At 67.9% G+C, this 56,910-nt stretch carries 54 protein-coding genes and 3 pseudogenes (1 of these 57 only partly in view); 31 read left to right on the top strand and 26 right to left on the bottom strand.

The window, feature by feature from the left end; genetic code table 11:
- The 5 genes from E1298_RS00260 to E1298_RS47585 all read right to left on the bottom strand — a co-directional run.
- Positions 1–2,356 carry the beginning of a type I polyketide synthase gene (locus E1298_RS00260; RefSeq protein WP_131888657.1) on the bottom strand. Its footprint begins 5,066 nt before the window's first position, so the window shows 2,356 of its 7,422 coding nt (coding positions 1–2,356); its start codon is at positions 2,354–2,356; its stop codon lies beyond the left edge, outside the window.
- Positions 2,357–2,382: 26 nt separating this feature from the next.
- On the bottom strand, positions 2,383–3,783 hold the full coding sequence (locus E1298_RS00255; RefSeq protein ID WP_131888656.1) for a wax ester/triacylglycerol synthase domain-containing protein: 1,401 nt from the start codon (positions 3,781–3,783) through the stop codon (positions 2,383–2,385).
- A gap of 9 nt (positions 3,784–3,792) precedes the next feature.
- Complete coding sequence (locus E1298_RS00250; protein WP_131888655.1) at positions 3,793–4,356, bottom strand: carboxymuconolactone decarboxylase family protein; 564 nt, start codon at positions 4,354–4,356, stop codon at positions 3,793–3,795.
- A 161-nt stretch (positions 4,357–4,517) separates the two neighbouring features.
- Positions 4,518–5,894: an HAD-IB family hydrolase gene (locus tag E1298_RS47590; RefSeq protein ID WP_165975211.1), complete on the bottom strand. Its 1,377-nt coding sequence runs from the start codon at positions 5,892–5,894 to the stop codon at positions 4,518–4,520.
- Complete coding sequence (locus E1298_RS47585) at positions 5,891–8,083, bottom strand: alpha/beta hydrolase family protein (RefSeq protein ID WP_165975210.1); 2,193 nt, start codon at positions 8,081–8,083, stop codon at positions 5,891–5,893. The genes E1298_RS47590 and E1298_RS47585 overlap by 4 nt, the downstream gene beginning before the upstream one ends.
- A 209-nt stretch (positions 8,084–8,292) precedes the next feature.
- Here E1298_RS47585 and E1298_RS00240 point away from each other — a divergent pair, with 209 nt between their 5' ends.
- Positions 8,293–8,592: a hypothetical protein gene (locus E1298_RS00240; protein WP_131888653.1), complete on the top strand. Its 300-nt coding sequence runs from the start codon at positions 8,293–8,295 to the stop codon at positions 8,590–8,592.
- Positions 8,593–8,687: 95 nt separating this feature from the next.
- On the opposite strand, the gene E1298_RS51065 is transcribed toward E1298_RS00240, so the two are convergent.
- From E1298_RS51065 to E1298_RS00205, 7 genes are all read right to left on the bottom strand, one after another.
- The gene (locus tag E1298_RS51065) at positions 8,688–9,164 is read right to left on the bottom strand and encodes a LuxR C-terminal-related transcriptional regulator (RefSeq protein ID WP_279497389.1); all 477 of its coding nucleotides are present in this window, start codon (positions 9,162–9,164) and stop codon (positions 8,688–8,690) included.
- 256 nt (positions 9,165–9,420) lie between these two features.
- Positions 9,421–10,347, bottom strand: a complete 927-nt coding sequence (locus E1298_RS00230; protein WP_131888652.1) for an SDR family NAD(P)-dependent oxidoreductase — start codon at positions 10,345–10,347, stop codon at positions 9,421–9,423.
- On the bottom strand, positions 10,326–11,786 hold the full coding sequence (locus E1298_RS00225) for an FAD-dependent oxidoreductase (protein WP_131888651.1): 1,461 nt from the start codon (positions 11,784–11,786) through the stop codon (positions 10,326–10,328). Before E1298_RS00225 ends, E1298_RS00230 begins: the two co-directional genes overlap by 22 nt.
- Positions 11,787–11,817: 31 nt before the next feature.
- A complete protein-coding gene (locus tag E1298_RS00220) occupies positions 11,818–13,506 on the bottom strand; it encodes an N-acyl-D-amino-acid deacylase family protein (protein ID WP_131888650.1) in 1,689 nt (562 codons plus the stop codon).
- 33 nt (positions 13,507–13,539) lie between these two features.
- Complete coding sequence (locus E1298_RS00215) at positions 13,540–14,400, bottom strand: SAM-dependent methyltransferase (protein WP_131888649.1); 861 nt, start codon at positions 14,398–14,400, stop codon at positions 13,540–13,542.
- Between the two features lie 8 nt (positions 14,401–14,408).
- The gene (locus tag E1298_RS00210) at positions 14,409–15,089 is read right to left on the bottom strand and encodes a transmembrane-type terpene cyclase (RefSeq protein WP_131888648.1); all 681 of its coding nucleotides are present in this window, start codon (positions 15,087–15,089) and stop codon (positions 14,409–14,411) included.
- Positions 15,086–16,420, bottom strand: a complete 1,335-nt coding sequence (locus E1298_RS00205; protein ID WP_131888647.1) for a radical SAM protein — start codon at positions 16,418–16,420, stop codon at positions 15,086–15,088. Before E1298_RS00205 ends, E1298_RS00210 begins: the two co-directional genes overlap by 4 nt.
- 169 nt (positions 16,421–16,589) lie before the next feature.
- Between E1298_RS00205 and E1298_RS00200 the strand changes: the two genes are divergently transcribed.
- Positions 16,590–17,078 carry a GNAT family N-acetyltransferase gene (locus E1298_RS00200; RefSeq protein ID WP_131888646.1) on the top strand — a complete coding sequence of 163 codons (489 nt, stop codon included), beginning with the start codon at positions 16,590–16,592 and terminating at the stop codon, positions 17,076–17,078.
- 49 nt (positions 17,079–17,127) lie between these two features.
- On the opposite strand, the gene E1298_RS47580 is transcribed toward E1298_RS00200, so the two are convergent.
- A complete protein-coding gene (locus E1298_RS47580) occupies positions 17,128–17,706 on the bottom strand; it encodes an LOG family protein (RefSeq protein ID WP_165975209.1) in 579 nt (192 codons plus the stop codon).
- Positions 17,707–18,268: 562 nt separating this feature from the next.
- On the opposite strand from E1298_RS47580, the gene E1298_RS00190 reads away from it, so the two are divergent.
- From E1298_RS00190 to E1298_RS47575, 13 genes are all read left to right on the top strand, one after another.
- Complete coding sequence (locus tag E1298_RS00190; protein ID WP_165975208.1) at positions 18,269–18,700, top strand: VOC family protein; 432 nt, start codon at positions 18,269–18,271, stop codon at positions 18,698–18,700.
- The gene (locus E1298_RS00185) at positions 18,697–20,799 is read left to right on the top strand and encodes a PfkB family carbohydrate kinase (protein WP_131888643.1); all 2,103 of its coding nucleotides are present in this window, start codon (positions 18,697–18,699) and stop codon (positions 20,797–20,799) included. Before E1298_RS00190 ends, E1298_RS00185 begins: the two co-directional genes overlap by 4 nt.
- 76 nt (positions 20,800–20,875) lie before the next feature.
- Complete coding sequence (locus E1298_RS00180) at positions 20,876–21,841, top strand: NAD-dependent epimerase/dehydratase family protein (RefSeq protein WP_131888642.1); 966 nt, start codon at positions 20,876–20,878, stop codon at positions 21,839–21,841.
- Between the two features lie 75 nt (positions 21,842–21,916).
- Complete coding sequence (locus E1298_RS00175) at positions 21,917–22,465, top strand: GNAT family N-acetyltransferase (protein WP_131888641.1); 549 nt, start codon at positions 21,917–21,919, stop codon at positions 22,463–22,465.
- 127 nt (positions 22,466–22,592) lie between these two features.
- On the top strand, positions 22,593–23,585 hold the full coding sequence (locus E1298_RS00170) for a glycosyltransferase family 9 protein (RefSeq protein ID WP_165975207.1): 993 nt from the start codon (positions 22,593–22,595) through the stop codon (positions 23,583–23,585).
- The gene (locus E1298_RS00165) at positions 23,582–24,664 is read left to right on the top strand and encodes a GNAT family N-acetyltransferase (protein WP_131888639.1); all 1,083 of its coding nucleotides are present in this window, start codon (positions 23,582–23,584) and stop codon (positions 24,662–24,664) included. Before E1298_RS00170 ends, E1298_RS00165 begins: the two co-directional genes overlap by 4 nt.
- 32 nt (positions 24,665–24,696) lie before the next feature.
- Positions 24,697–25,944 (top strand): DegT/DnrJ/EryC1/StrS family aminotransferase, encoded by a 1,248-nt coding sequence (locus E1298_RS00160; protein WP_131888638.1) that lies wholly within the window; start codon positions 24,697–24,699, stop codon positions 25,942–25,944.
- 85 nt (positions 25,945–26,029) lie between these two features.
- Positions 26,030–27,022 (top strand): GNAT family N-acetyltransferase, encoded by a 993-nt coding sequence (locus tag E1298_RS00155; protein WP_131888637.1) that lies wholly within the window; start codon positions 26,030–26,032, stop codon positions 27,020–27,022.
- An 85-nt stretch (positions 27,023–27,107) separates the two neighbouring features.
- Positions 27,108–28,538: an FAD-dependent oxidoreductase gene (locus E1298_RS00150; protein ID WP_131888636.1), complete on the top strand. Its 1,431-nt coding sequence runs from the start codon at positions 27,108–27,110 to the stop codon at positions 28,536–28,538.
- Between the two features lie 42 nt (positions 28,539–28,580).
- On the top strand, positions 28,581–29,465 hold the full coding sequence (locus E1298_RS00145) for a sugar phosphate isomerase/epimerase family protein (protein ID WP_165975206.1): 885 nt from the start codon (positions 28,581–28,583) through the stop codon (positions 29,463–29,465).
- Positions 29,466–29,576: 111 nt separating this feature from the next.
- Positions 29,577–30,815, top strand: a complete 1,239-nt coding sequence (locus E1298_RS00140) for an MFS transporter (protein ID WP_131888634.1) — start codon at positions 29,577–29,579, stop codon at positions 30,813–30,815.
- Between the two features lie 72 nt (positions 30,816–30,887).
- Complete coding sequence (locus tag E1298_RS00135) at positions 30,888–31,547, top strand: D-glycero-alpha-D-manno-heptose-1,7-bisphosphate 7-phosphatase (protein WP_207944363.1); 660 nt, start codon at positions 30,888–30,890, stop codon at positions 31,545–31,547.
- Between the two features lie 1,144 nt (positions 31,548–32,691).
- The gene (locus tag E1298_RS47575) at positions 32,692–32,865 is read left to right on the top strand and encodes a hypothetical protein (RefSeq protein ID WP_165975205.1); all 174 of its coding nucleotides are present in this window, start codon (positions 32,692–32,694) and stop codon (positions 32,863–32,865) included.
- Between the two features lie 117 nt (positions 32,866–32,982).
- On the opposite strand, the gene E1298_RS00130 is transcribed toward E1298_RS47575, so the two are convergent.
- The 4 genes from E1298_RS00130 to E1298_RS00115 form a co-directional block, all read right to left on the bottom strand.
- Positions 32,983–34,686, bottom strand: a complete 1,704-nt coding sequence (locus tag E1298_RS00130; RefSeq protein WP_131888632.1) for an SWIM zinc finger family protein — start codon at positions 34,684–34,686, stop codon at positions 32,983–32,985.
- Positions 34,687–35,231: 545 nt separating this feature from the next.
- A complete protein-coding gene (locus E1298_RS00125) occupies positions 35,232–35,825 on the bottom strand; it encodes a hypothetical protein (RefSeq protein ID WP_131888631.1) in 594 nt (197 codons plus the stop codon).
- Positions 35,826–36,028: 203 nt separating this feature from the next.
- Complete coding sequence (locus tag E1298_RS00120; RefSeq protein WP_131888630.1) at positions 36,029–36,688, bottom strand: DUF4360 domain-containing protein; 660 nt, start codon at positions 36,686–36,688, stop codon at positions 36,029–36,031.
- Positions 36,689–36,718: 30 nt separating this feature from the next.
- A complete protein-coding gene (locus tag E1298_RS00115; RefSeq protein ID WP_131888629.1) occupies positions 36,719–37,378 on the bottom strand; it encodes a DUF4360 domain-containing protein in 660 nt (219 codons plus the stop codon).
- Positions 37,379–37,812: 434 nt separating this feature from the next.
- On the opposite strand from E1298_RS00115, the pseudogene E1298_RS00110 reads away from it, so the two are divergent.
- Positions 37,813–38,584 (top strand): annotated as a pseudogene (locus E1298_RS00110) (transposase family protein).
- 199 nt (positions 38,585–38,783) lie between these two features.
- On the opposite strand, the gene E1298_RS00105 reads toward E1298_RS00110, so the two are convergent.
- The 3 genes from E1298_RS00105 to E1298_RS00095 form a co-directional block, all read right to left on the bottom strand.
- On the bottom strand, positions 38,784–39,005 hold the full coding sequence (locus tag E1298_RS00105; protein WP_093903458.1) for a helix-turn-helix domain-containing protein: 222 nt from the start codon (positions 39,003–39,005) through the stop codon (positions 38,784–38,786).
- Positions 39,005–39,496: a DUF2975 domain-containing protein gene (locus tag E1298_RS00100; RefSeq protein WP_131888628.1), complete on the bottom strand. Its 492-nt coding sequence runs from the start codon at positions 39,494–39,496 to the stop codon at positions 39,005–39,007. Before E1298_RS00100 ends, E1298_RS00105 begins: the two co-directional genes overlap by 1 nt.
- Before the next feature lie 637 nt (positions 39,497–40,133).
- Positions 40,134–40,583 (bottom strand): hypothetical protein, encoded by a 450-nt coding sequence (locus tag E1298_RS00095; RefSeq protein WP_131888627.1) that lies wholly within the window; start codon positions 40,581–40,583, stop codon positions 40,134–40,136.
- A 398-nt stretch (positions 40,584–40,981) separates the two neighbouring features.
- Between E1298_RS00095 and E1298_RS51650 the strand changes: the two are divergent.
- From E1298_RS51650 to E1298_RS00080, 5 genes and pseudogenes are all read left to right on the top strand, one after another.
- Positions 40,982–41,188, top strand: a pseudogene (locus tag E1298_RS51650) (transposase); the annotation flags it as partial.
- The gene (locus tag E1298_RS00090; protein WP_424923042.1) at positions 41,113–41,793 is read left to right on the top strand and encodes a transposase; all 681 of its coding nucleotides are present in this window, start codon (positions 41,113–41,115) and stop codon (positions 41,791–41,793) included. The pseudogene E1298_RS51650 and the gene E1298_RS00090, both read left to right, overlap by 76 nt.
- A gap of 437 nt (positions 41,794–42,230) precedes the next feature.
- Positions 42,231–42,785, top strand: a complete 555-nt coding sequence (locus E1298_RS00085; protein ID WP_243725326.1) for an IS5 family transposase — start codon at positions 42,231–42,233, stop codon at positions 42,783–42,785.
- A 49-nt stretch (positions 42,786–42,834) separates the two neighbouring features.
- Positions 42,835–43,083 (top strand): transposase, encoded by a 249-nt coding sequence (locus E1298_RS51645; protein WP_243725323.1) that lies wholly within the window; start codon positions 42,835–42,837, stop codon positions 43,081–43,083.
- Between the two features lie 155 nt (positions 43,084–43,238).
- The gene (locus tag E1298_RS00080) at positions 43,239–44,507 is read left to right on the top strand and encodes an outer membrane protein assembly factor BamB family protein (protein ID WP_131888626.1); all 1,269 of its coding nucleotides are present in this window, start codon (positions 43,239–43,241) and stop codon (positions 44,505–44,507) included.
- On the opposite strand, the gene E1298_RS00075 is transcribed toward E1298_RS00080, so the two are convergent.
- Entirely contained in the window at positions 44,467–45,015 is a 549-nt protein-coding gene (locus E1298_RS00075; RefSeq protein ID WP_165975204.1) for a tyrosine-type recombinase/integrase, read from the bottom strand. The two genes, E1298_RS00080 and E1298_RS00075, sit on opposite strands and share 41 nt — an antisense overlap.
- Positions 45,016–46,214: 1,199 nt before the next feature.
- Here E1298_RS00075 and E1298_RS00070 point away from each other — a divergent pair.
- The 5 genes and pseudogenes from E1298_RS00070 to E1298_RS49210 all read left to right on the top strand — a co-directional run bounded on the left by E1298_RS00070 (position 46,215) and on the right by E1298_RS49210 (position 48,866).
- Complete coding sequence (locus tag E1298_RS00070; protein WP_131888624.1) at positions 46,215–46,478, top strand: Clp protease N-terminal domain-containing protein; 264 nt, start codon at positions 46,215–46,217, stop codon at positions 46,476–46,478.
- 221 nt (positions 46,479–46,699) lie between these two features.
- Positions 46,700–47,050, top strand: coding sequence for a hypothetical protein (locus E1298_RS00065; RefSeq protein ID WP_131888623.1), 351 nt, complete (start codon positions 46,700–46,702; stop codon positions 47,048–47,050).
- A 94-nt stretch (positions 47,051–47,144) separates the two neighbouring features.
- Positions 47,145–48,178: pseudogene (locus E1298_RS00060) on the top strand (IS630 family transposase).
- A gap of 41 nt (positions 48,179–48,219) precedes the next feature.
- Positions 48,220–48,606: a LacI family DNA-binding transcriptional regulator gene (locus E1298_RS49215; protein ID WP_341770582.1), complete on the top strand. Its 387-nt coding sequence runs from the start codon at positions 48,220–48,222 to the stop codon at positions 48,604–48,606.
- Positions 48,573–48,866, top strand: coding sequence for a hypothetical protein (locus E1298_RS49210; RefSeq protein WP_207944359.1), 294 nt, complete (start codon positions 48,573–48,575; stop codon positions 48,864–48,866). Before E1298_RS49215 ends, E1298_RS49210 begins: the two co-directional genes overlap by 34 nt.
- 263 nt (positions 48,867–49,129) lie before the next feature.
- Here E1298_RS49210 and E1298_RS00050 read toward each other — a convergent pair whose 3' ends face one another.
- From E1298_RS00050 to E1298_RS00030, 5 genes are all read right to left on the bottom strand, one after another.
- The gene (locus tag E1298_RS00050) at positions 49,130–49,954 is read right to left on the bottom strand and encodes a hypothetical protein (RefSeq protein ID WP_131888621.1); all 825 of its coding nucleotides are present in this window, start codon (positions 49,952–49,954) and stop codon (positions 49,130–49,132) included.
- Between the two features lie 944 nt (positions 49,955–50,898).
- Positions 50,899–51,147: a hypothetical protein gene (locus E1298_RS00045; RefSeq protein WP_131888620.1), complete on the bottom strand. Its 249-nt coding sequence runs from the start codon at positions 51,145–51,147 to the stop codon at positions 50,899–50,901.
- A 319-nt stretch (positions 51,148–51,466) separates the two neighbouring features.
- Complete coding sequence (locus E1298_RS51640) at positions 51,467–51,898, bottom strand: HIT family protein (RefSeq protein ID WP_424923047.1); 432 nt, start codon at positions 51,896–51,898, stop codon at positions 51,467–51,469.
- A gap of 340 nt (positions 51,899–52,238) precedes the next feature.
- On the bottom strand, positions 52,239–53,465 hold the full coding sequence (locus E1298_RS00035) for a helix-turn-helix domain-containing protein (RefSeq protein WP_131888618.1): 1,227 nt from the start codon (positions 53,463–53,465) through the stop codon (positions 52,239–52,241).
- Positions 53,458–53,802, bottom strand: coding sequence for a putative quinol monooxygenase (locus E1298_RS00030; protein ID WP_131888617.1), 345 nt, complete (start codon positions 53,800–53,802; stop codon positions 53,458–53,460). The genes E1298_RS00035 and E1298_RS00030 overlap by 8 nt, the downstream gene beginning before the upstream one ends.
- Positions 53,803–54,186: 384 nt before the next feature.
- Between E1298_RS00030 and E1298_RS00025 the strand changes: the two genes are divergently transcribed.
- From E1298_RS00025 to E1298_RS00005, 5 genes are all read left to right on the top strand, one after another.
- Positions 54,187–54,570: a hypothetical protein gene (locus tag E1298_RS00025; protein ID WP_131888616.1), complete on the top strand. Its 384-nt coding sequence runs from the start codon at positions 54,187–54,189 to the stop codon at positions 54,568–54,570.
- A 114-nt stretch (positions 54,571–54,684) separates the two neighbouring features.
- Positions 54,685–55,272 carry a hypothetical protein gene (locus tag E1298_RS00020; protein ID WP_131888615.1) on the top strand — a complete coding sequence of 196 codons (588 nt, stop codon included), beginning with the start codon at positions 54,685–54,687 and terminating at the stop codon, positions 55,270–55,272.
- A gap of 38 nt (positions 55,273–55,310) precedes the next feature.
- Positions 55,311–55,520, top strand: a complete 210-nt coding sequence (locus tag E1298_RS00015; protein ID WP_131888614.1) for a hypothetical protein — start codon at positions 55,311–55,313, stop codon at positions 55,518–55,520.
- A gap of 101 nt (positions 55,521–55,621) precedes the next feature.
- Complete coding sequence (locus E1298_RS00010; RefSeq protein ID WP_131888613.1) at positions 55,622–55,975, top strand: hypothetical protein; 354 nt, start codon at positions 55,622–55,624, stop codon at positions 55,973–55,975.
- 349 nt (positions 55,976–56,324) lie between these two features.
- Positions 56,325–56,648, top strand: a complete 324-nt coding sequence (locus tag E1298_RS00005) for a hypothetical protein (protein ID WP_131888612.1) — start codon at positions 56,325–56,327, stop codon at positions 56,646–56,648.
- The last annotated feature ends 262 nt before the right edge of the window (positions 56,649–56,910 follow it).

Genomic DNA, 56,910 nt, shown 5'->3' with positions numbered 1-56,910 from the left:
GGACCGGATCGCGCAGGTTCCGCCACCAGTGGTCCCCGTCAAGGGTCCGGCCGGGTTGCGTCGCTCCGGTGACCGTCGACACCAGGGGCGTCCGGGTGTCGGCCGGGGCCAGGTCCGCGAGCGCATCGAGCAGGGGCCTGTGCAGCGGGTCCATGACCGGGCTGTGGAAGGCGTAGTTCAGGCCGAGGTCCCGGAAGGCTATCCCCTGGTCGTCCAGCCGCAGGCCCACGGATTCCAGCGGCGCGGCCTCCCCTGCCAGGGTGACGTCCCGCGCTCCGTTGACGGCGGCGACGACCACCCGCCCGGCGCAGCCCGCCTCGGCCAGCAGGCTCTCGGCGTCGTCCCTGCCCAATCCGGCGGCCGCCATCCGTCCGGCGCCGGCGGTACGCTCCTGCGCCGCGCTGCGTTCGACGATCACCTTGCAGGCCGAGACGCGGTCCAGGGCCCCGGCGCAGTAGGCGGCGGCGACCTCTCCGACGCTGTGGCCCGCCACCGCCGACGGATGGACTCCGCGAGCGGCGAGAGCCGCCACCAGGCTGCCTTGCAGCGCGAACAGCAGCGGCTGAGCGTACTTGGTGCTCGTGGCCTTCCTGTGGTCGGCGGTGGACAGTTCCTCGATCACCGACCAGCCGAGCATCGGCGTCAGGATCTCGTCGAGCGCCGTGACCTCCGCGCGGAAGGCGGCGTCCTCCGCGAGCAGGGCCGCGCCCATGCCCGGCCACTGCGACCCGTTGCCGCTGAAGACGAATCCGAGCCGGCCCCGCGAGACCGCCGCCCCCCGGGCGGCGCCCGAGGCCGGGTCGCCGGCGGCCAGGGCGCGGAGTTTGGCCGCCGCCTCGGACGGATGCTCCGCCAGGACGGCGCACCTCAGCGGATGCCGTGACCCGCGGCGGCGGGCGGTGTGGGCGACGTCATAGAAGCCGCCCGGATCGGAGGTGTCCAGGAACTCCGACCATCGCGCCGCCGCCGCGGACAGCGCCTCCTCCGTCCGCGCGGAGACCACCAGCGGGAGCCTGGCGGGATCCGCCTCGGGCCGCGGTTGGGACGTGCCGGAAATGTCGGGAGGGGACGCCACGACAGCGTGCCCGTTGGCGCCCCCGAAACCGAACGAGTTGACGCCCACGATCAGGCGTTCACCGGTGGCCAGAGCCTTGGCCACCGGGACCGGTTCCAGCCCCAGCCCCGGGAAATCGATCTCGTCGTTGACGGGCTCGGCGTGCAGCGTCGAGGGGATCCGGCGCTCGCGGAGCACCAGAAGGGCTTTGAAGAGCCCCGCGAGCCCCGACGCGGCCTCGCTGTGCCCGAGGTTGGACTTCACCGAGCCGATCGGCAGCGGCTCGGCGCGGTCGCGGCCCAGGACCTCGCCGAGCGCCGTGCACTCGATCGGATCGCCCGCCTGGGTCCCCGTCCCGTGCGCCTCCACGTAGGAGACCTCCCGCGGAGCCACGCCCGCCGTCCGGTAGACCCGTTCGAGCAGCTCGGTCTGCGCCCGGGCGTTGGGCAGCGAGAGACCGACCGTCCGGCCGTCGGAGTTCGCCTCGGTGGCGAGCAGCACGCCGTGGACGCGATCACCATGTTCCAGCGCGGCCGCGAGCGGCTTGAGGATCACCATGCCCGCCGCTTCGGCGCGGACATAACCATCCGCCTTGCCCGAGAAGGGCCGGCATCGGCCGGTGGGGGACAGCATCGAGGCCGCGGAGAAGCCCACGAATCCGAACGGGTCCAGCATGATGTTGACCGCACCGACCAGCGCCATCTGGCTGCGGCCTGCCCGGAGGATCTCGCAGGCCTGGTGCAGCGCGATGAGAGACGACGAGCACGCGGTGTCGACCGCGAACGACGGCCCGCGGACGTCGAGGAAGTGGGAGACCCGGTTGGCGGTGTTGTTGCTCGACGAGCCGACCATCGTGTAGGCGTTCGCCGTCTCGCGCCGGAGGCTTTGAAGGGTGTAGTAGTCCTGGAAGCAGGCGCCCGTGACGACGGCGGTGTCGGCGCCCGCGAGCGTCCGCGGATCGATCGCGGCATCGTCGAGAGCCTCGACCGCGCACTCCAGCAGCAGCCGCTGCCGCGGATCCAGCCGTGCGGCCTCCTTGGGGGAGATCCCGAAGTACGCGGCATCGAAGGAGTCGATACCGGTGAGGAACCCGCCCGCCTTCGTGTGGGTCTTGCCCGGGCGGCGGCGAGGGTCGTACACGCGGTCCGCGTCGAACCGATCGGCGGGCACCTCGCCCACCAGGTCCCGGCCCCCCTCCAACGCCGTCCACAGCTCACCCAGCGAGGTGATCCCGCCCGGCAGCCGGAGCCCGGCGCCGATGATCGCGATACCGTCCGGGGCCTGGACACGGCCTGCTGCCACGAGTTCCTCCCAGGATCTCTTCTGCGTTACGGATCAGAGCGCTCGGCCCGGTCAGGGGCCAGGTGCATGACTTCGGCGAAACCTTCTTCCACGCACTCCGCCAACCCCGGCGGGTCGGTGACGGCGGCCGGATCGACGGTCAGGGTGACGCTGGATCCGGCCGGTCGCGGCAGGACGAACGCCATGGCGGCGCTTCCGGGCAGCGGCCCGACACCGAAGGCGTCCTCGACGGAGGCACCGGACACGAACAGCGGGCGGAAGAACCCTCCGACCGTGCTCACTTGGAGGTCGTAGCTTCGCCCGAGCCGCCTGCCCATGTCCTTCATCAACGGCGCCGGGAGCTGAGAGGCCAGCGTGACCAACGCGTCCAGGCCCGCCGGAGAGAAGGCGTCCGCGGCACGGGCGATCAGGTCGTGGACCGCGGTGAGCCGGGAGCGCGGATCACCGTCGTCCATCGGCGCCGCCAGCCGGATCGCCCCGAAACGGTTGCCGGCCCGCGCCGGACCGGTGTGCAAGGCCAGCGGCATCACGGTGGCGAGCGTCGGCGGCACCGCCACTCCCGCCTGCTCGTGGTAACGCCTGAATCCGCCGACCACACCCGCGAAGATGGCGTCCTGGAGCGTGACGTCGGCTGCGCGCGCGCTCGCCATCAGCGGCTCCGTCGGCACCTTCACCAGATCCACGCGCCGGTCGGAACTCCGGTCGGCGAGCAGCGGGGAGAGGGGACCGGCCTGCCCGATGCACACGTCGGCGACGGTGCGCAGTGCCCGCCTCTTCTCGGCGAGAGCGTGTGCGGGCCGGTGCAGGGCCTGGGTGGCCTCGTGGACGAGGTCGGGCAGAGGGAGGCGTGCCCGGGACGTGCCCCTGGGCTCGGGCGGAGGCGGCTGGAGCTTGTCCCAGCGCGGTTCGGGGGAGCGGCTGAGCAGCCCGTCCAGCCAGGAGAGGAGCACCGTTCCGTCCGCAAGACAGTGGTGATAGCGGATCAACCAGGCGGCCATCGCCCGGCCCTCCCACTGGACGCTCTCGATGAGCAGGCTCTCCCAGGGCGGACGGCTCCAGTCGAAGGGAGCGGTGATCAGCGCCTCTGCGAGATCGAGCAGTTCCCTGCGGCCCGCGGGTCCGGGCAGGGCCGCTCGGCGAAGATGACGGCCGGCGTCGAACTCGGGGTCGGGAATCCAGACCGGCGCCAGGGGCCGGAGAAGCGGCGGCGTCGGACGCTCGCGCAGCCGCGGCACCATCCGGGTGGCCCATTCGTGGCCGGCGGCGAACCGTTCCCATTCCGGCGCGCGGTCAAGGAGAAGCACCAGCATGTTCGGCGACCGCAGTTGGGGATCGGACTCACTGCGCCACAGCAGGTTATCCAAGGGATTCAGCCGGCGCGGCAGATCCCAAGCCCCCTCACCGAAGAGCTCCTCGGACATCAGCATGCGCACCTCCTATTCGGCATCACGCCGCCCCGTGAATGCGTCCGCCAGCGCGTCGCCACGCGGGTCAAGGTCCACATCGAAGGTGACCAGGAATCGCGCCAGCATCAGGTAATAGCCGGCCAGCACGGCCAATTCGACGATCTCGCGCTGTGTGAAGTGTTCGGCCAGCCGGGCGATGTCGGCCCTGCCGCTCGGAACCCCTGCGACGATCCGGTCCGCCAGCGCCAGGGCGGCCTGCTGCGCCGGCCCCAGGCAGGGCCTTCTCCGATCAAGGTCGTAGACGGCCTGGATCTGCTCTTCGGTGACTCCGCCGGCCCGGGCCGGCGGAAGGTGCTGCACCCATTCATATTTGGCGCCGGTCTGACGGGCGACCCACAAGATGACCATCTCGCGATGCGCCGGAGCAATGTTCAGGGTTCCGAGCAACGCCGCCCCCAGATCGGCGACATGACATACCGTCGTCGGGGCGTATGCCATGATCTGGAAGACGTTGAGTCTGGTCGGCAGCTCGTCCAGGCACTGCCGAACCTGTTGTGGTAGCGACTCGTCTTCGGGAAACGGCAGATGGGGCATTGACTCAACTTTCACGACGTGCGCTGGAGGACACCGGTTGCGCTTGAAGGTATCTGATATTGATACTAAAATCCGTCGCGACCCAGAGCAATGGAACCGTTAGGGCCACACCGAAAGAACCGGTATCCGAACTGATAGAAATTGCTGATATCACGGATCGGCTACGCGCCGCCGGCCCGGCCGCGAGCGGACGCCGCGCCGAGGACCGCCGTCACGGGCTTGACGGGTGAGGAGGGCGACCCGGTGATGAGGGTGTCCACGTAGAGTCGCCGGACCTCTTCGATCCTGGTGGAGGCCTCGACGGCGTCGTCGCCCGTGATGTCCATGGGCTCGTGCACGACCACATGGACTGTGCCCGCGCGCGCGGCCGCCGTGTTGCACGGCAGGAGGCAGTCGATATCGCGGATGACGACGGGCACCACCGGGACGCCGGCGCTTCTCGCGATGAGGAAGGCCGTGTTGGCGAACGGACCCGGCATCGGGGTCAGCGACCGGGTCCTCTCGGAGGCGATCACCACGGAGTGGCCGCGTGAGAGCCGGTCCACCGCGATTCCCGGCTCGGCGCCTCGTCCCATGAAGAGGACATCGCCGTGCCGGTGGTCCGGGCCGAGGAGTTCGGCGATGACGGCGGGATCGAGCGGGCTTCGATGGTTGAGCAGGAACACCACGGGCCGCCGCTCGGAGAGGAACCGGGCGCCGTCGACACGCAGTCGTATCCCCGCCAAAGGCGATTCACCATCCGCCATCGGACGGCGTTTTAGGCGCCTCATTGTCCGCCCGCGGTGCCCCGGGCGGACAAGAGGTCCCCGGCTCACCGGCAGGCAGGCCCAGCCGCGCTCGGCCGCGAGGCTCGACAGGCCGTCCGCCGGGCAGATCGCGCACGGGTGGCCGACCGTTTCGAGAAAGGGCACATCGTCGGCGGTGTCGGCGTAGGCATGGCTCGCCCGCAGGTCGATACCGCGTGATGCGGCGAATTCGCCGACCGCCGAAGCCTTGGCCTTGCCGCGCAGCAGCGGCCCGCCGAGCCGGCCGGTGAACGTGCCCTCCTCGACCTCCATTTCGCTGCAGAGCAGATGGTCGATGCCGAGTTCGTCGGCCGCGGGAGCGATCTGGTAGCGCGTCGCCGACGAGACGAGAACGACGGTGTGTCCCTTCCGCCGGTGAGCCTGGACGAATGACCAGGTCCCATGGCGGAGCCGGGCGGCGAGGTCGAGCGCGAACACCTCATGCGCGTGCCGTTGCAGGATCTCCTCGCGGTGGCCGCACCAAAAGCCGAGTACCAGGTCGTACGCGGCTCGCACATCATCGTCGGACGGTTCCGCGCGCAGCGCGCCCCGGGCCAGCCGCCAGAACAGGATCGGGCGGGTTCTGAGCAGTCCGCCGAGCAGCGCCTTGGACGGAAGGCCGGGGCGGCGCAGGAAGGCGGTGAACGAAAGGCCGTCGACCAGCGTGCCGTCGAAGTCGAAGAAGGCGGCGATGTGCGGCCCGTCCGGCCCGCGAAGAATCTCCGTGATATGGCTGTCGGTGGGATCGGTCAACGCTTCGCTCCGTCCTCCGGAACCCACTGGACCTCCGCGCCGGCACCGAGACGGGCTTGGAAGCCCCGAATCGACAGGCACGCCAGGGGGCGTTGGCCGTTCAGCCCGAGCTCGTGCAGCAGGGCGACCAGCCGTTCGCGGCGCTGGCCGAGTTTCAGCTTGGCCGTCGTCATCGGGTAGACCCGGACCGGCCCGCGGAGGTCGGCGACCGAACGCAGCACCGATGTGCCGCGCCTTGAGTAGACGACCAGGTCGTGACCAGGGCTCGGCACGCCGGGCCCGAGCAGCCCTTCGAGCCGGAGAAGCCGTCCCGCTTCGCTGGAGGCCCGGACGGCGAAGCGCAGCCGGCTCACCTGGACCTCCACGTGGGCGATCTGCGAGGGATGTCCCCAGACGTCGCGGTTCACGGCGTCGATCTCGTCGGTGGTCACCACCGTGCCGAACGGGTGGACGCCGACGCCGCGAAGGTCGCCGCGGCGCAGGAACTCGGTGACCGGCGGCCACCGCGACGTCCAGGGACCCCGGACCAGCACGCACGCGGCCACCTGCTGGAAGGCGCCGAGGCTGCCGCGCCGGCAGTCCGTTGCGACCAGCGCTACGACGACCTTTCCCGGCCCGATCCGCAGCGGTTCCCCGACCGGGAGCCCACTGAGCAGCGACCGCGCCGCGCCGGCGTCGGCCGCGAAGAGGGCGGCGAGGCCGTCGCCCCCGGTGCAGGTGACGGGAAGTTCGGCCGCTCCCGCGGCCGTGTCGATCCGCTGGGTCGGCACCGCCAGGAACGGGTAGCCGCTGGGCTTGGGCGCATCGTCGTAGGTCTGGTAGAGCTGGGACCGGACGACCTCGCCGTCGTAGGGCTGGAGCTGCTCGTCGATGTACGTTCTGGGCTCGACCAGGAGATGCTCCAGATCGTTCAGGTAGTGCGCGGGACTGTGGCAGTCGGGGAACAGGTGGGTCGGCTCGGTGTACTCCACGACGTACCAGTCGGACGGAGGGTCCGCGCAACTGCCGGCACCGACTCCGTCCAGCATCGTGAAGAGGTCGTGCTGGTTGACGACCGAGATCACCTTCGTCCCGGTGTCGGCGCAGCGCTTGTAGCTGATCGGGGAGCCGACGCTGATCGCGTGGGTCACCTTGTAGCGCCGGCAGAACGATGCCTCCTGGGCGAGGATCATGCCCGCGATGCCACCCGCGCTGTGCCCGACCAGGGCGATCTCAGCGCCTTCGGGCACTCCGTACTGGTCGATCGCGCTCTTCAGCGCGCCAGGATAGCTGGAGCGGTCTTCGGCGAGGGAGTGGAGCGCGCCGACGAAGTCTTGCGGGGAGGTGTTCCAACTGGGTCCCGGACGAGCGCCGGGGGCCTGCACCACGTACCGTTCGACTCCGTCCGGTCCCGCGATCGTCTGAATCAGTATCCGGCCGTCGTTGCCCAGCAGGTTGATGTTGCGCAGGAAATCCAGCATGGTTCCGCGCTTCTGGAGGGCCCGCGCCTCGTAATCCGACGCGTCCACCGGGCCGGCGGCCCCGTCCCCGCGTTCCCATCGGGTGATCATTTTGGCGGGTACCCCGAGCAGCAGATCCGCCTTGGGCACCGACCGCTCCGTGGCCACCCGCCACGCCGCGGCGTCGTTGAAAGGGTTCTCGTCCTGTAGGCCCTTCAACGCGAAGAGCTCGTTGGCGGCCGGGGCGAGCCGGCTCAGCGCCCCGATGAACCCGCTGTCTCTGAACAGCGCCCACAGCGCACGCGTCGCCTCGATGTCCTCATCGGCGTACACGGCCTCGACGAAACGCGTCAGCTTGGGATCCCCGGTCAGCTCCGGATGGGCCAGGCGAAGGGCGTCCAGCCGCAGTTTCAGCGAGGTCACCATGATCTCGGTGAACAGGTTTCCCCGCCCGATCACGCGGCCGAGTCCACCGAAGAGGGTGCCCTGCCTGCCGCCGGTGACCGCGAAACCGAGGCCGCGCCCGTTGGTCAGAGCACTGAGCAGCTTCCGGTCCATCGCGAGCCCGCTGCGCGGCGCCAGAAGCACGGACGGTGAGAGGGCCGAATCACCGAGCGCTTCCGTGGTCCGCTCCGCCACCTCCTTGACGGTCTCGGCCACGCTGGCCAGCTCCTGTGCCGCCCGCTTGAGTTCCTGGATGTCGTCCTCGTGCTCTTGCTGATACTCGGAGACGAAACGAGGGGGAGTCATGATGGTTTTCCTTTTGATGAAGATGGGTGAGTGCCGCATGCGTCGGAGCCCGCATCGTTGTTCATCCCATCGTCTCGACGGTCGCCAGCGATGAATCCCCGGCGAAAAGGGCCGCGAACCTGGTGCTTATGCACCGGTCCAAAAGTATCCCAGAACCAATCAAAGATATCTGTCATACTGCGAAGAGAGCAAAGAGAGAAGGGGAAGTGATGGCAGACCCAGAGCATCGGTCAAAGGTCCTGAATGAAGATTCCGATACGCTTCAAGCCTGTGCCGCCCGCCTGGAGAGGCTGGCTCAAGTCCTTCGTGACGAAGGAAGGCTGCCCTCGTGGCTTGATCGGGCACTGAAGGACGAGGCGTTTCGATGCCGCGCCGCCGGAGCCGATCTGACGATGGTCGCTGCGCTGCTCGACAAGCACATTGCCCGGGTCGGCGATCGAACCCGGCCGGTGCTCCAGCGGATCCGGCCACTGATGCCGAACCGTCCCGGAAAGCGCCCCTGGATCTGATCACTCCGAGCGCGTGACCTGCGGCACGGGACGGTGGACCGCACCCGACCAGGCGGTCCGGTGGTGAGGCGGCCGTTCAGCGGTGAGGCGGCCGTTCAGCCGCCTGCTCTTCGATCACTGCTCGCGCTGTCGGCCATGCGGGCCGTGCCCAGGAACTTGGCGACCGCCTGCGTCCGGTCGGCGACCCCCAGCTTGAGGAACACGGCATGCAGGTGATTCTTCACGGTCGGTTCGGAAATGGCCAGAGACCGCGCGATAAGTCGATTCGACAAGCCCTGAACCAGTAGATCCAGCACTTCTCTCTCGCGCGCCGTCAAACGTGCCGCCACCTCAAGGTCGGGTGACACCCAAGTATTTGCTGGTGCATTTCGGAGCGAGGTGATGGCCTGTTCGTCTTCGCGCTGGATCCCCGCAGCGCAGAGCGATTCCCGCGAACTGAGGACATCTTCCAGATTCTCGATGACGCGAGCGAGGTCGGCCAGATGATCGGCGGCCTCCTGCATCAGTGCGCGTGCCGCCGTCCGCGTGATCGAAGCGTCCTCTCGTCGGGTCTCCTCATCACGCCTTTCCACACGCACTCCTCAGGTTGCCAAACATGATCTACCAGGTCAGCCAACCACATAGCGTGCCATTATGGTCGTCACGACATGACATAGCGTTCCCCTAGGTCCCGGTGGAAACCGTATGATCTGCAAAGACATGGTCGATCGTCGGTCGATCGTGGCTAACTGAAGCCGGTGGCCCAAGCCCGCATCTTGATTTTGTGCGGCCGGAATTCACGTTTATGCAGACGGGGCTTGTCGTTGTCCGCGGCGCCTTGCGCACCGCTCATTCCTTCTTCACCGCCGGATGGTCGTCTTGGGGACCGAGGAACATCGCGGTCACCGCGGCGTCCCATAGCCGGGCCGGGAGCAGCGCCCGTGCGGCGAAGGCGAGGTGCGCGTGCGCGGGTATCCGGTAGCGGCTGCGGGGTCGGGGCGCGGTGGCGGCGTGTTCGATGGTCTTGGCCGCCACGTCGGGGTCGGCGGAGAGCCGGGCGAACAACAGGGAGCGGAAACGGCCGCCGGGACGGTGAGGCGCGGCCGTGCGGTCATCGGCCAGGTCGAGCACACCGTGCAGGGTGGAGCGGAACCCGTCGAGCTGTGCCCGATAGGGCCCGGAGGGTCGGGGCCGATGCTCGGTCAGGTTCCGGTCGATCGAGTGGCTGAACTGCGTGTCGAACACTCCGGGCTCGATGAGGATCACGTGGACGCCGTGCCGGCGGGTCTCCATGCGCAGGGCTTCGGTGAAGGCGGAGAGGGCGTGCTTGGAGGCGGCGTAGCCGCCCCACAGGGGCAGGACGCATCGGTCGGCGATGGATCCGATGTTGATGATTCGTCCGCCGCCGGTGTCGCGCATCGCGGGCAGGACGAGTTGGGCGAGTCGCAGGGGGCCGAAGACGTTGGTGTCGAACTGGCGGCGGATCCGTTCGGAGTCCAGTTGCTCGGTGGCGTCCATCTCGGCGTAGCCGGCGTTGTTGACGAGGGTGGCCACGCGGCCGTGGCGCTGTTGCACGGCGTCCACGGCTCGGATCATCGACTCGGGGTCGGTGAGGTCCAATCGCAAGGTGCGGCAGCCGAGTTCTTCGAGTTCAGCCAGGGTCTCGGGGCGCCGGGCGGTGGCGTAGACCAGGTGCCCGGCGCGGGCCAGCCGTGCGGCCGCCGCGCGTCCGATGCCCGAGGAGCAGCCGGTGATCAGGATGGGGTGATCGGCCATGGGATCTCCGTCCGGCGCCGGTCGGGGACGCGTGCCCCGAGCAGCGCCAAGGTTCGGGCCGCGGCCTGTTCGCCGCTTTTGAGGCTGCCGATGGTGGTGGAGTAGCCGTACAGGTCGCCGCCGGCGGGTAGCACGGGATGGGCGAATCGGGGTTCCTTCGGGGCGGCGCTGATTCGTGCGAGGTCGTGCGGGCCGCGAGTGACCACACAGGGGGATATGCGGTCGACGTCGACCGTTGTGGCGCCTTGCAGTTCGGGCAGGATCCGCATCCGGCGGGCCCTATCGAGGATGTTCCCAACGATCGTCATGTCGTCGATGTCCCACTGTCGATCGGAGGCGGCGCCGCGCAGATAGCAGGTGACCAGTCCTTTTCCGTCGCTGACGCGCGCGGGGGAGAGATTGTGCTGGAGGACGGCGCTGGTCCACTCGGGGCTGTCTCGACGCGGCAGCGCGAGCAGGACCGCCCGCTCCGAGGTGCGCCCGGACAGGTGGAAGGTGACTTGGATCAGGCGGGAGTAGCGGGTCGAGGCGAGAAGCGCGCCGACTTGCGGGTCGAGTTGCTCGTACAGGGCGGGGATGCGGTCGGCGGGCACGGCCAGGACGACCGCCTGCGCGTGGTCGGTGTGGGTGCCTCCGTCGCGGTCGGTCCAGTGGACCGCGGCCTGGGCGGGCGTGGAGGTGACCTGGGCGACCTGTGCGTGGTGGACGACGGGCAGCAGGCGTGCCAGCCCTCGGGGGAGGAAGGCGCTCCCGATCGAGGAGGTGAACAGGCCTCCGGATCGCATGAGGAACGCCAGGAAGAGCAACGCTCCGGCCGCGGCGCCGTCCTCGGGCTCGGCGAGCGAAAGCGTGCAGTTGAGGGGGTCGAGCAGCAGGTCGAGGGTCCGCGGGTCCAGGCCCTTGCGGTGAACGTATCGCGTGAGTGTCTCGACCGCCGGCCCGGCCGTCAGGTGAAGGCGGGTGGAGTGCATGCGGTGCCGGGCACGGGCCAGGTCGGTGAGCACGGTGACCCGGTCGCGGACGGGCACGGTGCGCAGGAGGCCGCCGGTGAGCAGGCGCGGTGCCGTCCCGGTGCGGCTGCGGGCGATGGTGTCGCCGTCGACGACGCCGACCAGATCGCAGGCGGCCAGCACCTGGTGGGTCAGACCGGCGTCGGCGATGATGCGGAGCATGCGGTGGTGGCGGGCGGCCAGCAGCGGTGCGCCGAGGTCCACCATGACGCCGTGGCGCTGCTCGCCGGCCATGCGGCCGCCGACGCGGCCGGGTCCGTCCCGTTCCAGGACCAGAACCTCGACTCCCTGCTGTTGAAGCCGGAACGCGCAGGCCAGACCGGCGATGCCGGCGCCGACGACGATGACGCGCGCGCCGACCTGACGTGCGTCGACGCGGGATGCGTCGATGCGGTGCGGCTCCGGGGGGCGCGGATCTGAGTTCGTCATGCTGCGTCCTGCGTCGGCGGCGCCGGAGGGGTCAGCCGCCGTGGCGGAGCAGCCGGCCGGGGGTGGTGCCGGTGGGGCGCCCGTCGTCGAAGGTGACCTGGCCGTTGACCACGATGTAGCGGTAGCCCTCTGCTTTGCGGGTCCGGCGCCAGTCGCCGCCGGGGACGTCGTGGGCCACTTCCTCGGGCAGGGAGCGCAGCGTGGCGTAGTCGTAGACGACGATGTCGGCGGGGGCTCCCAGGGTGAGGGTGCCGCGTCCGGCGAAGCCCGCCACGTGGGCGGGAAGGGCCGACAGCTTCCAGTGCATCTCCTCCAGCGAGACCCAGCCGTACTCGCGGACGAAGGTCTCGATGTGCTCGGTGGGGAACCGCCCGGAGGTGATCATCTTGGTGTGGGCGCCGCCGTCGGACACGCCGGGGATCATCCACGGGTGCTGGACGATCTCGCGCAGCAGGTCGGAGTTCTGTTCGAGCAGGTCGGCGCGCCACATGGTGCGCAGGTCCTCCGACAGGGAGATGTCGAGCAGCGCGTCGACGGGGTCCTTGCCGAGCGCCTGGGCGATCTGGGGGACCCGCTGCCCCGTGTACTCCCGGTAGGCCGGGTTGCCCGTCTCCACCAGCGTGGTCAGGTGCAGCGGGTAGAGGACGACGTCCTCCTTGCGGAGCCGTTCGCGCATGCCGGGGTCGGAGAGTTTGGCGATGCGCTCCTGGCGGCCGCCCATGAGCGCTTCGGCCCAAGCCGGGTTGGCGTCCCACAGGTTCCAGATGTCCAGGGTGAACGGCATGCTGACGTCGGTGGTGGTGGCCTGGCAGTACAGCGGCAGCCCGCGTTCGCGGCAGCTGTCGAACCAGGCCATGCCCATGCGGTGCCGGTCGGGGTCGTTGCCGTCGATGACCAAGGTGTTCCAGATGATGGGCCGGCCGGAGGTGCGGGCGAGCTCCTCCAGGTGCGTGACGTCGTCCACCGGGTCGTTGCTGACCATCATGATCTGCATGAAGCCGGTGTTGCGCTCGGCCAGCGCCCCGCCCAGCGCGAAGGCGGTGTCGTGGCTCATGACGTCGCTGGGGAAGGAGGTGGCGTCGTGGTCGCGGTGGACGCTGGAGTAGGAGTCGGCGGGACAGCGCAGCGCCGACCAACCGCAGGCCCCCGCGTCGACGGCCTCGCCCAGCAGGCGGCCCACCGCGGCGTTCTCCTCGGCGGTGGCATGACGGCTCTTGGCGGCCTCGTGCCCCATGACGTAGGTGAGCAGAGGGTTGACGCCGACGTAGGGCAGCACGTTCACGCCCTTGGGCAGGGCGTCGACGGCGTCCAGGAACTGGGGGAAGCTCTCCCACGTCCAGGGCAGGGTCGCCTGCATGGACTCGTAGGAGATCTGCTCGACGCGGGTGAACATCATCATCGCGGCCTCCCGCTCGGCGGGCCGGACGGGCGCGAAGCTGTAGCCGCAGTTGCCGATGACGACGGAGGTCACTCCGTGATAGCCGGAGACGGTGCAGTAGGGGTCCCAGAACAGCTGGGAGTCGTAGTGGGTGTGCAGGTCGACGAATCCGGGGGCGACGATGAGCCCGTCGGCGTCCAGCACATGGTCGGCGTCCGAGGCCGACAGCCGGCCGAACCCGGCGACCCTGCCGTCCTTGATGCCGACGTCGGAGCGGACCCGGGGGTTGCGGCGGCCGTCGATGACGGTGCCGCCCTTGATCACGGTGTCGAAGCGGGCCACGGTGTCTTTCCCTTCCGGAGTGGCGGATCGAGTTCAGGGCTTTCGGGCCTGCCAGTAACCGATCTTGAACGTGCCGGAGCGGCCGCCGCGGGCGGTCGACGTCGCGTGCCGCCACAGCAGTTCGTGGTCGGGGTCGCGGGGCGGGGGCACGGCGGCGGCCGCGTCCTCGAAGCGGCGCCAGTTGGGCTCCATGTCGCCCCGCTCGGACAGGTCCACGCAGAAAACCAGGTGGAAGCCGGCCTCGACGAGGTGGTCGGCGAGCTGACCGAGGCTCAGCACCGAGGGCAGCGCGGCGTAGGCGCAGATCGGTTCGATCCACCGCGCGTACTCGCCGGGCGGCAGGCCGTCGGCGCACAGCCAGTCGCAGCCGGTGAACACCGCTCCCGGCTTCAGGACGCGATGGACGCCGGCGTAGGTGGCCGGTTTGTCGGGGGAGTGGCAGATGGCGTCGAAGGAGAAGGCGCCGTCGAAGCAGGCGTCGGGGAAGGGCAGGTCGACCATGTCGGCGACCGTGAAGCGGGTCAGCTTCTCCAGGCCCTGTTCGGCGGCCTTGGCGGTGGCGACGCCGATGTGCATCGCGACGATGTTGACGCCGGTGACGTGGGCCCCGGTGGCCCGCGCGATGGACAGCGCGGGACCGCCGATGCCGCAGCCCACGTCCAGGATCCGCATCCCGGGGCCGAACCCGGCGGTCCGGGCCAGCTCGTGTTCCTGCCGTCGTACCGCCTGGGCCAGGGTCTCGCCCGGGGCGAACGGCGGGAGATGGAACGACTCGGACCAGTTGGCCCGATACGGGGAGGTGACCAGGTCGTAGAAGGCGGGCACCATCGCCGTGTAATGGGCCCGGCGGCTGCCAGGGTCGGCGGTGATGCGTTGGAACTCGGTGATGTTCATCTGCGGCCTCACACCGGCTGTTCGGCCTCTGCCGAAAGGTGACGGGGGTGCGTGCCGGTCGCGCGGGGGGCCGCGCGCAAACTATGGAGCACCGCCACGTAGGCGGCGTAGAAGACGAAGATGAGCACCCCGGTGTAGCCGACCAGCGCGATGCGCGGATGGGCGTCGTCGAAGAAGTAGTAGGCCACGGAGCCGAAGGCGGTGCCGATCCACATGCAGTAGCCGACGAGCAGCGACTGCCCTCGCAGGTTTCCGCGGGCCAAGGCCATCGCGACGAACGCCACCGACATCAGCAGCGTGTCGCCGAACCCGATGTAGATGCTCGCCGCGTCGCCCAGCGCCCGTTCCAGCAGGTTCACCAGCCCCAGCGCGGCGGCCAGGCCGACGCCGAGCAGGACGTGGAAGGCCGCGCGCGGCAGCCTGGGGAACTCCGCCGGACCGAAGCGGACGATCGTGTACAGGATCGCCAGGTCGAGCAGGAACCAGATGATGTCCGCGGTCTGCTGCAACGGCTCATAGGGGGTGAGCCAGGCGAACTGGAACTCCCAGGCCAGGTTCCCGCACAGGGCCGCCACGGGCATCCCGAACGTGCGGTCGCGCAGCCCCAGCCGGATGAGCTCCACATAGACGACCACCCAACTGACCACCAGCACGCCCAGGCAGAGCGCGTACAGCGCGTCGCGGCTCATGACGGCCTCCCCGCCGGGGCCGAGTGGGTGCCGGTGGTGTCGCGTCCGGCCATGACGAGCTCGTAATGCTGCGCACGGAGCTTGCCGGGACGGTAGGCCAGCAGCTCGCAGTCCCACTCCGGGCTGCCGTCCAGGAACGCGAAGATCTTGTCGACGACCTTGTTGTAGCCGTTCATCATGCAGGAGTTGCAGCTCAGATGTGCGCTGCGTCCCAATGCCGAGCCCACGCCGTTCTGAACGACCTCGTGCACTCCGGTCATGGTGGCGTCGGTCTCCAACCGGCCGATGTAGGACGCCTTCTTGAAATCGGCGTCCATGCCCGCCAGGCAGCAGGCGGAGAAGTCGTTGCGGACGCCGAAGAAGACGTGCTGGCGGCTGTGGTGACACCTGTCCAGCACCTCGGGTGAGGCCAGGTAGGTCTTGTCGAAGGCCAGCACGGTGGGCCGGTGGGTGAGCGTGGGCACCATGACGCCGAAGTCGTCGTCGTGCAGGTCCTCCACGGCGGCCAGGTCGGCCACGATCTGCCGGAACTCCTCCTCGGTGAAGCCGCCCGCGACGTTGCCGTAGGTCTCCTGGCTGAAGGACACGAAGTCGCATCCCAGCGCACGGATCAAGTCGGCGAACGGCACGATCTGCCGGTGGTTGTCCTTCTGGATGACGAAGTGCGCGCCGATCAACGTGGTGCTGCCGGACGCGTCGCGGTCGGCCACCAGTTCCCGGATGCTGTGCAGCCGCTCGGCCAGCCCCTCGGCCGCGTGGACGAGGTTGAAGGTCCGCTCGTCGACCGCGTCCACGCTGACCCGCACGGCGATGGCGCAGCGCAGCACCGCCCGGCGCACGCGCGGCACGCGCAGCTTCTTGCCGGCGGTGGTGACGCGGGTGGTCAGACCGAGGTCGGCGACCCCGTCCAGCAGGTCCTCGATGCCCGGAAGGTTCAGCGGCTCACCCGACCCCGACATCATCACCAGCCGGAACGTGTCGGGATACGCCTGACGCAGTTCCGCCATGCGCCGCAGCGTCAGATCGACGTCCAGATGGAACTGCGGGCCCTCGCCCATGCGCTTGTCCATGGTGAAGCACATGGGACAGGCGTCGGTGCAGGAGTTGGTCAGGTCCAGCCCCAGCGTGAACAGCGTGTTCCCGCGCGTTTCCATCAACCGGTCGACGAACCAGCGCGGGTTGTAGTCCAGGAAGGACAGGATCGAGCTTCCGACCGGCAGATCCAGGACGGCCGAGTCCGTCGCGCGGATCAGCCGTATCCCGTCGTAGCGCTGCAACCAGCGCCGGTCCAGGAACGGCGCCGAGCGGTCGGGTTGTGGTGGATGTCGCATGATGCTTCCTTCACGGGGCGGTCACCGTGCCCCGGTGATACTCAAGGGCCGGGGCGGCAAACACCGCACAACCGCAAGAGGTGTCGCGCTTTGAACGAATGTCGCGCTCTTCCGTCGCCGCACGCGAAAAGGCTTTGCGTTCTCCCAGCCGTCGTAGAAGGTTCAACGTGTGCTGATCCGGAATGCCACCGCCGACGACTGGCCGGCCATCTGGCCGTTCTTCCACCAGATCGTCACGGTGGGAGACACCTTCCCCTACCCCCTCGACCTCGACGAAGAGCAGGGCCGCGCCATATGGCTCGTCTCAGATCCAGGACGCACGGTCGTCGCCGCCGACGACACCGGCACGGTGCTCGGCACCGCGAACATGTACGCCAACCGCTCCGGCAACGGCGCGCACATCGCCAGCGCCAGCTACATGGTCGACCCGAACCACCAGGGACAGGGAGTCGGCCAAGCGCTGTGCACGGACTCCCTGAGATGGGCACGCGCGGCGGGCTTCCGGGCGATGGTGTTCAACGCCGTCGTCGAGACGAACATCCACGCCGTGAGACTGTACGAGTCGCTCGGTTTCACAGTGCTGGGCACCGTACCGGAGGGCTTCCGGCACCCCGAGAAGGGCTACGTCGGCCTGCACATGATGCACCGCCCGCTGTGATCGCCACGTGAGCCGGGCCGCGGATGGCGGGCGTGCTCGCTCCATGCTCCTAGACGGTCCCGGGTTCCGGGACGCCGATTCTGAGCAGGTCGAACGCCTCGTCCGGGCTCTGCGCGACCTGGATGAGCCGGCGCTCCTCCCGGGTCAGGAAGCCCTGCCTGACTAAATGGTCCAGCATCTCCAGCATGGGGTCGAAGAAGCCCAGGTGATTGACCACGACGATGGGCTTGTCCATGAGGCAGAGGTTGTTCCACGTCGCGACCTCCATCAGCTCGTCCAGGGTGCCGATGCCGCCCGGCAGCACGGCGAACGCGGAGCACAGCCGGTACATCAGGGCCTTGCGCTCGTGCAGCGAGCGCACAACGAAGATGGTTCCGCGAGGGCTGTCAGCGTTCTGCTGCTCTCGGAGGCTGTGCGGGACGATCCCGGTGATCCCGCTGCCCGCCGCCGCCACGGCTTCGGCGAGCGCTCCCATGACGCCGCCGCCGGTCCCGTAGACCAGCTCCAGCCCACGCTGGGCGAGGGCGGTGCCGAACTCGCGGGCGAACCGCAGGTGCCCGGGGTCCGAGCCCGGCCGCGCACCGCAGAAGACAGCGATTCGGCGGTTACTGACTTCTGTCGTCCGCATGGTCGTCTCCCTAGGTGGATTCGGCGTGCGAAATGGCGGCATGGTTGCCGATCCGGCGCCCACCCGCGTCGCTATGCGCAACGGTACGCGAGCACCGAGGAGAAGGCCCGGCCAACCACTTAACCGCCAGTGAGGGGGACTTGCCAGGGGCCGGCGGGGAATGTGCCCTTCTGAACGCGAGTGGTTACCCGATGAGTCACTGATCTCTTTCCAGTCTCCGTTGGCGTGACGGCGCAGGTGAGGACCTCTGATCGGCACCAGCGTGCCGTCCAGGATCACATGGGCCTTGCGGTCGAGTCCTGGTCGGCTCCGCATCTACCGGGAGCTCCACCGTTTGGTGATCACTTCTCGCCTGCGCCGTTAGGGCAACTGGGGTTGGAAAGAGATCAGTGGCTCATCGGGCAATGGCTCACGTTCGAAAGGGCACGTTCCCGGCCGATCCCTGGCAACTCTCCCTCATTGGCGGTTAAGTGGTTGGTGGTCGCCCTGCGCAAATCGAACTTCAGCAGCAGGATTGCGCAGCACCAGTAGAGAACTTCCGTTACTGAAGGAGGATCGCGGATTGAGTAGCGAATCGCAGGACCGTGTGCGCGCAGCCGCCTCGGTCACCGCCTTTGACCACATCAGGCTGGACGTAGCGGACATCGACGTCGCCGAACGGTTCTATACCGACGCGCTCGGGCTGTCCAGCGTGGTGCGCTACGAATTGGCCGACCGCGTCATTCTTCAGATGGCGCCGGACGGCAGACCGGCGGGTGTAGAACTGTGGCAGGAACGAGATCTCGTGCCGAATCCGCATCTCACCCACCACGTCGCGTTTCGCGTCGCCGACGTTCCGGCATTGGTAGAGCACATTCGTGAGCTCGGCTACCGAGTCGTCACCGAGCCATACCGAATCGAGCAAGAGACGGTGGCGTTCGTGGCCGACCCGGATCGCCACACCATCGAACTGAACGACTTTCTGGGCCGCCCGACAGTAGGAGCACCGGCATGACGGCCGACGCCTCGTCCACTACGGACTATCTGAACCGGCTCACCACGGCTCTGGACGAGCTCGACCTGTCCCGGGTCGCGGACTGGGGATCACGGCTGGCTCGGTTAGGCGGCAACGGCCGGCGTCTGCTGGTGGCAGGCAACGGCGGGTCCGCAGCGCAAGCCCAGCACCTGACGGCCGAGCTGGTGGGCCGATTCCAGACGGAACGCCCGCCGATGTCCGCGTTGGCGCTGCACGCCGAGACGTCTTCGGTCACGGCGATCAGCAACGACTACGGCTACGAGCACGTCTTCGCCCGGCAGGTCCGGGCGCACGCGCGTCCAGGCGACACTGTGCTGCTCATGTCCGGCTCCGGGCGGAGCGCCAACCTGCTGCGCGCCGCGGAGGCCGCGCGCGAGGTCGGCGCGGTGACCTGGGCGCTGACGGGTCCGGCACCCAACCCGTTGGCGGCGCTGGTGGACGAAGCGGTGACCGTAACGGCGCAGGCGGTGTCCACGGTGCAGGAATGCCACCTCGTGGTGATCCACCTGTTGTGTGCCGCCATGGACGCCGCCGTCGCCGCCAGGGAAGCCGTCGCCGCGGACGCCGCCGGTTCCGGCCCGCCCGTGCCGCCACCTTCGTCCACCTCGTCACCGGAGCCGGTGGGGGAACGGCGGCCGGCCGCGGCGCGCGGAGTCCGCGCGAACCTGGTGGTGGTCGGCGACGCGTTCCTCGACCATGACCACCTTGGCCGTGTGGAGCGGGTCGCGTCCGACGAGCCGGCCCTGGTCGTGGCCGGCGGTACCACGCACAAGCGCCCCGGCGGTGCCGCACTGGCCGCTGTACTGAGCGCCAGACAGGGCCACGCGGTTACCCTCGTCACCGCGCTCGGCCGGGACGCGGGCGGCGACCGGCTGCGCACGCTGCTGGACGAAGCGCGAGTCGAGGTGGTCGATCTCGGGCTGGACGGCCCGACCGCGGTGAAGACGCGGATCCGCGCGGCCGGGCGCACCCTGATGATGCTGGACGAGCACGACGTCTGCCCGCCGGTCGGCAGGGAGGGCGAAACGGCCTTGGCCGCGGCGCGGCGCGTGCTGATGGCGGCCGGCGGCGTCCTGGTGTCCGACTACGGTCGAGGCGTCGCCGCGCATACCGACCTGCGTGCCGCGCTGGCCGAGGCCGCCCGGCGGTCTCCGCTGGTCTGGGACCCGCATCCGCGCGGCGCGGTTCCGGTCCCCAACACGGCCGTCGTGACGCCGAACAGCCGAGAAGCCCGGGGGATCGCCTCCCTCGCGGGCAGCGACACGTTGTCCGATGACGTGGAAGCGGCGCGTGCGGTGGGACGCGCGTGGGGGCCGGTCCAGGTGGCGCTCACCCGGCACGAGCACGGCGCCGTCCTGCTCGCCGACGCGGATCTGGCGCCGCTGGTCGTGCCCACGAGGGTCGCCGCGGGACGGAAGGCCGACCCGTGCGGCGCCGGCGACTTCTTCGCCGGTCACCTCGCCGCCATGCTGGCCGGTGGCCGGCTCCCCAGCGAGGCGGTGGCATCGGCGGTGTGGGCAGCGTCGGCGTACGTCGCGGGGGGTGGCCCGAGATTCCTGGACGACCCGCCCGACGGCGGCTCACCGATGGCGGGGCTTGCGAATGCCGAGCCCGCGGCGGCCGCGCGCGGAGCGATCGAGCTCGCCCGTGCGGTCCGTGCCAGGGGCGGTACCGTGGTCGCCGCCGGGGGGTGTTTCGACCTCTTGCACATCGGGCACGTCCGGCTGCTCGAACAGGCGCGTCAGCTGGGTGACTGCCTGATCGTCTGCTTGAACAGCGACGACTCGTTGTCCCGGCTGAAAGGCCCGTCGCGTCCGATCGTACCGGCGGCACAACGCGCTCTCATGCTCGAAGCGCTCGCCTCCGTGGACGCCGTCCTGGTGTTCGAGGAGGACACCCCCGAAGCGGCGATACGCGCGCTGCGACCCGGGATCTGGGTCAAGGGCGGCGACTACTCGGGGATGAAGATTCCCGAGGACGAGCTGGTCGGCTCCCTGGGCGGACGAACCGTGGTCGTACCTTTCGTCGCAGGCTGGTCGACGTCGTCGCTGATCGAGTCGGCACGGACACTGCGATGACGAGACTCCATCCCCTTCACTGCCGCACGGCTCCTCCACGACCGGCCACGCCGCCCGGACCACACGGGGGGCCTGCATGAGCCGGCAGAGCGTGCTCGTAACGGGAGCGGCCGGATTCATCGGGAGACACGTGGCGCGGGCCTGTCTGGACGCCGGGTTTCAGGTGACCACGGTGGACCTCACCACGCCGCCACCCGACCTCGGCCGGGACACCACCGTCCACACCGGTTCGTTCGACGACCCGGCGATCCTCCAGGCGGTGGACGCCGGCCGGTTCACGGCGGTGGTGCACCTCGGCGCGATCAGCAGCACTGTCGAGGAGAACTGGCAGGTGCTGGAGCGGGTGAACGTCACCGGGCCCGCGGCGCTGGCGGAGCGCTGTGAGCGCAGCGGCACGCGTTTCGTCTACGCGTCCTCGTTTAGCGTCTACGGGGAGATCGGCGACCGGCGGCCGCTGCCGGAAAGCGCGCTGGACTCTTCCGCGTGCTCCGGCCCGCTGACCGCCTACGCCAGATCGAAGGCCCTGTTCGACACGCACATGGCCACGCGGTTCGACGCCGACGGCGGACCGGGATGGGCGGGCCTGCGGTTCACCAATGTCTTCGGCACCGGGGAGCGGCACAAGAAGTCGATGGCCTCCATCATCGGCCAGCTGCTCCTCGCGACCGCGCGGCATGAACCGCTCACGCTCTTCGCCGACACTTTGGAGGCGTGCCGGGACTACATTCCCGTCGCCGCGGTCGCGCGGACGTGCGTCCTCATGGCCGATCCGGCGGCGCCGTCCGGCATCTACAACCTCGGATCGGGCCACGCGGTCAGCTTCGCCGAGTTGCTCCACTGGTGCTCGGAATTCGCGGAGGCACCGCTGAACGTGCGATTGGTCGCGAACCGCCACGTCGGCCGGTATCAGTACTGGACCTGCGCTGACATGTCCGCTCTGGACGAATCGCTCCCGACGCGGCCCCGCCCAGGCCTGGACGATCTGCGGAGCGCCGCCCATAAGTTGCACCGACATTTCAAGAATGCAAATGACCGCGGCTGAAAACGCGTCGGTCAGAACAACAAGCCGATCCATGGAATTCTCAAGGATGGAGATCGCGTGAGTATTGAAACGGTCGTGGTGACCAAGGATGAACTGGACATGTTCATGCCTCTGATAGTCGAGCAGCAGTATGACGCTGGAAAAGAGGTCGATCTCGCCACCACCCGCACTTTCTTCGAGGGCGTCGTCGGCGATGAGGCGAGCTTCCAGATCATGGCGGTCGAAAAGGGCGTCGCGGTGGGCTGCGTGATGGTCGATCCCATTCCGAACCTCCAGTTCGCCGACAAGGTGGCGTACGCGCACGACGTCTATGTGACCGAGTCCCTCCGCGGCGTCCGGGGCATCGGGGCGTATCTGGTGGCCGCGGGGTTCGTGGAGGCGATGCGGCGCGGCTACGAGTTCGCCGAAGGCGAGACCCACCCCGACAACCGTCCCGCGCGGAGGCTTTACGACCGCATGGCCAAGAAGCTGGGGGTCAGTTACAAGGAGGTGGCCTCGGTGCGTTACCTGGTGGACCTTCGCTCCGGTATCGAGCGTGCGCGCCACGAGCCCGAGTACCTCGACCGGCTCGCCACCCCCCGGCTCTTCAGCCGGCAGAGTGCCCGATCGGGAGCCGACGGTTAGTGCGCCGTCCACGTATCGACGAGATTCCAACCGGCACTTGGCGCGTCTTCTCGGCCATTGACCAGTCCATGGACGCTGACCTGGAGGGGCAAATATGCGTACCGCAATGGTCGTTATAAACGAAGGCGTGGGTAACGGGATCATCACGGCGCCGCTACTGGCGGCCTTCGAACGATGTCATCCGGGATGGCGCTACTTCATGGCACCGAACATCGCACTCGACGCTGAATGGGTGCGTTCGGCGGTCGGTATGCACGGTGCTTCCGGGACGTTCCCGGCACTGTGGCGACGGTTCTCGCCGGCTGATCGTGATGCGCTGTGGAACTTCATCGATCGCACTGGGGTGGAACTGGTCGTCAACCTCAGAATGGAGTCCGCCGAAAAGGACGGAAACTATTTCGAGTTCCGGGCGGAGGCGATGGAAAGGGGGGTCGAGTGCTGGGATCTGCACGAACTGGGCGAGCGGCCGCAGCGGGTGCCCTTCGCCGAACAGGCCGCCGGTCTCCTGCGCGCGCACGGCGTCCCTGTCGACCTGAGCCGCCCGGCCTGGCTCGCCGGCCTGCGACGACCGCGTCCGGGAGTGGTCGGCTGCTACGTCGGTGCCAGTGCCGCGGTCAAACGCTGGCCGGCGCGTGACTGGTCGACTCTGATCACGCATCTGGGCGACCGGGGGCTGGCCGTCGAGGTCGCGGTCGGCCCGGGAGCGGACGAGCAGGCATCGGCGAGTCGGCTGTTGTCGTCGCCGGTCGTCGCCGACTCGGTGTTCCCGGACTCTCTGGAGGCTCTTCGCGACTGGATCGCCGGGCTGGACGTGCTGGTCAGCAACGACACGGTGGCCGCGCACCTGGCGGCCGCACTGGGGTGCCCGGTGGTCACGCTGTACCTGGCGACCGACGGTGACATCTGGTCACCGGTGGCGGCGCCCGATGTCTCGCGCGCCGTGCAGAGCGCCATCGCGCTGTCCTGCTCCTACATGAAGCCCGACGGCACCTGCCAGCGCTACTACTCCGGCTGCCCGGCTCCGTGCGCAGCCGGTGTGCGTCCGGCGGATGTGCTGATCGAACTGGATCAGCTGAAACGGAGCGGGCGGAAGGCTCGTCGTCAGGAGGTGGACCAATGACCCGCCGACGAGCGATCGCGGTGCTCGGTGGCCGGCCCGGCAACGCGGGAGCCGACGCCCTGCGGCTGGCGGAGATGATCGGCGGAGAACTCGCCAGGCGCGGCTACGGCGTGGTGAGCGGCGGCGACGGTGGCGTGGCGGCCGCAGCCAACAAGGGCTGCCGGTCGGTCGGCGGCGACACGCTCGCGTTGCTGAAGTGGAACCGCCTGTCCGACGCCGAGGACGGGACCACCTGGGCCCTGCCCACATCGATGGACCTGGCCCGGAGCAACATCCTCAACTGGTGCGGCGACGGGATGATCGCGTTCGAGGGTCGTTACGGCACGCTCAGCGAGATCGGTCTCGCCCTGGACACGGGACGCCCGCTGCTGGTCTTGGGCGACCACCCGTTTCTCACCGCCGAGGCGTTCGCGGCACCCACGTGCCGCGTCGTGCCGGACCCGCGCCCGGAGGACGCCGCCAAGCTGATCGACCTGCTGGAGACGCTGATCGCGGCCGGCGAGCAGGCACCGGTACGGCCCGGTGCCGCCGTCGTCGAGGACGACCAGGTCGATGAGAGCGGTATCGGGTTGCGACGCGCGGTGCCGGGCGACCTTGAGCTGTTCCGCCGAGCGTTCGGGGACGCCGACGTGCTGGCGTGGCGAGCGCTGGAACCGGTCGACGGGGTGCTCAGCCGATTCCAGCACGAACGCTGCCTGGTGATGCTTGAGCGGAATCGTCCGGTCGGCTTCCTGGAGTACCGCACGGAGGCCGATCCGAGGTTCGACCACGTCCAGGTCGAGGCGCTGGCGGTGGCCGACGCGGCCGACCGGGGCCGGTCGATCGGGACGCGGGCATTGAGGTTGTTCGCCCGGTCGGTCTTCGCCGCCGGCCGGCACCGCATCGCCGCCGCGCCCGATCCCGGCAACGGGGCTGCCGTGCGGTGCCTGGAGAAGGCGGGTTTCCAGCAGGTCGGCCTGATGAGGGCGTACGAACGCCACCGCGGTACGTGGCGGGACGCGCTGCTGATGGACCTGGTCCAGGGCGACCTGACCGGCGGGCCGTCCGGTCCGCCCGAGATCGCTGCCGGGAACCGATAGCAGGACAAGAGCGAGACGAAAGGAGGATCGCCATGACCGGACCAGGTGTTTCCCGCATCGGCCCGGAAGAGGAGGCCGAGGTTCTGAACGTCCTACGTGAGCGAGAGCTGAGCCGGTACCGTTTCGACGACCATGACGGGTCCGCGCCGCTGTCGAAGGTCGCGCGGTTCGAGCAGGAGTTCCGCACCCTGACCGGTGCGCGCCACTGCCTGGGCATGAACAGCTGCACCAGTGCCCTGTTCGCCGGTCTGCTCGCCGCGGGCGTCGGTCCGGGCGACGAGGTGATCGTGCCGGGCTACACCTTCATCGCCTCGATCGCCGCGGTCGCGCATACGGGAGCCGAGCCGGTGCTCGCCGAGGTCGACGAGAGCCTGCTGCTCGATCCGGCGGACGTGGCCGCGAGGATCACCGCGCGCACGAAGGCGGTGATCGCCGTGCACATGCTCGGAGCGCCGTGCGACCTCGACGCCCTCGACGCCCTCACACGCGAGCACGGGCTGCTGCTCGTGGAGGACTGCGCGCAGGCCGGGGGCGGCACATATCACGGCCGGCACCTGGGAGGATTCGGCCGATTCGGCGCGTTCAGCCTCAACGTCTTCAAGACCTTCACAGCCGGCGACGGCGGCGTGCTGCTCACCGACGACGACGATCTGTACGAGACGGCGTTCGCCCTCCACGATCACGGCGCCGCGCCGTTGCGAGTGGGCGTCACCGAGGGGCCGCCGCTGTTCGGGCTGAATCTGCGGATGCACGAGCTGACCGGCGCGGTGGCGCTCGCCCAGGTGCGCAAGCTGCCGGACATCCTGCGGACGCTGCGCGCCAACCGGGACAAGTTCGCGGACGCGATCGGCGACCTGCCCGGGGTGACGCGTCGTCCACTGCACGACCCGGACGGCGACTGCGCCACGGTGCTCGTGTACACGTTCGCGTCCGCGGCCATGGCCGGTGAGGTGGCGGCCCGGCTGGGCACGATCACCCTGAGCCGGTCGGGCAAGCACAACTACGCCAACATGTCCCAGCTGCGGCCGGACCGGCTGACCTCGACGGCGTCCGAGACGCGCAGGCCGGATCGCGCCGCCCCGCGCCGGTCCTATCCGCCGGGCAGCCTGCCGCGCACGGACGACCTGCTCAGCCGCAGCATCGCGTTGAGCGTCGGGGTGGTCGACTCCTACCTCGGCAGCAAAGTGGGCATCGACGTAACCGCCGAGGACGACGCGATCGAGGCGGCGGCACGGCTGTTCAAGACCACGGTCGAGGACGCGGCCAAGGCAGCGTCATGAACGGGGGAAGCGATACCGGCGCCGACTCCGAAGGGGCTCCGCCGGCCTGCGTTGAGCAGGCGTCGCGGTGGAAGGAGCGCCCCGGATGAGCGCGGTTGCGTTCGAGTACGGAGCGCGGGCGGCGACGGATTTCCTGGACGCGCACCGGCTCTCGGCGCGGACACCGTTCCAGACGCGCGGTTGGTGGCGAGCGTGGATCCGTGAGGCGGCGGACGCCGAGGGCGTGACCCCGGTGCTGGTCCACACGACGCGTACCGACCGGCCCACCCTCGTGGTCGGCCTGCAGTTGCACCAGGGTGGCAGCACGGCGGTCCTCCGGCCATTGTCCTGGCCATGGGCCGACTACCACGAGGTCGCGCAGGTGGGCGACGGGCCCGCCGGCCCCGAGCCCGACATCGGGGGATTGGCCGAGGCGATCGACCGGTGTCAGCGGGCGTTCGGCGCCCGACTGGAGCTGAGTGACCTGACCGCCGATGGACCGCTGCTGCGCGCCGTGTGCGAGCTGGGCGCCGTGCCCCGGCCGTCGGAGACGGTCGTCCGGCTCGACCTCACCGACCCCGACGTCGTCCGACGCGTCAGCGAGCGGCGCGACATGCGGCGAAAGCGCCGCCGGATCGAGCGACTCGGCACACTCCGGCTCACCTGCGCGGACACCTCGGCGCGGATCGCCGCCCGCCTGCCGGCGTTCATCGACCTGCACGCTCGGCAATGGCGTGACCGGCCTGATGCGGTCGCGCCATTCGACGGCGGCGTGGTCGACCGGACTTTCGCGGCCGTCGCGGCCGAGCCGTCCAGCACCGCGCGGTTACACGAGTTGTGGCTGGACGAAACGCTGCTCGCCGGATGGTTCGGCTTCTGGCACGATCGCAAATACTACGCCTACCGTACGGCCTACGACATGGGCTACGGCCGCGATTCGCCAGGGCACCTGCTGGTGGCCGCAATGGTCACCGAACTCGCCGCCCAAGGGACGGACACCTTCGATCTGATGCGCGGTGCCTACGCCTACAAGCTCGAACTGCCCAGCAGCCGCTCGCTCACCATGGCGGCAAGCCTGGAGCAACCGTGCCGGGTGTGAATCCGTCGCTTTCGCCGACTCGGCGGAGCGCACCGGCCGGCTGAAAAAGCAAACTACAAACAACTGCGGGGTGCCAGTGCAATCGGTGGTCGACGTAGAGACACTCGTGGTCGGCGCAGGAATGGCCGGCCTTGCGACGGCGGCGGAACTCGCCCGGCGGGACCGGGGTTCGGTGGCCGTACTGGAGGCCGGGCCTGACCGAGGCCGCACACATATCCAGAACGAATACTCCTCGGCCGAAGCGCTCCGGCTCTGGTTGCGTCCGGACACCGATCCCGACTTCCGCCGTCCATATCAGACGGCCGGCGGCGTCTACCGCGACTTGGCCGGCCTGCGCCGCCGGGTCGGCGGCCGCTCGCTCTACTGGGGCGGAGTACTGCTGCCCATCGAGCGCTGGGCCTTCTCCGAGGAGTGGCCGGACGCGGTCGTCACCGAATTGACCGAGAAGTGGGATGCGGGGCCGTCGCTGTACCAGCGGGTCGTCGACGACGTGGTCGGCTGGGGCGCCGAGCCTCCTGGAGCACCCGGGCTGTCCATCGGTGAACTGGCGTTCGACCGCACACCGCACGCCACCCGCGCCGAACCCACCGGCGGGTGGAGCGCGTTCAGCCCGTTGGCATGGTGGGACGACGACGGCGACCCCAGGGTGCGCCGTGTGCCGATTCTCGCAGGCCATGACGTCCTGGGGGTCCGTGTCGAGCACGGCAGGGCGACCGGCGTGCTCGCACTCACCGAGGACGGTCGGCTGCGCGACCTACGCGCGAACCGGGTGGTCCTGGCCGCCGGTACGGTCGTGAACAGCCGGCTGGCGATCCAGGCCCTGGCCGCCTCGGACGCCGGCGCACCGCGTGAGCTGCCGGGCCTCGTGGACAAGATCTCACAGGGATTCACGGTCGCCCTCACCGACGTCGAACGGCTTCCCGATGCCGTCCGGGCGGCCGCTCATGAGGGCCACCTTTACCACCGGATCGGCACCGGCAGAACCCGGTCCAACCAGTTCGTGCGATTCACCGAAAGCGTGGACGGCACGGTCAACATGGACAGCTGGACCATGGGCGAGCAGCGCCGCGGCCCGCTCGGCCGGGTGCGGTGCGACGGCAGCGGCGAATGGCCCTGGCCGACGACCGTGCACGCCCGACTCGAAGCGGCCGACGAGGCGGTGCGCACCGCCCAGCAACACCTGCTCGGCGAACTGTGGTCTGAAATGGCGCGACTACTCGGAATTCCGGCCGGGACGCTCGCGTTCTCGTCGCACCACGGTTCACCTGACCTGGCCGAACGGCTGACAGCGGCCCGCAAACCGACGCCACTCACCTACAGCTTCCCGCTCGGTTCCGAGCAGCACGAGGCCGGCACGTTGGCCCTCGGCGAAGTCCTCGACGAGGACCACCAGTTCACCGCCGTACCGGGTCTGTACGCATGCGGGCCGTCGGTGATGCCACGCACCGGAGCGGCGAACCCGTCGATGACGACGCTCGCGCTCAGCAAGCGGCTGGGAGCGATCCTCGCCGAGTGAAAGCCCCAGAAGCAGCGAGCAGAGAGAGTCCCCATGCAAAGAATGTCGATCGCGGTTTCCGGCACCGAATTCACGGACTCCGACGGCGTGGACGGCCTGATCGAAATGGCCAGGTCCGCCCAATGCGACGCGGTGGAATTCTGGTATCCGAAGAACGCCGTCCGGGACGGTATCGACGCCGCACTCCGCAAGCTGCACCGCGCCGGGCTGCGGCTGGCCTGCGTGTCAACCCCCAGCCAGCTCTACGGCACCGGCGAAGCGGACGCCGTCTCGCTGCTCCACGAGGCGATCACGGTGGCGGCACGGACCGGCTGCGACCGGGTGAACACCTACTTCGGTCACGCGCCGGTGGTCGATGACCCGGGTGCGGTCGCGGCGTACGCCGGCGCGCTGGCACCGGTCCTCGATTACGCTTCGGCCAAAGAAGTGGTAGTCGTGTTGGAGAACGAGTTCGACGCGTTCGGATGGGACCCGGCCGCGTCCGATGTCAGCAGGCGGCCGGCCGCATTGGCGGCACTGTTCGCCCGGGTCGGCTCGCCCTGGTTCGGCTTGAACTTCGATGCCGCGAACTTCCTCTGCGCGGCGGTCTCCCCGTCCAGCGACGCGTTGCCCCTGCTCTTGCCGTGGGTGCGCTATGCCCACGTGAAGGACGTGCGTCGAGCGGCGGCGGAGACCCCGCCCGCCGGCTGGACCCGGTACACCGATCACGGCAGGGCCTACGACACGGCGCCTCTCGGCACCGGGGAACTGGACTGGCCGGCGCTGATCGGAAGCCTGGCGGCCGCGGGCTACGCCGGATACCTCACGCTCGAACCGCACTGCGCGCGGTCGATTCTCCTGGCCGAGACCGCCAGGGCAGCGGACTACCTGCGCGACGTGATCAATGGTCACATGCCGCCCCACCGGCGACCTTCCCACCACAACTGATTGGCAACCGCGCGTGCTCTCCGACATCGAGGCACTCAAAGCCCCTGCCCACACCCTGCTCACCCGGCCGCGGCAACGCGGTCCGGCCGTCCCCGCCCCGGCGGAGGCGTCGTGACCTCCGCGGCCGCCGAAACGTCGCTGTGGCGCAACCGCGACTTCGTCACGCTCTGGAGCGGCCAGGTCGTCTCCACCGTCGGCGCTCGGATCAGCGCGACGGCGATGCCGCTGCTCGTGCTGGCCACGACCGGCTCGCCCGCCGACGCGGGCCTTGTCGGAGCCGCCGGCACCCTGCCCTTTCTCGTCGCCTACTTACCGGCCGGACCCCTGGTAGACCGGTACAACCGGCACCGGATCCTGCTGACGAGCGAGATCCTGGCCGGCCTCGCTCTGGCCACCGTTCCGATCGCCCTGTGGCTGGGCCTGCTGACGGTCGCCCAGCTCATCGTGGTCGCGTTCGTCCAGGGGCTGTGCTTCGTGTTCTTCAGCCTGGCGGAGACGGCCGCCCTCCCCAAGATCGTGCCGGCCGTCCTGCTACCCGCCGCCGTGGCCCAGAACGAGGCCCGCAGCCGCGGCGCCGCCCTGGCCGGCGGACCGCTCGGCGGCCTGCTCTTCGGAATCGACCGCGCCCTGCCCTTCCTGGCCGACGCGATCTCCTACGCCGCCGCCTCCCTCGCGCTGCTCTTCCTCCGCAAGGACCTGCAGAACGAGACGACCGCGCCGGCCGAGCCGCTGTGGCAGGCGACCGCGGCAGGACTGCGCTGGATCTGGCGCCACCCGCTCATCCGCACCGCGATCCTGCTGATCACCGCCTCCAACCTGGTCTTCCAGGCGCTCATCCTGACCATCGTCGTCCTCGCCCAGCGCCACGGTGCCACCCCCGGCGGCATCGGGACGATGCTCGGCATCTACTCCGGTGGCGGGCTCGTCGGCGCACTGGTCGCCGGCAAGGCCCACCGTTACTTCACTCCCAAAATGGTCATCATCGGGGTCAACTGGATCTGGGCCGCGCTCCTGCCGCTCCTCCTGCTCACCACCGACCCCCTGCACATCGGTGCGATCGGCGCAGCCACCGCGTTCATCGGACCGGTATGGAACGTGGTGATCATCAGCTACACCGTGCTCCTCGTCCCCAACGAGATCCTGGGCCGGGTCACCAGCGCGGCGATGACCTTCGCCTGGGGCGTCATGCCCATCGGCTCCCTCGGCGCGGGCCTGTTGCTGGCCACCGCGGGCCCCACCGGTGCCGTCCTCGCCCTCACCGCCATCATGCTCATCACGGCGGTCGGCGCGACCATCAGCCCGGCGGTCCGCCACGCCCCGCCACTGACCGCACACGAGGACGCGGTCTGAGGGCGAACTCCGCCCTCGCCCCTGCGGTGATAGTCCCTGCCCATGTTCGCCTGTCCCGCCAAGGAGTTGACCGTGATAACGCCGGCTCGCGAGCACGTCCAGCCACGTGCCACCGTCTCTCGGCGGCCGGCGGTGTTCCTCGACCGCGACGGGACCCTCACCGAACCGCGACACTACCCGTCCCGCCCCGAGGACCTGGTACTCCAGGCGGGCATCGGGCCACCGCTGCGCGCCCTCCAGCACGCCGGTTTCGCCCTGGTCGTGGTCACCAACCAGAGCGGACTGGCCCGCGGCCTGTTCGACGAGGCCGCCATCGCACCGATGCACCAGCGGCTTCAGGAACTCCTGGCGTCCCACCAGGTCAAACTGGACGGGATCTACCTGTGCCCGCATCATCCCGGCGGTACCGTCCCGCGGTTCTCCATCGCCTGTACGTGTCGCAAGCCCGCCCCGGGAATGCTCCACCAGGCCGCCGGCGACCTCGACCGCGACCTGTCCCTCTCGTGGATGGTCGGTGACTCCGCCTGCGACATCGACGCCGGCCACCGCGCCGGAACCCGCACCGCCCTCGTCGGCCCCCAGCCCCTGGCCGGCACCGCACCGACCCTGTACCGGACCACGACCGCCCAGGCACTCACCGCCATAGCGGACTCCGAGATCCCCCGGCACGAGCAGCGCCTCACCTCACCTCGTCCGACCCGGCCCGGCCCGGCCTTCAAGATCACCCCATGAACTTCCCATGGCGAGGAGGTGGCTGACCACACGCCGCAAGCGGGTTCCGGCACGGCCCGCCGCGCTACGGCCACATCGCCGTGATCGACCCCGGCGTGCCGACGACGCCCAGCCGGTTAGGCGCCCCGGCCAGCGCCTGGCGCTGCCTTCCGACCCGCGCCGCCAGGTCACGGTGGGGGAGGGTCTCCGGCTGCGCTGCCTTTAGCTTGGCCAACCGACCGTCTTAGGGCGTGTCCGGTAGGTCTTGGATGAGGTCGCGGAGCCAGATCTTGATGAAGGCGACGCCGATGGCGCCGTCACAGACGAAGGTCCTCCTGTCGTAGCGGGTTGCGACCGCCTGCCGCGCCACGGCGCTTACGCCATCTCTGCTGGTCGCTCTTCTGCGGGACGACCGCCTTGATGCCCCGGCGGCGGAGTTGGGCGCGGATGGCACGGCTGGAGCAGGCATTGTCGGTCGGCACACGGCCGGGCCGGACACGATCGCGGCCGACGCCGCAGCGTTTGATGCAGACCTGGCCGAGCACTCTCAGCGACATCGTGCCGCCGAATCGCCGTCCCGGTGAGGTCAGCGGACGATCGGCCGGCAGCGCCGGTCGGCGGCCAGGTGGATCTAGGAGGTGAGCCCACCGTGGGACCGGCCCAGTGCCTCCCGGCCGTCGGATTCGTCCCTCCTCAGGTCCCCGTTACGCGCTCTCGGGGGCAGAAGTGGAAGCGGGCTGATGGTGACTTCGTCTGGGCAGCCGTGTTCGGGAGCTTCATCGAACTGGTGTGACGCTAGGTTTTCCAGCGACGATCTCCGCAGTGGCGCAGAGACTCGCCGTTGGGTCCGAGCCCTGCCTGGGGCGGCAAGTCCATGGTCCAGATGGCCAAGAACCTGAGGATCAGCCGGTCTTGCCTGCAGAACTGGGTGAAGTAGGCCGACAACGCCAGCGGCGAGAAAGACGGCGGTGGTCGGCGACCGCGGACGCCGGGCGGCCCGTCGATACCGTCCGCGCTCGGCGTACGGCTGCCGATCTGGGTCATCGACCACTGAAGACCAGGCCAGGGCATCGCGCGGTGGCGCCCGCGTGCGCGTCAGGACCGTCGACGGAGCGGCTGGTCTGCCACGCCTCGGCCCTGACCCGCCCGGCCGGGCGGCGGACCGGTGGCGCCGGTCATCGAGATCACCGCCAGATCCGACCTGATGGTGATCATCGTCGAGGCGTACGAGCCGACACCGCGCGAGCTGGAGATCACTCGGCACGTCGCCCTCGGCTGTCACCGGGCGAGTTCGCGGCACGGCTGTTCATCCCGCCGCACATCGTCCGCGACCCTCTGAACGGTCTTCGAGCCAGGGTGTCGAACCGGGGGGAACTGGTCGCGCGTCCGTACGCCGGGCACTTACCAGCCTCGGGCGCGGCCCGGAGCACGGTAGGTGGTTTCGAGCCCCGCGAGGTCAGGGGAGGCGGCCCTGGTCGAGATATCTCCGCAGGGCCGGCTTGGCCTTGTGCTTGGCACGCAGTTGGGCCATGTGCCGGACGAACTCCTCGGTCTCCCCGGCCTGCTCGGCCAGCAGCTGGGCTTCGGCGAGGTAGTTTGCGGCCCGTGAGTAGCGGGTTTTCCCCTTACTCGCGATCTCCTGGTCCGCGTGGTCCAGCAGGACGGGAATGGCGTCGGCGGGGTGGGTCACTCCGCGCGCCCTGGCCGCCTTGAGGAGAAGGCCGGCGTCGTGGACGGACACTTCCTGGGCCGCTCGCCAGGCCCCTTCGACGTCGCCCTCCCAGAGCAGGATCTCGACCAGGACCCGGTGGCCGTAGTCCGCGCCGGACTGGGCGAGTGATTCGCGCAGGAGGGTCAGTGCCCGCTCACGCCAGCGGGGCCAATGGTCACCGGCGGCGTTGGCGAGCGCCTGGTACTTCCGCAATGTGGGGCTGTCGATGAAGACTGGCCACAGCAGTTCGACGGCTCCCCGGCGGTCGCCCGTCCGCACCAGGCATTCGGCGCCCAGCTCGCGCAGGCCGACATCACCATCGTGCTGTGCCAGGCCGCGCCTGACCCACTCCACGGCGTCGTGGTCCCTGTCCTCCGACACCAGCGCCCCCGCGATCCGCAGGATGTCCTTGTTCGACGGCGTGCTCTCTGTCAGGACGGTGATCAACGCGTCCGCGCCGCCCTCGACCTCGGCGAGCCGCTCTCGCAACCGCGCGATCGTCGCCGGGTCGCCGGGCTCATCCGGCTTTTCTGTTTCGTCTGTGTCGTCCGGCGGCTCGTCCGCGTCGCCGGAGTTCAGTGCGCGCCAGGCGTCACCGACACGTTCCCGGTAGCGGGCCATCCCCGTTTCGCCGAGAGCCTCGGCGTAGTCCGGCAGCGCGTCGAGGAACACCTCGCCGGTCGCCGGCGCCTGGTCGACGAGGCGGTCGGCGAGCGCCACGGGGTCGGGATGGCCGTCCGTGCAAGCTTTCAGGTGGAGTCGCTGGACGGACAGGAACAGGGAGCGCACCAGGAAATCGTTGTCGTCCAAGTGGGGAGTGATCAGGTCGATGGCGTGCTCGGTCAACTCCACGGCGGTCGGCGCGAAACCGGCGACGGTCAGTTCGTCCACCTCCGCGAGGATCTCGCGAAGGTCGCCGGAACTCTCCCCGTCGAGATCGGCGCACGTGGCCTCGATCGTCCTGGAGAGGCGGCGCCGCAGCGGCCCCACGTCCAGGACGGTCGTCACGTCGGTCCCGGCCGCCGCCTCCAACCTGGCCCGCAGCAGCGGAACGGTCCCGGCCGCGCGCATCAACTCCTCGACCAGCCACGCCGCGTCCCGCGTCGCAAGAAACGCGCGCAGCCGCTCGTCGGCGACCTCCGGCGGCTCCGGAACCGGCAGCGGCAACGGGCCTGCCTCCGCCATCCAGGCGAGGGTGGCCGCGACACAGTGCTTGCAGAAAATGCCTGCGGCTCCCTGCGGGCACGGGCACTCACCGGCGATTCGGGGGTGCCGGAGTTCGAGTCGGACGTGATAGGGCCGCGAGCCGTCCACGGTCGCGGTCGCAGAAGTCGTGGTGACCCGCAGGTTCTCGACCCGTCCTTGTCCGAGATAGACCCGTCCGCGGTTGAAGGCCGATGAGCCCGCCTGCCCCTGAAGGGATTCCTCGGTCACCTTCTGTCGACCCATGACGCCATGGTGCCGCGATCGACTCGGGTACGGGAAGCTAACCAAAAATTTCGTGAACTCTCGCGAACCGCACCGCGGCGGGGCTTTCGGAAACTGGACGGAAAAGTGCGGGCGAGGTTGCCGATTCGTAAGCGGCGCCGTTCGCCGCCATGGGGGGACGGTGGGCTGGCGCGTCATCGATGTCTCAGTGCTTCGGGGCCGGCGTCACTGCGCTCCGCTCAGCGCGCCGCCGGGCGGGGTCAAGGCGTTCTCCCTCGACCCACCCGGCGGTGCGGTGCCCTCGGGGCGATAACGCCGTGTCGGCGTACAGATCGAGAATGTCGTCCTCATTCAGCTCGGCATCGGCCCGACCTGGAGACACTGATGCTCACCGATCCACCCAACGCCCTTTCCCCCGAAGTGCCGACCAAGCTGCGTCAAGCCATGATCAGCCGCTACATGGGCGACATCGGGGGAGTGGTCCAGTGGCGATGCCTGCCTAGCGGCAAGATCCATTCCCGCAGGGTACATTTCCCCGCCGCGCGGTTGCCGGGCAAGACCGGTGTTCAGGTCCACGACAGTGACGAAGCCTGGTTGTCCATGATGCCCATGGTCTCGCGGGCATCCTGGTATTCGGTAAAAGCACCTCCGAAAAGCTTCTCTTCCCAATGTCTGGGCCGGCAGCCGCTGTAGCCGTGGAACGAGGAGATCCGGTTGTCCCATCCCGCCGGGAGCGCGGACAGGTTATCGTCGATATCAAGGTTGGAGGCCGTGCACACCTTGTCGTGGGTGAAGACGATGGACGGGCCGCTGTACTGGGTGCCGTCATACTCGATCGAGGTCACCAGGGCGCTCGCGGTGCCGGACCGCTGGGCCAGGCCGTTGACGCGAGCGTTGAAAGCCCGGCTGCGAACCGCGGTGGCCGGGTCGTCGGGGGCATCGGCAATATGCCCGGCGGAGGCGACCGCGATCGCCTCCTGGAAGCTGGCGTGACAGGTCATGCTCCGGTGCCCGGTCAGGTCGATGACGCAGTGCCGCCCGATGTTCGGCGCGGTGGTTGCCGAGGTCGGGGCGGCGGCGGTTAAGGACAAGGTGGAGGCGGCGGCGACGCTGCCCAGGACGACCGGGATACCACGGTTCACAATGATCACTCCTGCCATTCCTGCGACCATCTGAGGTCATGCTCGGTGTGAGGGCGGGGATAGTGGACCGGAAGGTAAGGAATTCCTCCCATCGCCCTGAGGTGACTTGTGCCCGGCGCCGCAGTCTCACTCATCTCAAGAACGCGGTCCCTGCCCGCCGAGTGAGGTTTCTGTGGCCGGGCCGCACCCTTCCGGACGAGGACACGACCTGGTCGACCGGGTCAGCGTCCGAGGCACTTCTTCCATTCGAAGTGGTAGATGCTCCTCACGCCGCCGTCCGCGGAGTCGAAGGCCATGAAGCTGGTCTCTTCGGGCTTGGAGTTGCCCTTGTCGACGCCCAGTTCGGTGTTGATGTTGAAGTTGCGGGTCTCACCGCAGGGCTTCCAGATCAGTTCGGTGACCGGGGTGCTGTCTGTGAACTGCCAGTTGTCGGAGAACTTGCCGCGGATGGTGTGGCTGAGGGGCGGCGACTGCACCATGCCCTGGTGGTAGTAGGTCGCGCGTTCCAGCCCGGAGGCGCCGTCGGCCAGGTGCGCATAGCCGCGGTAGTCGGCACTGGCGATGGCGTAGGTGAATCCCTGCGGGACGTAAACGCCGAGGCTGATCTGGCAGTTCTTGCGGGAGTCGGTGGGGTTGGACTCTCCGCCTGCCTGAGCCACGTAGTTGCTGTAGGTGACGGTGAATGCGGTGTTGTCGCGGGCCGTGGACACCGCGGCGGTTCCGGCGGGGCAGCCGGAGCCATTCACCGTGAGGACCCGAATGGTGATCGATCCGGCGGGCGGTGGGTCCGAGGGCGTTGCCGCCGACGCCGCGGGGATCGTACCCGCGGACAGCGCCAGAGCGGACAGACAGGCTGCCGCAGCAGTCACTCTCTTGCGCATGGCTTCTTCTCCTCAGTGGGGGTACTTGGATTACGGGCAGCGCTTCCAGGCGAAGTGGTAGGTCGTCTTGATGGTGCTGTCGGCGGAGTCCACGGCGATGAAGCTGACCTTCGCAGGGTCAGAGGTTCCAAGGTCCACACGCACTTCGGTGTTGATGTTGAGGCTCCGCTCCTCGTCGCACGGCTTGTAAACGAGCTGGGACACATCCGGCTTGTCGGTGGTCTTCCAGCTCATTTTGTAGGGGCCGGACAGGGAATGCGAGTACTGCCTGGGGCGTGGATCGCCATGGAAGTAGTAGCTGGCGAGCTGGGTGGCGTTCGCGCCCTTCTGCAAGCCGGCGTAGCCGCGGTAGTCCGTTGACGAGATGGCGTAGGTGAAGCCCGGCGGAACGTGCACGATCATGTTGATCTGACAGTTCTTACGGGCGTCGGTGGGTGCGGATGCGCCGCCCGCCTGGGCCAGGTATTTGCTGTAGGTGACGGTGAACGCGTCGTGGCCGGCCGACAGGGCGATCGCGACGGTTTCGGGCGGGCATCCGGAGCCGTTGACGGTAGCGATGCTGATGGTGACTCCGTTGGGGCCGTGTGCGAGAAATTCCTCGGACGCGGCGGTGGCGGGGGCGACGGACGCCGCGGTCATGGTGAGAGCGGCGGCAGCGGCGGCGGTGGAAATGAAGATACCCTTACGCATGCGATTCCTCTACGCTGAAGAGTGGGCGTGGCTATTTCTTCGGTGGCCAAAGAGGCGGGGCATCGGATATCCGGATTGAGCGGGCACTGCAATAGAGGTGGATCCAGGATCTAAACGGAGAGTAACTTTCGTGTCAAGTGCTGTCAATCGCAGGTTTTCAACCAATTTCAGAATGCGTTCTATTGGCAAGCAAGAGCGTTTTGCTATCTTGATCATCGACTATGGAGCGTCAATATTCCAGAAAAGGATCGTTCCAGCAAGCGTTCCGACATTATGCAGGGCGGTGAGCAGTCGGAACGTAAGCATTGAGCCGTTTCCATCCTGGGTGGTCTGGTCACGAGTTGGATGCGGTCTGCCGGTTGTGATCACCAAAGAGTGAAGCTCCTGGTAGATGCGGAGTCGACCAAGACTTGCCCGCACCACCAGGAGCTTCAGTGTTGTTCTACCGCGCTGCGCTGGATCTGTCGCCCGCGTCCCGCAGACTCGTGGCCGGACTCGTCCGGGAACACCGCCGCCGGATCGGCTCTCGATGGCGGGCGCTGCCGCCTGAACGCCAGGCCCTACTGGCCCTGGTGCATCTGCGGCGCAACGAGACCTTCCCCGCCCCGGCCGCCGCGTTCGGCGTCGGATTGGCCACCGCCCACCGCTACGTCACCGAGGTCGTCGAGTTGCTCGCCGCTCTGGCGCCCGACCTGCGCCAAGCAATGCGAATCGCGGCCCGCAAGGCTCATGTGACCCTGGACGGCACACCGGTGCCGATCGATCGGCTCTCAGGCACCGATGACCGGCTGTTCTTCTCCGGCAAGCACCGGCGGCACGGTGTGAACATCCAGTTCCTCACCGACCCGCACGGCCGCCTGATCCGGGCATCGGCGGCGCTGCCCGGCTCGACCCATGACCTGACCGCCGCTCGCGTCCACGGCATCGTCGATGCCCTCGCCCGGTGGGCGATCGCCTGCTACGCCGACAAGGGGATACATCGGCGCTGACGGCGCAATCGGCACCCCCTACCGCCGCCACAAGGGCGGCAAGCCCGGCAAACGCAAGAAACTGTTCAACCGCCACCACACCAAAATCCGGGCGCTCGGAGAGCAGGGCGCCGCCACCCTCAAAGGATGGCACATTCTCCGCAAGGCACGCCGCTCACCGGCTCGGCTGACAGCCACCGTCCAGGCGATCCTCACCCTGCACCATCACCCCAACTGAGGATGGAAACGACTCACGGTCTTCCACTCGGATCACGGGGCGTCGAGAACTCCATGATCTTTGCGGTGCGGGCCAACCGGAATCTACCCTACGGGGTCGGGACGGTGCTGCGGGTGATCGGCGACCTGCGTCCATGCGGTCTACGTGCGGTGTCATGGGCCGGTGGTGCCTGGCGTTTTCACGTCCGCCCTGGGGCACGTCATCCGCCCGCGGCGTCCTCGGCTTCCCAGCGCAGCAGGTCGCCCGGCTGGCACTTGAGCACCTCGCAGAGCGCGGCGAGGGTGGTGAAGCGCACGGCCTTGGCGCGGCCGTTCTTGAGTACCGCCAGGTTGGCGGGCGTGATCCCTACGCGGTCCGCGAGCTCGCCTACGGACATCTTCCGTTTGGCCAGCATCACGTCGATGTCGACGGCGATCGGCATCAGATCACCTCGTCCAGCTCGGCCTGCATCTGCGCCGCTTCGACGTCGCGCGCGACGGCCTGGGCGAGCAGCATCCGCAGCACGAGCACCAGGAGCGCGCCCCCCAGGATGGCCACGCCAACCCCGCCCATGATGACGGTGACGCCCGGGTCGTCCCGCTGGCCCGGCGCATTGAGGACCGTGACCGCGAACCACGTGAGGGCAGCCGCCACTATCGCGCCGATGATGACGTCCACGTACCGGAAGGCGGCGTGGGAGAACACGGTTCCGCGTCGCACCATCGTCACCAGCCGCCAAATGCAGACCAGGGTGACCTGGACCGCCCCGATGCCCAGGATCGTGATCACGCGCAGCGGGGTCAGCGGGAGCGACCCGTCCTCCGGGTCGTTCCCGCTGACCAACGTCCACACCATCAATGCCTGTACGAACACGGTGCCGGTGAGTACCACCGTGAGCACGGCGCGCAGCGCGCGCACTGCCAGCTTTCCCATGGCCCACCCTTCCATCGAATTACGATGGTAATCTATCGAACTTCGATAGATGAACGCAAGGGTCGGGTCGGAGGGTGGGCAGCGGTTTCGCATCGTGGCGGGGACGACACCACCTCCCATGGCGGTTGCGCGAACCGTCTTGATCTTGTCGAAGTCGGCCTCGTTTGACACAGATCGGACGCCACCCGACTACGCCGAAGCCCTGGCCGCCATGCCGTTTCCGATCGTGGATGACTACGCGATGTCCGACACGGGGTTGAGCAGGCATAGCACTCTTCGAAGGTCGCAAAGGCTTAGAGGCGTCCCCGTGCATCCGGGACCTGGGGCCGGCCGAGCCGCCGCGAGGCGAGCGGACCCCGGGTCCCGGGTGCTTGGCTATGCCGCCAAGACCTCGCGACCTTCGGTTAGGGCGGGTGACTGGTCTCCCCGGTTGAGCAGGTCGTTCGCGATCCCCATGAAGGACTTTCCAACCCCGGCGATCGAGTCTTCGCCGACCCCCGACGATCACTGCTGAAGTTCGATCTCGGTAGGGCCATAGGCCCGCAGGCGCCTGGCGGTCATCGCAGACGTACCCGCCCTGCTCGACCTTGCGGGCTGCGTTCCCATCGACGGTGATCTTCAGGCGGCCGTGCTCGACCTAGAGCTTGTCGTGCTGGACGCTATGCGCAACTTTGAAGATCTTGCCTCCGGTTCCGCAGACCGGGCACTGCACGGCATCTTCGTTGATGCGCACCATGGGCAGTTGAGGTGCACCAGTGTCGAACTCGGCTACGTAGGCGCTGATGATCTCCTCGACCAGGACGGCGTCGGGCTCGTAGTAGCCGCCGATCAACAGGCCGGCGAGCGCCTCGGCGTCGTCGCCGACCTGTCCACCGAGCAGCAAGTCGATCAGGGCGGCGATGATGGCGTGGCTCTCCCGCACAATGGGCCCGTCCTCTTTCCACGCGGCGAACGGGGCGGTGCGCTGTTCCCAGGCTGCCGCGGCGTGGCTGGCGATGCGCGCGTATGCGTGGTCGCGGTCGGCGGGCGGGATCTCCGCTAGATGAAACAGCGATCGCTGGGGGATGATCGCGGCGTTCTCGTTCAACGGATGTCCTTTCGACACGGGCCGGCCGTGCCCTCCCTCGGCGGGAGAAGGGAGGGCACAGCGACCGATGGCGGTCAGAAGGGCAGTTCGGTGTCGATCACGGCTCGCGCCCGTTCTCGCGTACAGAGTCATGGGAGCCTGCGTCGCATGAGCGGGGACGGTGGGCTGGCGCGTCGTCGACGTCTCCGTGCTTCAGGGGCGGCGTCACTGCGCTCCGCTCAGCGCGCCGCCGGGCGGGGTCAAGACGTTCTCCCTTGACCCCACCCGGCGGTGCGGTGCCCTATGGCGGTGACGCCGACACTGGAGCCCAGGCTGTTGGGGCCGGCGGTGGCCTTAGAGTTCATAATAGAATGAGCATGTAGCGCGACGTGTGGTGATGTCGGGTGTGGTGTGAGGGCATGCGTGCAGGCGAGCAGCCCCCGTGGATTGTGGCCGACAGCTTGTGGGAGCGGGTCGAGCCGCTGCTGCCGAAGGTCGAGCGGCGCAAGCGTCACACCGGACGCAAGCGGCTGGATGATCGGAAGGTGCTGTGCGGGATCTTGTTCGTGCTGCATACGGGGATCCGGTGGGAGTTCCTGCCCCAAGAGCTGGGGTTCGGGTCGGGGATGACGTGCTGGCGGCGTCTGGCCGAGTGGCACGAGGCCGGGGTCTGGACGCGGCTGCACCGGCTCCTGCTGGAAGAACTTCACACCGCCGGCCAGCTCGATTGGTCCAAGGCGGTGATCGACAGCTCGCACGTCCGAGCGATGAAGGGCGGCCCAGAACAGGGCCGAGCCCGGTCGATCGAGGACGGACCGGCTCGAAACATCACGTCCTCACCGACGGCCACGGCACCCCGCTCGCCCTCATCTTGACCGGCGGCAACCGTAACGATGTCACCCGGCTGCTGCCGCTGCTCGACAAAGTGCCGCCGATCCGCGGCCGCGTCGGCAGACCCCGCCGACCGAGTGCCTATTCGCCGACCGCGGCTACGACCACGACAAGTACCGGCGGCTGGTCTGAAAAGAAGGGCATCAAACCCCGCATCGCCCGCCGTGGCGTCGCCCACGGGTCCGGACTGGGCGTCCACCGCTACGTCGTCGAGCGGACGATCGGCCTGCTCCACTGGTTCCAGCGCCTGCGCATCCGCTGGGAGATCCGAGACGACATCCACGAAGCCCTCATGGCCCTCGCCGCCGCCATCATCTGCTGGCGAAGACTCGTCCGCTGATTCTGTTAGCAGCTCTTAGACGTCATCTCATTTGGAATGACGGCGCGATCGTCGACCGGCTTACCTTCAACGTCACTGCCCGCGTCATACCCTCGGGTGTCCCGGCCGATGGTGTCGGTGGCCTTCACACTCTGGAGGTCGATGATCCCCGCCGATGGGTCGGTGTCCCGCCCTTCGGCCTGGCGGACCTGGGCGCGCAGCGCGTCCTGCAGCCGCAGCGTGACCCGCTGCTCCTCCCAACTTCTCCGATCAGCTGATCCGGGATCATGGTCCTCGTGGATTGTCGCGGGTCAACGCGGCGGGGCTGAGGAGGCGGCGACCGGACTGGAGGGCCCCTCAGAATGTGACCAAGTTTCGGATTAGAGGGCGTCTGGAAAGGGTCAGGACCGTGGCGGGGCATGCTGGTGGTTGCCGCGCCGTGAGCGCGCAGCGCGGTGATGGTCGAGCGTCGCCCTTACCCGACCGATCTATCCGATGCCGAGTGGGAACTGATCGCCGGGCTTGTCCCGGCGCCCCAGCCGGGTGGTCGGCCGGCGGTGCACTTGCGACGGGAGATCATCAACGTGCTGGCGTATTGGCTGCGGGCGGGATGCGCGTGGCGGCTGCTGCCACACGACCTGCCGCCCTGGCAGACCATCTACCACTACTGGCGGGTCTGGCGGGTCTGGCGGATCGAGGGCCGGTGGGAGCAGATGCCGGCTTACCTGCGCGAGCGCGATCGGCTCGGCGCGGCCCGCGACCCGATGCCCAGCGCGGGCGTGATCGATCCGCAGAGCGTCCGGACCACCGACCGGGGCGGGCTGCACGGCTACGACGGGGTCAAGAAGGCGCCCGGGATCAAACGGTATTTGCTGGTGGACGCCTGCGGCGACGTGCTGCTGGCGTGCGTGAGCCCGGCCAGTGTCGGCGACCGGGACGGAGCTGTGGTGCTTTTGTGGCGAGCGTGCGAACCGTTCGCGCGGTTGCGGCACGTGTGGGCCGACCAGGGCTAACCGCGGCCAGGACTTCACCGACTGGGCCCGCGACGTCCTGCAGGTCACCGTGCAGATCGTCCGCCCGCCGCGACGGCGGATTCCGAAGCACCTGGCGCAAGGTGGGCAGCTCGCCACCGGTGGTACCGCGATTCGCCTGGTCACCCGCCGCTGGGTGGTGGAGCGGACCTTCGCCTGGATGGGCAAGTATCGGCGCCTGTCCAAGGACCACGAGTACCTCGCCGTCGCTTCGGAGAACGTCATCTACCCGGCGGCGAACATGATCTTGCTCCACCGCCTCACCGGTCGGCCACCCTGACCCTTTTCAGACGCCCTCTGGCACGCTTTCGTTCACTTGGCGACAAGTAGGCGATCCACACCCAATCATTTTCGACCTTTCGCTACAATCCTTCCACTGCCTCCTTTAACGTGCGTGTGCCCACTCAATCGGGACGTACGTGAAGAGGAGACTGTATGAAGGTACCGGCGATGTTGCTGATGTTGCCGGTCGCGGCATCGATACTGACCAACGCCGGCTGTTCCTCGAAGTCGCCGTCGCGTGACAAGAAGACACCGCCGCTGGCTGCGTCCTCGGGCAACGGTCGGCCCGCTCACTATTACGATCCGCCACGCCGGTTCTCGGCCAAGGGAGTACAGGTAGGCACCGGTCCGGTAGCAGTCGTCAAAGATACCGCCTATTCCTACGCCGAAACCGAGGAAGGCAGTGCGCTGGTGGCGACCGACCTCGCGACCGGGGCGCGTCGCTGGTCGGTCGGACTGCCCGGCGCCACCAACCTCACCAGCGGGCCGATGACCGAAGAGGATCCTCCGGCTCCGGCCGCGGTGACCGACCGGCAAGGCCAAGTCTTGATCATCGCCGCCTATGACACCGTCACCGAGGGCACCGGCACACAGCAGGACACGGAACAGACCCAGGTCTTCGCGGTCGACCCTGCCGGCCGAACCCGCTGGCACCGGGCGGGCCCCGCGCCCTCTTCCGCGCTCCCACCGAAGATTGTGGGAGCGGGCCGCGACGGCAGTGGCGTAAGCGTGATCGTGAACGTGGGATACACCGTGGCCGTGGACGCTCAATCGGGGACGGTGCTGTGGAAGCAGGACGAGGTCGTTCCACGCGGAGTCGATGGCGACAAGGTCGTGGGCTTCCGGTCTGGAGACGACCAGTGGGCATCGAACCTGGTCGCGTTGCGCAGCCGCGACGGGACGTCCCTCTGGTCAGGTCCGGAGATTCGCACGGCCCTTGCCGGTCAGATCCCGGAGCTGGTCATGGCGGGATCCGGCCGGGTGGTGGTGCACACCTCGAAAGACGACCGGGACGCGCTGTTCGACACCGCCGACGGGAAGAAGGTCGCCACGCTGACCCCGCTCGGCCGACTCGGCAGCAAGAATTTCGTGTGCAAGTTCGATCAACGAGACACCATCGTGTGCACCGAGCCCGCCGGGATCAGCGGAGACGCTCCCGAGCAAACGCTGGCGTTCGATGCCCGCTCCGGCCGCCGTCTGTGGTCGCTTCCCGATAAGGCCGCCGGCCGCATGGCTTTCGATGTGACCTGCGCGTTCCACGGCGCTGTCTACGGTCACGCTGAGAACGGCGATGTAGTGGTTGACGCACGTAGCGGCGCCGACGTTGTGACCGGTGACGCGGCGCTCGCCGTGACCGACGCCGTGCCCGGTTATGGCCTGGTCACCTCGGAAGGCACCCAGGCGCACCCAGCCACCGGGTAAGGCTCCACGATCGCCCCGGACGAGTCCGCGAATGGCAACGGCCCAGTGGTGGGCGCCTGGGAAGGCGCCCACCACTAATTGGAAGTTTTGTCCTGCCTCTGTGACACCAGAGATACAGGACGAAACTCCCATTCAGGTGGTGGTGAGCAGGCGGGCCATGACGTAGACCGGGGGAGGCGGCGAGGTTGCGGCGTTTGTTGATGTAGCCCTGGGTGGTGCGTGGGTCGGCATGGCCGAGCAGCTGCTGGATCTCCTGGACGGTCGCGCCCTCCTCGTCCAGCAGGGTGGCAACGATGTGCCGCAGGAGGTGCGGATGCATCGCCTCCAGCACCTCCTGCGGAAGCTCGGCCTCGGCGGCGAGGCGGCGCAGCAGGCTTCGGATGTACTTGCGGTCCAAGGGCTGCGGGACGCCGTCACTCTTGGCGCCGGAAGTGCGCAGCAGTGGCCCGTCGGTGCGACCGTCCAGGTAGGCGTCGATCAGATGTCCGGTCTCCGGCGTGACCGGCACGGTCGCGGCCCGACAGTTCCGACACCCGCATGCCGGTTTCGAGTAGCAGCCGCACCACGATCGCCGAGCGCAGGCCGTCAGCGTCGGCCGCGGCTTGGAGGTCGATCGCCTGTTGGCGGTTGAGGGCGATGCTGCTGGGTTCGTCGGGTTGGGGTGGTCGGCGGACGTGTGCGGCGGGGTTGCGGGGGGACGGCGTCCTCGGCGGTCCAGTAGCCGTAGAAGGAGGAGATGACGGCGATGCGGTGGCGTCTGGTGTGTGCGCCGAGGGGTGGGTCGTGGTCATCGAGTTCGGTGCGGTAGGCGTCGACGTCGCCGCGGCGAGCGTCGGTGATGTCGATGCCGTGTCGCGGCACCAGGCGAACCAACGGCCGATGTCGCGGCGGTAGGCGTCGCGGGTGTTGGGGCTGGCGTAGGCGCGCAGCCAGATCTGCACGGCGGTTTCGGGCCCGCCGAGCCCGGCCAGGGAATGTCAATCCCCTCGAAGCGTGGAGACGGTGTTATGCCACTTCGGCCCTGAGCTGGGTCGTTGATGTTCTCCGTGCTTCTGCTATCTGACGTTCGAACGTGATCGGGGCGAGCCCGTCGTTGGCGGGGTGGCGCTGTCCCCTTCACCGACCCCAACAAGAGCTCACCTCATGGCAAGGACTATGTAGTCCGCCTAGCCACAGCAGCCGCATGAGCTGCTGCGACACGTTCACGATTACCCCCGTGAATCTACCTACCTTCCGAAAGAGGAAATCCATGCAGCGAATTCGTCCCACCTTGGTACGTACGCTGGTAACCGCTGCCGCGGTCACCACATTCGCCGGAGGCCTGATGGCCGCTCCAGCATCCGCCGAGACCGCAGCCCAGGCCACGGTCCTGCACGGCCAGACATCCCCGAGCAGTCTCAGGTCGTCCCCGCCAGGACGCTGCAACGGCTGGGAAGACGGCGCCCGCAAGTCCTACAAAGGGCACTGGTGGGAGTGCAGGCTTGTGCCCGCCGTCGGAGAAATGTGGTGGATAGCGCTGCTTTAACGCGCCCCAGCAGCACCTAGACCCACCAGCAGGTTCGATGGACCGCCCCCTGCCAAGGGTGCGGTCCATCGTCCTGGACAGGCGTTGAGCGTTCTCCCCGCGTTCGCCAACACCGAAGACCCACGCCGACCGCATGCGAAGTAGAGTGCAGGCGACGCAACCGCGACTTCAAAAGGGCAGAAATGGAGAACAGCGACCCGGGGCCGATACACACACCCCGCTACCTCCGGACCATCACTGCTGCCGATGACCTGGCCAGGCGGATGGGGCATCCGCACGCTGGCGCCGAGCATCTCTTCTTGGCTCTACTGCGCGATAAGAATGCGATACCTACCCAAATACTCTCGACAAAGATCGATCTCGATGACCTCGACGCCGAAATCGTCGCGCTGATGACCTCCGCAGGGTATCTACGCTCGTCGAGTGACGACGAGACCGATCCCTGAGGCGGCCCGCTTTACCTGAACATGAACCCTCGTCCAGGTCGCCGTTCTCGCCGAGCGCTTCGGCTTCGCCGTCGGCGGTGTCAGCAGGGCGTGATCGGCGACCTAGACGACCTCCTGGCCTTGGGCAGGTCCCCGGCCGCGCCGATACCGCCTCCGCCACCAGACCAGCAACGGCCAGGGATATGCCTCCAGAGAAGGTGATCACCGGGAGTCTCCGTGCGTTGCTGATCGCTGAGCGGGCGAACGTCCTGACCGGCCGCGAGGACGAACTAGGGATGATCCTGCTGGACTACTACACCGGTTTGCACTGGGCGGAGCTGATCGAACTGGAGGTCAAGTACGCACGGCCCGGCGTTATACGTGTCGAATGGCAGCTCTGGGAGGACGATGAGGGGGTATTCCACCAAATCCTGCCCAAAGACGACTCCTACCGTAACGTGGACCTGCCTGCTTGGCTGTCCAAGCTGGTGTCCGACCACATTGCTCAGAAGGCGCCCAAGCCCTGCCCGTGCCATGGCAGACGCTACGTGTCTAAGCGCCATTCCATAGGTTCTGTTCGTAACCTGGCGTGAGGTCGCGGGGGCGCAGGGTGTTGACAGGGGCCTCGCCGGAGGTTGGATCGAGGTTGTCTACACCCTCCAACCACCCGGCGAGGTCGTGGTCAGTATGCGCCCGCCCACCGTGTTCGCCAACGCCCCCGGACGCCGGCCGAGGAACTGCGGGAGCTGCTGCGGGGACGATGGCGCCCGGCGCTGCGGGCGGTGATGGTGCTGCCGTCGCTGCACGGCTTGAGCGCCGCGGAGATCGCGGTGCTGCTGGAGTGCCATCCGGTCACGGTGCGGCGCTGGATCGACCGGTACAACACCGAAGGACCGGCGGGGCTGATCGACCGGCCCCGGCCGGGGCGGCCGCGGCTGGGCGGGCGCCGGCTGACCAGGCGGATCGCCGCGCTCCTGGCCCGTCCGGGGCCCTGGACGGTGCCGCGGCTGTGGCGGTACCTGGGCCGCCCCAAGCTCAGCCGCCGCACCCTGTACCGGCGGGTCCGCCAGGTCGCGGTGTGGCGGCGCCCCAAGCTGATCGCCCGCGGCGACCCCGACCACGACCACGTGGTCGCCGCGATCGTGGCCCGGCTGATCGAGCTGCCGCGCCGTTCGGTGGTGTGGGTCGAGGACGAGACGCACCTGCACCTGCTGCCGCACGTGCGGGCATCCTGGACACCACGCACCGTCCGTCCGCTGATTCCCACCCCGGGCACCAACCGGCAGGTCACCGTGCTGGGCGCCATGGAGGTCACCACCGGCCCATGCCTCTACCGGCTCGGGCGCCGCTGCGCGGCCGACTTCATCGCACTGCTGACCATGCTGGAGCAGGCGTTCCCCCGCGCCCCGGCAATCGTGGTGATCTGCGACGACGACAGCATCCACCACGCCAAAGCCGTCACCGCCCACCTGCGCGAACATCCCCGAATCGAAATCTTGTACGGAGCGCGCCACAGCCCACACGACAACCCAGCCGAACGGATCTGGGCGGCGCTGAAGAACCACATCGCCAACACCGCCGTCAGCTGACCCGGCCGCCTGAAACAGATCCACGCCTTCTTCCGCACCCACACCCCCGACCAGATGCTGACCGCCGCCGCGCCCTGGACCAGCCCCTGGCTCCCACCCGGTTACGAACACAACTTCTGGAATGCCGCTTAGCGGCCGACAGACAGCGCCGCAGCGGGGCGCTGTGAAGTTTGGTGGATGTGGCCAGGCGTGCGAAGAAGGTCAGTCCTGCGACGGTCTTCAACGTCCTCAACCACCCCCATCGTGTGGCGGAGGACACACGGGAGCGGGTGCAGGCGGCGATCGCCGCACTGGGGTTCACGCCCTCGACAACGACACCGGCCGCCGCTCCCGGCGCACCGGACTGGCGTCGTTCGGGGTTTGCGACATGGGTTTTCGCCCCGGCGGTGTCGGGCTGGTATCCGCAGAAGAAGCCACAGCCTGGGCGTCCGGTGCGAGGACGAAGCTCCCAGGGTCGGGCGGAGGCGTGCTGGGTGCCGCTCGCCGAGGGGTTGACCCCCACGGTCTGCACCACTCGCATCGGACCATGCTGGAACGGGACGGGATCCCGCCGGTTCTGATCGACGAGCGGATGGGACACGAGGACGGTTCGGTGCAGCGCCGCTACACCCATGTCATCGCGAAGATGCGGGAGCACGAGCTGACCGGGCAGTGGGAGCAGTCCCTGGCCGCTCGGCTCGCCATGGCCCCCGGCTCGCCGGTGGCTGCTCTGGACGAGCTGCTGCGAGCTCGTTCCCTGGCGAAGGAAATGGGACGACCTCAAGGTCGTCCCATAGAATTCCCACAGGAGGCCGTTGCAGTCCTCCGGGCCAGGCCCTGAAAGCGGTCCTGGCCTGTGTCGGGACGGCGGGATTTGAACCCACGACCCCTTGACCCCCAGGACGGCGGGGGAGAGCTTTGTGCAGCTCAGAGTCATATTCGAACGTGTGTTCGTCGTGTGTGTCTCAGAGGCTCGTGCAGTGCGATGCATAGCGTGTGGTCCCCATCTGGTCCCCAGGAGTGGGGTTGCGTTGACGCTTAAGCGTCAACTTGTAGGAGTCCGCGCAAGGCGCGAACCGGTAGCCGACAATGGCGTGACTAGTATCAATTATCCCAGCTTCTTTGCAGTATTGTTACATATTCATTGAATTGCACAACATCGCGAAGAATATCCCTAATAGTTGAGACGTCCCATGCCAATCGCTTGAGATTGTTTGACGTTGTCTCAGCTATATCATCTAGCGCGCTTATATCAATAATGTCCAGGAGGTGGAGTTCGTTTTCGTCAAATTGACCATGCTGCTTGAGTTTGGCAATACTCTTGTCGATATTACTTTGAAGAGAGGGTTCTATCCAGGCGCCTTTTATTTCAACTATGCGTGCATATACTTCCTGTTTGAAGTAGGACCATTGTTGTTCAATCTCATAGAGTCCTTCGGTTGCAGTACCGCCAGGAATAATGCATAGCTGATGCCAATTTGTGACTATGTTGCTGAGCTCTTGATGGATCCGACTCGCTTCTTCTTGGTCGTGACGGTCTTTCGCAATTTCGCGAATCTCTGAACTCATCGCGGCAAGATTTTCCGAGACATTCTCTACTTCTTCGATGCCGCTCGGCATAAGTTCAATTGAGTTTTGCACAATCTCTTGGGCAACTTGATGCGCCAGGCGCTTAGCTGAATGCATTTCGAGCAACTCGGTTTGACGTGCGGTCAAACCTTGAAGAAAAATAAGAGCCAGCGGTATTCCAAATGCTGCTCCAGTCATGGAGGAAATTAGGTTAGTTGAAAAAGACTTCCCTTCCCAAAATCCTGTATTGTCGCCCCATAAACCCAAAAACACGAGGATTGCACCGATTATCCATAACGTGACCCATGTAACTTTCATTAAGGAATCTAGGTTCGACCAGAAACTCTTTAGTCGTTTCATCGTTTGAACTTTCTTTTAAATTAATTCGATCCCTGCCGTTCTGAGTCCTCGTTAGCTTACCGGCTATTGTCGCGGATCACACAGTATTCGGCCCAGCATCGTGGTCGGTGAGCTGGACGGTTCCGGACTTGTGTGGGGCGGGGCCTCGTAGCCGGGACCGGCGAACGGGCTGGCGCTGCCGCCTGCCCGCATTGGCCCGTCGTGAGGCCCCGCGCGGGGTCCCCGCGCAAGTCGGGAACCGGCCAGCAGCACGGGCGCGGCCAGCTCGGCCCCGTGACTGGTCTTCGTCTTCGTGCGGCCCCGTGACTTCTGCTGGTCTTCGCGCCTGCCGACCGGTGTCAGCCTGGTCCCGTAGCCGGCGCCCAAGCAGAGGCGAAGGGCCAGGCGCCGAGTCGGCGGAGCGTGCGGCCCGGTACTCGGGCCGCCTTGAAGCCTCGTGAGGAAGGTCCGCACAGGTTCGACGGAGCGGGCTTCATGAGTGGGCGACAACCTTGACCACAACAGGGCACGTCCAAGGCCGGACGTTGCCGGTCATCGATGCTTAACCAGGTCAGGGCTGATGCGGGTACCTAGCGGCCCGTACTCTGACCACCTCTGACCGCACCTCGCGGGAGTGCTCCGCTCCCACTCACGCTCCCAGCGTTCGAAGCTTCCAGAAGCGCACCAGCTGACGAACCTCGAAGCGGCACTACTTGCGACGGCCGAGGCCGCGGAGCCCACCGGAAACCGGAGTGATGCTCTGGCTGGGCTGGTTGGGGGGCGGCGGGTCGTTGCGGTGCTGGCGGTGGTGTTCGGCGCGCTGTCGGACGCGCTCTTTGGCGCCCTCGTGAGCGCCTAGGACAAACGCGGCCAACCCAGGGATGCTCGTGCCGCTGGTGGAGCGGGCTGCACGGTGGATCCGTTGCCGTGTTGCCCCCGCGGTGGGGGGTCTGCGGGCCTGTTCACTACGAAGGCCGTTCCCATCGGGACGAGGGGATCGGCCCATGTAGGTCGGGGTCGTACTCTTCGCCGTCTTCGGGGATCCGGTAGCCGTCCGGCCGGTATCGGGGTGGTGGGGGTGGTGCGTCGGCGAGGCCCGTCCCGTGGCAGTCGGCGCATTCGACGCTCAGCCAGTGGTTTCCCCGGGTGAGGACGATGTCGCCCCGGCCCTTGCACTCGGAGCAGGTCGGCCCCTCCCACGGGTCGGCGCTCATTTCGTCCCCCTCCCGTTGCAGTCCCGGCATTTGATCCACTGCTTCGGCTTGGCCTTGCCTGGCTGGCCGTTGCCGAACTCCCACCAGCCGCCCTGCCCGTTACAGGTCCCGCATTGCGCAGGCTTGTCCCTTCCCACGGTAAGCCTCCGGAGGTTGCTCTCCCAAGCGAACTCCTATGGCGCAGTGTTGGGAAGCCTCTGTGGCCGTGGCGGCGGCGCACCTGCGGCTAGCGAGCTGGCGTGTGTCAGCCGGGCCTCGCTGCCGTGCCAGGAACACGTGCCGCGGCCGGTCGCCAGGAGGCACCAAGGTCAAGTGTGTGTCACTCTGTGGAGTCGTAGCCAAGCAAACGGCGGAGAGTTGAGGCATCCTTCTGTAGTTCTTCTTCTGGGATAAGAGGTTCTGAGCCATCCTGTGGAAGCAGAGGAAAAGGGCGCCCAGGTGCAGGATCCTGCGGATAGCGGGGGATAAGGTGAGTGTGGAGATGTGGGAGACTGTTCCCTAGTGTCTCATAGTTCATCTTAAGGGGACGGTAGTGCCTAATCAGGGCCCGAGCGGCTATCAGTACATCCTCCCAATACGCCGAAGCCTCATCGTGTGATAGTTCCGTGGGCTCATTCACGTGCCGACCGCGCCAGATAACCAGCGTATATCCGCGCTGAATATTCGCGCGCTGTAGTACGGCATCGGTAAGCTTGGTAGCTCGTATTCTGATGCCATATTTGTCACTCTCCGGCCGAGTCGAATCGCACATCTCGCAGCCGATTCCTCGGGTCAGTTGTTGCCAATCTTCAGGCCATTGGTGGCTCATGACTTTATGCCCTCTTCATTCCACTCGTATGCGAACTCGTGCTGATCGCCCGCATAGAGGTCACACGCCGCCTGCAGGGTCCGCTCTTGTTGGTCGTAATCAACATCCCACATCTCGACGATAGGAATTCCTGAGTCTAGGCGAAGTAGTTGCGCTTCTCCACAGCGTCGAGATTCTGCACGAGGGATCTTTTGCGGGTGCGCACCGTCTTAACCGTGAGCCACCCATCGGCGATGGCACATCAAGGCCCCTGCCGCTCCTTGTAGCGGCGTGGCCTTTTGTGTTACGGCAGAACACCGAATCGTTCCGCTAGATCGCGTAGTTCTGGGCGAGGGCGCGAGCCAGAAAGCTGGATGAGATCGCGTGCCACGTCTCGGGCGACTCTGTGCATTCTAGTTTGTTCCGGCGTGAGATTTTCAGCCTTTTCCAGGGCGCGCAATGCCTCACCAATCTGCCTCCGCATTGAATGGGCATACGCTATGTCGATCGCGAACCTGGCTTGTCGCTCTGCGGACAGATTCGAGGGGTCGACCTCGTGGGACAGTTCTAGGGCGTGACCAGCGTCGCCTAGTTCAGCGGCAATCGATACCGCGTGAATCGCGACGTTGGTAGGCCCGAACTCGGTACCGAAGTCGTTGCGGTCCTCCCCGATTCGCTGAGCGGTACGCCTCGCCGTTTCGAGGTGTTCATATGCCTGAGTACGCTCATTGTCCCTGGCGAGAGCCACGGCCAATACAAGGTGAAATGCACCGTACAGAGACAATGCCTCAACCTCGGGCTCACCGTCGATACGCCGGGAGAGAGCTTGGGCCGTGTCGGCGGCAACTTTTTGAGCTTGTGAGGTCTGGCGAAGGCTCAAGAAGACATGAGCCATGCGAAAGAGACTCGCAGCTGTTTCGAGGGGCCAATCAAGCATCTCAGCTAGGTAAGCCGCCCGGTCTGCCGCAATCCACGCCGCATCATTCTCAGACAACTTGGCCATCATCGCGGCAGCGGCCTGGTAGGTGTCTGCAAGGAGTTCTCGTGACTTGCGGCGTAGATCTTCACTACCCGCAAGCCGCACGGCGAGTTCAAGATCTGTGATCAGCTCAGCCAAGGTTGGGGCCAGTTCGGTGTATCGACTGCCATGCACCATCTCCCAGACGCCGCCATGGCGCTCACTCAGATCTTGAACGTCTTGCTCGGAGTATTGGTGATTGTCATGGCCGAGTACGGCGAAGATGGCCGGATGTCCAGTGAGGGCAAGGCGGAGATCTTCAAACCCCTCGGGGCGTTCATCGATCGCTGGCGTTTCCACATCGGTCCCGCCTCGCAACTCCGCCACCGAGACGCTCAATGCATCGGCGACCGTTTGCAGGACGGACAGCCGGTCTATGGATCTGACCCCTCGTTCGACTTGCGAGACCCAGCTTTCGGATCGCCCGATCAGGCCAGCGAACTCGACTTGAGACAGTCCCAGCCGCTTCCGGTGATGCGCGACCTGCTTGCCGACCTCTTGTGTCTCAGTCATCCGACGATCCGTCGTCCAGGATCGGGGTCTTGCCGTCGACGTAGTCAAGGAAGTCGACTTCCACAGTGTTGATCAGGCGCTTCCTTGCTGCGAGGAACTGGCGCACGTGCTCGTACCGCTCGTGAGCGTCGAACGCCGCGCGATCTCGGTAGAGCTCGTAGAAGATCCGCTGGTCTGACGCGCCCTGAACGCGGTGGCACGAGTAGAGGAGGGTTCCAGGCTCCTCTGTCCGGATATGCGCGACCGTCTGAGCCGTGAGCCGGTCGAACTCCTCCGCCATGTCCGGGTGAAGCGTGAAGCGGACGACCAGCGCGAAGCCTGAGCCTGCGTCTGTCATGGGACTGCTCCTGACCTGCCGAGTTGCGGTACCCGTTCAGCGTATGCGTGATCGCACTGAAGGTACTAGGTCGCCTCACCCACATTTTTCTTGCGGGTTTCCCTTGACTTGTATCGACACTCGCACTGAAGATGTGGGTACTCGCACTACCAGTACGGGTACGGACCGCCACAGGCTGGTCCGGACAACTTCACATGGCGTTGTGGCCGAGCGCGGAACCAGTAGGTGTCCGGGTCGATTCAGTCCCCGGATCGCGTCGGTTGTGGCAGCGCCCCGCAGACGGCCGTGTGCTGTCTGTCCGTCATGGATGGCCGCCTGGTTGTGCCGGGTGTGCCCGTGGCGGGCGGAGAACGCAAGTCCTGTCTGTTCCCCTTGGAGACGTGCATGACCTCGAACAACGGCCGCCGCACTCTGCTGGCCAGCCGGATTCCTCTAGACCAGATCTCGATGTCGACGGGCCGGAGCCCCCGGCTGGTGTGCGGGGACTGCGGCACCTGGCAGGTGTGGAAGCGCGGGCAGGTCAAGGCCCATCCGCTTCGGCCGGATGAGTCCGAGTCGCCCAAGTGCCCCGGTTCTCACCAGAGAGTGTTCGCCGACCTCACGCCCGAGGATCTGCAAGAACTGCGCGCCGGTGCGGCTGCTCATGCCCGTGCGATCGCTCGCGTCCCGCGCGATGAGTATCAGCAGGCCCCACCGATAGCACCGGCGGTCCATCAGATCGCCGCGCGGCGATGTCAGCCGCGACCCCAGATGACCGCCGCCTGCTGAGGCAGCGGCCCCCTTCCTGGCGCCCCGCCCACGACTTCGCGGCCGGGGCGCTGCTTTGTCCCTGTCCGCGTGTGATCGTCCCCGCCGAGCGAGCGGGGAGGACGGAGATTGCCCATGATGTTTCGCTTCGATGACGCCGACGACCGCGAGCGCGCGTCGGACGGTGTGAGCCGGTACGGGGTGTACCTGCGCCGGTATCCCAAGCTGTTCGCCGACTGGGAAGACAACCAGGTGACCGGGGATCCGGCGCTGTTCGCCCGGTCGGCGTGGCAGGTGGCCACGTCGCCGACGATGGCGCCGCCGTACCTGGACTGGACGGCCGAGCGGGTGCGGTCGGTGGACTTCACCTTCAGCGAGCGTGACGGTTCGCTGATCGCGCATGTGCAGGTGGCGGTGCCGCGGCCGGCCGCGCTCGCCGGTGTGCAGGGGTTCGCCGACTGGGCGCGTGACGCCAGCTGGCAGGACGTCCGCGGCTACCACCTCCCCGAGGACGCCGCGGTGATGCGGCAGCCCGCGATGCTGTCCAGCACGCTGCTGCTGTTCCACCTGCCCGCCACCGATCTGTACCTCCCGCAGGACGCGCCCGATCAGGTGAGCGTGCGGGATGCCAAGTGCGCGGTGAAGCGGCTGATCAGGGTGCTGGACGAGCGGCTGGCGCCGGTACTGGCCGCGCTGGACAAGACGCCGATCGGTGGCGGGTAGTGAGCGGCCCGCGGTTGCGGCTGGTGAAGGTGCGTCTGTTGGGCGGTGCCGACGACGTGGCCGCGCTGGCCGGCCTGCTGACCGAGATGTCCGGCTCCGGTTGCGCGGTCGGGGAGGTCTCGGCCCCGTACTCGAACCGGCGTGGTAGCGGTGTCCGACGCTATCTCGACGTCGTGCTGACCGGCCCGCCTCCTGGTCAGGGCTCTGAGCTGCCTCCGATCCGGGACGGCGACGTCGGTAAGGCGTGACGCCCCACCCCTACCACCTGCCCTGTCGTCTGTTGCGCCCCGGCCTGGACCAGGTCAGGGCGCTGTCTGTCGTGTCCCCCCGAAGGAAAGGAACCTCTCTCATGGTGATCGTTGCCGATCGTGATCGGACGCGGGCCGGTTACATAGCCGGTCTGCGGCTGCTGGCCGACCTGCTGGAGGACCAACCCGATATCCCGTACTACGAGTTTGGGCGGATGAGCTTCGCCCTGGGTGGTACCGAGGCCGAGGCCGCCGAGACGATCGAGCAGGCTGTGGCCGCGCTGACCGCCGCGGGGATCGAGTTCGACCGCGGCGAGACCGATCATGCCCAGTCGGTGGAGTTCGTCGTCGCCGGGGTGGAGTACGGGTTTTCGCGGGTGCGTGATGCGGCGTGGGCCGCTCATCAGGCCCGGCAGTCCTACCAGGAGAACGTCCAGGTCGCGGTGGCGTGCTGAGCGCGCGGCGCGCTCTGACGTGCGCGGCTTGTGAGTACCTGCCCGCCCCCGATGCCCGGGACGCCGACGCCGGCAAGCAGTGACGTCCCGGGCCCCTCCTATCAGGAAGGAAGGCCCCAACGATGGCCGACAACCCCACCCAGGGCAAGTCCTCGACCTGGCCGAACGGTGAGCCCAAGAGCGTCCGGGACGCCTACGACGCCAAGGGCGACAAGACCGGCAACAACAACTAGCCCACCCCGGAGCGGCCCCGACCGCCCGGCACGCACACGCGTCAGGCCCGCCCCGCCGCCCCGGCGGGCGGGCCTGACGGCGTTGCGAGACCCGTCCCGAAAGGACCCCTTCGCCCATGAACGGCATGCCTGCCCGACTACCCACCAACCTTGCTGACCGCGCGTCCGTCGCACGGCCCGAGCCGGTGGCCGGGTTTTACGTCTCGGTGCGCACCAGTGCCCGGATGGCCGAATCGGCGCTGGTGCTGGGCCCGTTCCCGGACCGCGACACCGCCCACGACCATGTCCCGCTGGTGCGCGCGTTCGTGGCCGCCCGGCACCGGGGTGGGGAGTGGTGGCGCTTCTCGGTCGCCCGCGAGACCGCTGGGCCGGGCAAGCCGCTACCGGCGGGGACCTTGAATGCCCTGATTCCTGCGGCCGGTGACGGGCTGGCCGCCTGACCGGAGCTGAGCTGACCCCGAGTCCGGGCGGCCCCGCCCCGCTGCGACAGATGTTCGCGCCGGTGGCAGGGCCGTCTCACCCGGTGCCAGACGCCCCGGACCCCTCGTCATCCGATCCCCCCGCGAGAGGGGAGAAGGGAGCGCCGCGCCGCGTTCGCGATCGAGACGAAGTCGTCGCCGACCTTGTAGATGACCACGCCGCGGACCTTGACCGGGATGCCCTGCTGGGTGACGCAGCTGACCTGCAGGTTCGCGGCGCGGC

The organism is Actinomadura rubrisoli (genome assembly GCF_004349215.1).
In the GTDB taxonomy this organism is placed as follows: Bacteria; Actinomycetota; Actinomycetes; order Streptosporangiales; family Streptosporangiaceae; genus Spirillospora; species Spirillospora rubrisoli.
This window is presented reverse-complemented; position numbering and strand designations above follow the sequence as displayed.

What these genes read in the sequence shown, in the direction of transcription:
- E1298_RS00255 (WP_131888656.1), bottom strand. Translation starts at nt 3,783, where the DNA reads ATGCTGATGTCCGAGGAGCTCTTCGGTGAGGGGGCTTGGGATCTGCCG.
- E1298_RS00250 (WP_131888655.1), bottom strand. Translation starts at nt 4,356, where the DNA reads ATGCCCCATCTGCCGTTTCCCGAAGACGAGTCGCTACCACAACAGGTT.
- E1298_RS47585 (WP_165975210.1), bottom strand. Translation starts at nt 8,083, where the DNA reads ATGACTCCCCCTCGTTTCGTCTCCGAGTATCAGCAAGAGCACGAGGAC.
- E1298_RS00240 (WP_131888653.1), top strand. Translation starts at nt 8,293, where the DNA reads ATGGCAGACCCAGAGCATCGGTCAAAGGTCCTGAATGAAGATTCCGAT.
- E1298_RS00230 (WP_131888652.1), bottom strand. Translation starts at nt 10,347, where the DNA reads ATGGCCGATCACCCCATCCTGATCACCGGCTGCTCCTCGGGCATCGGA.
- E1298_RS00225 (WP_131888651.1), bottom strand. Translation starts at nt 11,786, where the DNA reads ATGACGAACTCAGATCCGCGCCCCCCGGAGCCGCACCGCATCGACGCA.
- E1298_RS00215 (WP_131888649.1), bottom strand. Translation starts at nt 14,400, where the DNA reads ATGAACATCACCGAGTTCCAACGCATCACCGCCGACCCTGGCAGCCGC.
- E1298_RS00210 (WP_131888648.1), bottom strand. Translation starts at nt 15,089, where the DNA reads ATGAGCCGCGACGCGCTGTACGCGCTCTGCCTGGGCGTGCTGGTGGTC.
- E1298_RS00205 (WP_131888647.1), bottom strand. Translation starts at nt 16,420, where the DNA reads ATGCGACATCCACCACAACCCGACCGCTCGGCGCCGTTCCTGGACCGG.
- E1298_RS47580 (WP_165975209.1), bottom strand. Translation starts at nt 17,706, where the DNA reads ATGCGGACGACAGAAGTCAGTAACCGCCGAATCGCTGTCTTCTGCGGT.
- E1298_RS00185 (WP_131888643.1), top strand. Translation starts at nt 18,697, where the DNA reads ATGACGGCCGACGCCTCGTCCACTACGGACTATCTGAACCGGCTCACC.
- E1298_RS00180 (WP_131888642.1), top strand. Translation starts at nt 20,876, where the DNA reads ATGAGCCGGCAGAGCGTGCTCGTAACGGGAGCGGCCGGATTCATCGGG.
- E1298_RS00165 (WP_131888639.1), top strand. Translation starts at nt 23,582, where the DNA reads ATGACCCGCCGACGAGCGATCGCGGTGCTCGGTGGCCGGCCCGGCAAC.
- E1298_RS00160 (WP_131888638.1), top strand. Translation starts at nt 24,697, where the DNA reads ATGACCGGACCAGGTGTTTCCCGCATCGGCCCGGAAGAGGAGGCCGAG.
- E1298_RS00155 (WP_131888637.1), top strand. Translation starts at nt 26,030, where the DNA reads ATGAGCGCGGTTGCGTTCGAGTACGGAGCGCGGGCGGCGACGGATTTC.
- E1298_RS00145 (WP_165975206.1), top strand. Translation starts at nt 28,581, where the DNA reads ATGTCGATCGCGGTTTCCGGCACCGAATTCACGGACTCCGACGGCGTG.
- E1298_RS00130 (WP_131888632.1), bottom strand. Translation starts at nt 34,686, where the DNA reads ATGGGTCGACAGAAGGTGACCGAGGAATCCCTTCAGGGGCAGGCGGGC.
- E1298_RS00125 (WP_131888631.1), bottom strand. Translation starts at nt 35,825, where the DNA reads ATGGCAGGAGTGATCATTGTGAACCGTGGTATCCCGGTCGTCCTGGGC.
- E1298_RS00120 (WP_131888630.1), bottom strand. Translation starts at nt 36,688, where the DNA reads ATGCGCAAGAGAGTGACTGCTGCGGCAGCCTGTCTGTCCGCTCTGGCG.
- E1298_RS00115 (WP_131888629.1), bottom strand. Translation starts at nt 37,378, where the DNA reads ATGCGTAAGGGTATCTTCATTTCCACCGCCGCCGCTGCCGCCGCTCTC.
- E1298_RS00105 (WP_093903458.1), bottom strand. Translation starts at nt 39,005, where the DNA reads ATGCCGATCGCCGTCGACATCGACGTGATGCTGGCCAAACGGAAGATG.
- E1298_RS00100 (WP_131888628.1), bottom strand. Translation starts at nt 39,496, where the DNA reads ATGGGAAAGCTGGCAGTGCGCGCGCTGCGCGCCGTGCTCACGGTGGTA.
- E1298_RS00085 (WP_243725326.1), top strand. Translation starts at nt 42,231, where the DNA reads ATGGTCGAGCGTCGCCCTTACCCGACCGATCTATCCGATGCCGAGTGG.
- E1298_RS00080 (WP_131888626.1), top strand. Translation starts at nt 43,239, where the DNA reads ATGAAGGTACCGGCGATGTTGCTGATGTTGCCGGTCGCGGCATCGATA.
- E1298_RS00070 (WP_131888624.1), top strand. Translation starts at nt 46,215, where the DNA reads ATGGAGAACAGCGACCCGGGGCCGATACACACACCCCGCTACCTCCGG.
- E1298_RS49210 (WP_207944359.1), top strand. Translation starts at nt 48,573, where the DNA reads ATGCTGGAACGGGACGGGATCCCGCCGGTTCTGATCGACGAGCGGATG.
- E1298_RS00050 (WP_131888621.1), bottom strand. Translation starts at nt 49,954, where the DNA reads ATGAAACGACTAAAGAGTTTCTGGTCGAACCTAGATTCCTTAATGAAA.
- E1298_RS00045 (WP_131888620.1), bottom strand. Translation starts at nt 51,147, where the DNA reads ATGAGCGCCGACCCGTGGGAGGGGCCGACCTGCTCCGAGTGCAAGGGC.
- E1298_RS51640 (WP_424923047.1), bottom strand. Translation starts at nt 51,898, where the DNA reads ATGTGCGATTCGACTCGGCCGGAGAGTGACAAATATGGCATCAGAATA.
- E1298_RS00035 (WP_131888618.1), bottom strand. Translation starts at nt 53,465, where the DNA reads ATGACTGAGACACAAGAGGTCGGCAAGCAGGTCGCGCATCACCGGAAG.
- E1298_RS00030 (WP_131888617.1), bottom strand. Translation starts at nt 53,802, where the DNA reads ATGACAGACGCAGGCTCAGGCTTCGCGCTGGTCGTCCGCTTCACGCTT.
- E1298_RS00025 (WP_131888616.1), top strand. Translation starts at nt 54,187, where the DNA reads ATGACCTCGAACAACGGCCGCCGCACTCTGCTGGCCAGCCGGATTCCT.
- E1298_RS00020 (WP_131888615.1), top strand. Translation starts at nt 54,685, where the DNA reads ATGATGTTTCGCTTCGATGACGCCGACGACCGCGAGCGCGCGTCGGAC.
- E1298_RS00010 (WP_131888613.1), top strand. Translation starts at nt 55,622, where the DNA reads ATGGTGATCGTTGCCGATCGTGATCGGACGCGGGCCGGTTACATAGCC.
- E1298_RS00005 (WP_131888612.1), top strand. Translation starts at nt 56,325, where the DNA reads ATGAACGGCATGCCTGCCCGACTACCCACCAACCTTGCTGACCGCGCG.